This is a genomic window from Neolewinella xylanilytica, assembly GCF_002934605.1.
Lineage (GTDB): Bacteria > Bacteroidota > Bacteroidia > Chitinophagales > Saprospiraceae > Neolewinella > Neolewinella xylanilytica.
In genome coordinates this window covers 1,900,756-1,957,198 of sequence record NZ_PTJC01000006.1, presented here as the reverse complement: position 1 = coordinate 1,957,198, position 56,443 = coordinate 1,900,756, and the positions used below count along the sequence as shown (strand labels likewise).

The 56,443-nt window shown below is 58.8% G+C and carries 51 protein-coding genes (2 of these 51 running past the window's edge); 22 read left to right on the top strand and 29 right to left on the bottom strand.

Annotated features, from left to right (window positions below):
- From CLV84_RS17335 to CLV84_RS17330, 3 genes are all read left to right on the top strand, one after another.
- A protein-coding gene (locus tag CLV84_RS17335) for an MBL fold metallo-hydrolase (RefSeq protein WP_104421013.1) crosses the window boundary here: on the top strand, positions 1-750 show its 3' portion. It extends 144 nt beyond the left edge of the window; the window shows 750 of its 894 coding nt (coding positions 145-894); its start codon lies beyond the left edge, outside the window; its stop codon occupies positions 748-750.
- Between the two features lie 76 nt (positions 751-826).
- The gene (locus CLV84_RS21525) at positions 827-1,039 is read left to right on the top strand and encodes a hypothetical protein (protein ID WP_146088848.1); all 213 of its coding nucleotides are present in this window, start codon (positions 827-829) and stop codon (positions 1,037-1,039) included.
- 8 nt (positions 1,040-1,047) lie between these two features.
- Positions 1,048-2,163: a multinuclear nonheme iron-dependent oxidase gene (locus tag CLV84_RS17330; protein WP_104421012.1), complete on the top strand. Its 1,116-nt coding sequence runs from the start codon at positions 1,048-1,050 to the stop codon at positions 2,161-2,163.
- Between the two features lie 11 nt (positions 2,164-2,174).
- Here the strand turns inward: CLV84_RS17330 and miaE are convergent, their stop codons facing one another.
- From miaE to CLV84_RS17315, 3 genes are all read right to left on the bottom strand, one after another.
- Entirely contained in the window at positions 2,175-2,783 is a 609-nt protein-coding gene (gene miaE, locus CLV84_RS17325) for a tRNA-(ms[2]io[6]A)-hydroxylase (RefSeq protein ID WP_104421011.1), read from the bottom strand.
- A complete protein-coding gene (gene glgP, locus CLV84_RS17320; protein WP_104421010.1) occupies positions 2,780-5,338 on the bottom strand; it encodes an alpha-glucan family phosphorylase in 2,559 nt (852 codons plus the stop codon). Before glgP ends, miaE begins: the two co-directional genes overlap by 4 nt.
- Positions 5,339-5,605: 267 nt before the next feature.
- Positions 5,606-6,481: a M57 family metalloprotease gene (locus CLV84_RS17315; protein ID WP_104421009.1), complete on the bottom strand. Its 876-nt coding sequence runs from the start codon at positions 6,479-6,481 to the stop codon at positions 5,606-5,608.
- Positions 6,482-6,854: 373 nt separating this feature from the next.
- On the opposite strand from CLV84_RS17315, the gene CLV84_RS17310 reads away from it, so the two are divergent.
- Both CLV84_RS17310 and CLV84_RS17305 read left to right on the top strand, forming a co-directional pair.
- Positions 6,855-8,132 (top strand): PQQ-dependent sugar dehydrogenase, encoded by a 1,278-nt coding sequence (locus CLV84_RS17310; RefSeq protein ID WP_104421008.1) that lies wholly within the window; start codon positions 6,855-6,857, stop codon positions 8,130-8,132.
- A 45-nt stretch (positions 8,133-8,177) separates the two neighbouring features.
- Positions 8,178-8,444 (top strand): hypothetical protein, encoded by a 267-nt coding sequence (locus CLV84_RS17305; RefSeq protein ID WP_104421007.1) that lies wholly within the window; start codon positions 8,178-8,180, stop codon positions 8,442-8,444.
- A 29-nt stretch (positions 8,445-8,473) separates the two neighbouring features.
- Here the strand turns inward: CLV84_RS17305 and CLV84_RS17300 are convergent, their stop codons facing one another.
- Genes CLV84_RS17300 through CLV84_RS17285 form a run of 5 tightly spaced genes read right to left on the bottom strand, consistent with a single transcriptional unit; the run spans position 8,474 to position 12,783 of the window.
- Positions 8,474-10,012 carry an acyl-CoA carboxylase subunit beta gene (locus CLV84_RS17300; RefSeq protein WP_104421006.1) on the bottom strand — a complete coding sequence of 513 codons (1,539 nt, stop codon included), beginning with the start codon at positions 10,010-10,012 and terminating at the stop codon, positions 8,474-8,476.
- A gap of 15 nt (positions 10,013-10,027) precedes the next feature.
- Entirely contained in the window at positions 10,028-11,494 is a 1,467-nt protein-coding gene (gene accC, locus CLV84_RS17295) for an acetyl-CoA carboxylase biotin carboxylase subunit (RefSeq protein ID WP_104421005.1), read from the bottom strand.
- On the bottom strand, positions 11,491-11,772 hold the full coding sequence (locus CLV84_RS17290; RefSeq protein ID WP_146088847.1) for a biotin/lipoyl-containing protein: 282 nt from the start codon (positions 11,770-11,772) through the stop codon (positions 11,491-11,493). The genes accC and CLV84_RS17290 overlap by 4 nt, the downstream gene beginning before the upstream one ends.
- Positions 11,773-11,808: 36 nt before the next feature.
- Positions 11,809-11,970, bottom strand: a complete 162-nt coding sequence (locus tag CLV84_RS21905; RefSeq protein ID WP_170067756.1) for a hypothetical protein — start codon at positions 11,968-11,970, stop codon at positions 11,809-11,811.
- Positions 11,971-12,012: 42 nt separating this feature from the next.
- A complete protein-coding gene (locus tag CLV84_RS17285; RefSeq protein ID WP_104421003.1) occupies positions 12,013-12,783 on the bottom strand; it encodes an SDR family oxidoreductase in 771 nt (256 codons plus the stop codon).
- Positions 12,784-12,915: 132 nt separating this feature from the next.
- On the opposite strand from CLV84_RS17285, the gene CLV84_RS17280 reads away from it, so the two are divergent.
- Together CLV84_RS17280 and CLV84_RS17275 are read left to right on the top strand one after the other, a co-directional pair.
- Complete coding sequence (locus CLV84_RS17280; RefSeq protein ID WP_104421002.1) at positions 12,916-13,629, top strand: ferritin-like domain-containing protein; 714 nt, start codon at positions 12,916-12,918, stop codon at positions 13,627-13,629.
- A 17-nt stretch (positions 13,630-13,646) separates the two neighbouring features.
- Entirely contained in the window at positions 13,647-14,423 is a 777-nt protein-coding gene (locus tag CLV84_RS17275; RefSeq protein WP_104421001.1) for a ferritin-like domain-containing protein, read from the top strand.
- A gap of 96 nt (positions 14,424-14,519) precedes the next feature.
- Here CLV84_RS17275 and CLV84_RS17270 read toward each other — a convergent pair whose 3' ends face one another.
- From CLV84_RS17270 to CLV84_RS17255, 4 genes are all read right to left on the bottom strand, one after another.
- Positions 14,520-15,341: a ZIP family metal transporter gene (locus CLV84_RS17270; protein ID WP_104421000.1), complete on the bottom strand. Its 822-nt coding sequence runs from the start codon at positions 15,339-15,341 to the stop codon at positions 14,520-14,522.
- Between the two features lie 558 nt (positions 15,342-15,899).
- Positions 15,900-18,152 (bottom strand): xanthine dehydrogenase family protein molybdopterin-binding subunit, encoded by a 2,253-nt coding sequence (locus tag CLV84_RS17265; protein ID WP_104420999.1) that lies wholly within the window; start codon positions 18,150-18,152, stop codon positions 15,900-15,902.
- Positions 18,152-19,171, bottom strand: coding sequence for an FAD binding domain-containing protein (locus CLV84_RS17260; RefSeq protein WP_104420998.1), 1,020 nt, complete (start codon positions 19,169-19,171; stop codon positions 18,152-18,154). Before CLV84_RS17260 ends, CLV84_RS17265 begins: the two co-directional genes overlap by 1 nt.
- Positions 19,164-19,640: a (2Fe-2S)-binding protein gene (locus CLV84_RS17255; protein WP_104420997.1), complete on the bottom strand. Its 477-nt coding sequence runs from the start codon at positions 19,638-19,640 to the stop codon at positions 19,164-19,166. The genes CLV84_RS17260 and CLV84_RS17255 overlap by 8 nt, the downstream gene beginning before the upstream one ends.
- A gap of 296 nt (positions 19,641-19,936) precedes the next feature.
- Between CLV84_RS17255 and CLV84_RS17250 the strand changes: the two genes are divergently transcribed.
- The gene (locus tag CLV84_RS17250; protein WP_146088846.1) at positions 19,937-21,463 is read left to right on the top strand and encodes a hypothetical protein; all 1,527 of its coding nucleotides are present in this window, start codon (positions 19,937-19,939) and stop codon (positions 21,461-21,463) included.
- Positions 21,464-22,183: 720 nt separating this feature from the next.
- On the opposite strand, the gene CLV84_RS17245 is transcribed toward CLV84_RS17250, so the two are convergent.
- Together CLV84_RS17245 and CLV84_RS17240 are read right to left on the bottom strand one after the other, a co-directional pair.
- The gene (locus CLV84_RS17245) at positions 22,184-23,173 is read right to left on the bottom strand and encodes a S41 family peptidase (RefSeq protein ID WP_104420995.1); all 990 of its coding nucleotides are present in this window, start codon (positions 23,171-23,173) and stop codon (positions 22,184-22,186) included.
- A 69-nt stretch (positions 23,174-23,242) separates the two neighbouring features.
- Positions 23,243-24,298, bottom strand: coding sequence for a fatty acid desaturase family protein (locus CLV84_RS17240; RefSeq protein WP_104420994.1), 1,056 nt, complete (start codon positions 24,296-24,298; stop codon positions 23,243-23,245).
- Positions 24,299-24,610: 312 nt separating this feature from the next.
- Here CLV84_RS17240 and CLV84_RS17235 point away from each other — a divergent pair, with 312 nt between their 5' ends.
- From CLV84_RS17235 to CLV84_RS17225, 3 genes are all read left to right on the top strand, one after another.
- Positions 24,611-25,555, top strand: a complete 945-nt coding sequence (locus tag CLV84_RS17235; RefSeq protein WP_104420993.1) for an NADP-dependent oxidoreductase — start codon at positions 24,611-24,613, stop codon at positions 25,553-25,555.
- 113 nt (positions 25,556-25,668) lie between these two features.
- A complete protein-coding gene (locus CLV84_RS17230; protein ID WP_170067755.1) occupies positions 25,669-26,562 on the top strand; it encodes an NmrA family NAD(P)-binding protein in 894 nt (297 codons plus the stop codon).
- Between the two features lie 50 nt (positions 26,563-26,612).
- Entirely contained in the window at positions 26,613-27,698 is a 1,086-nt protein-coding gene (locus CLV84_RS17225) for an alkene reductase (protein ID WP_104420991.1), read from the top strand.
- A gap of 13 nt (positions 27,699-27,711) precedes the next feature.
- On the opposite strand, the gene CLV84_RS17220 is transcribed toward CLV84_RS17225, so the two are convergent.
- The 4 genes from CLV84_RS17220 to CLV84_RS17205 all read right to left on the bottom strand — a co-directional run bounded on the left by CLV84_RS17220 (position 27,712) and on the right by CLV84_RS17205 (position 31,728).
- Positions 27,712-28,449 carry an AraC family transcriptional regulator gene (locus tag CLV84_RS17220; protein WP_104420990.1) on the bottom strand — a complete coding sequence of 246 codons (738 nt, stop codon included), beginning with the start codon at positions 28,447-28,449 and terminating at the stop codon, positions 27,712-27,714.
- A 62-nt stretch (positions 28,450-28,511) separates the two neighbouring features.
- Positions 28,512-29,150 carry a 3-keto-disaccharide hydrolase gene (locus CLV84_RS17215; protein WP_104420989.1) on the bottom strand — a complete coding sequence of 213 codons (639 nt, stop codon included), beginning with the start codon at positions 29,148-29,150 and terminating at the stop codon, positions 28,512-28,514.
- Between the two features lie 354 nt (positions 29,151-29,504).
- Positions 29,505-30,554 (bottom strand): aldo/keto reductase, encoded by a 1,050-nt coding sequence (locus CLV84_RS17210; RefSeq protein WP_104420988.1) that lies wholly within the window; start codon positions 30,552-30,554, stop codon positions 29,505-29,507.
- Between the two features lie 130 nt (positions 30,555-30,684).
- Positions 30,685-31,728: a zinc-dependent alcohol dehydrogenase family protein gene (locus CLV84_RS17205; protein ID WP_104420987.1), complete on the bottom strand. Its 1,044-nt coding sequence runs from the start codon at positions 31,726-31,728 to the stop codon at positions 30,685-30,687.
- Between the two features lie 91 nt (positions 31,729-31,819).
- Between CLV84_RS17205 and CLV84_RS17200 the strand changes: the two genes are divergently transcribed.
- Positions 31,820-32,452: a TetR/AcrR family transcriptional regulator gene (locus CLV84_RS17200; RefSeq protein ID WP_104420986.1), complete on the top strand. Its 633-nt coding sequence runs from the start codon at positions 31,820-31,822 to the stop codon at positions 32,450-32,452.
- Positions 32,453-32,461: 9 nt separating this feature from the next.
- Here the strand turns inward: CLV84_RS17200 and CLV84_RS17195 are convergent, their stop codons facing one another.
- The 3 genes from CLV84_RS17195 to CLV84_RS17185 all read right to left on the bottom strand — a co-directional run bounded on the left by CLV84_RS17195 (position 32,462) and on the right by CLV84_RS17185 (position 35,639).
- A complete protein-coding gene (locus CLV84_RS17195) occupies positions 32,462-33,340 on the bottom strand; it encodes an NmrA family NAD(P)-binding protein (RefSeq protein WP_104420985.1) in 879 nt (292 codons plus the stop codon).
- Positions 33,341-33,480: 140 nt separating this feature from the next.
- Positions 33,481-34,287: a helix-turn-helix domain-containing protein gene (locus tag CLV84_RS17190; protein ID WP_104420984.1), complete on the bottom strand. Its 807-nt coding sequence runs from the start codon at positions 34,285-34,287 to the stop codon at positions 33,481-33,483.
- Between the two features lie 626 nt (positions 34,288-34,913).
- Positions 34,914-35,639: a class I SAM-dependent methyltransferase gene (locus CLV84_RS17185; protein ID WP_104420983.1), complete on the bottom strand. Its 726-nt coding sequence runs from the start codon at positions 35,637-35,639 to the stop codon at positions 34,914-34,916.
- A 474-nt stretch (positions 35,640-36,113) separates the two neighbouring features.
- Between CLV84_RS17185 and CLV84_RS17180 the strand changes: the two genes are divergently transcribed.
- From CLV84_RS17180 to CLV84_RS17170, 3 genes are all read left to right on the top strand, one after another.
- The gene (locus CLV84_RS17180) at positions 36,114-37,019 is read left to right on the top strand and encodes a DUF808 domain-containing protein (protein WP_104420982.1); all 906 of its coding nucleotides are present in this window, start codon (positions 36,114-36,116) and stop codon (positions 37,017-37,019) included.
- Between the two features lie 397 nt (positions 37,020-37,416).
- The gene (locus CLV84_RS17175; protein ID WP_104420981.1) at positions 37,417-38,343 is read left to right on the top strand and encodes a transporter family protein; all 927 of its coding nucleotides are present in this window, start codon (positions 37,417-37,419) and stop codon (positions 38,341-38,343) included.
- 7 nt (positions 38,344-38,350) lie between these two features.
- A complete protein-coding gene (locus tag CLV84_RS17170) occupies positions 38,351-39,892 on the top strand; it encodes a phosphatase PAP2 family protein (RefSeq protein WP_104420980.1) in 1,542 nt (513 codons plus the stop codon).
- Between the two features lie 747 nt (positions 39,893-40,639).
- Here CLV84_RS17170 and CLV84_RS17165 read toward each other — a convergent pair.
- Positions 40,640-40,828, bottom strand: coding sequence for a hypothetical protein (locus tag CLV84_RS17165; RefSeq protein ID WP_104420979.1), 189 nt, complete (start codon positions 40,826-40,828; stop codon positions 40,640-40,642).
- 552 nt (positions 40,829-41,380) lie between these two features.
- Between CLV84_RS17165 and CLV84_RS17160 the strand changes: the two genes are divergently transcribed.
- Entirely contained in the window at positions 41,381-41,596 is a 216-nt protein-coding gene (locus CLV84_RS17160) for a hypothetical protein (protein WP_104420978.1), read from the top strand.
- A gap of 414 nt (positions 41,597-42,010) precedes the next feature.
- Here CLV84_RS17160 and CLV84_RS17155 read toward each other — a convergent pair whose 3' ends face one another.
- The 6 genes from CLV84_RS17155 to CLV84_RS21520 form a co-directional block, all read right to left on the bottom strand.
- Positions 42,011-42,799, bottom strand: coding sequence for a hypothetical protein (locus tag CLV84_RS17155; protein WP_104420977.1), 789 nt, complete (start codon positions 42,797-42,799; stop codon positions 42,011-42,013).
- On the bottom strand, positions 42,799-44,187 hold the full coding sequence (locus CLV84_RS17150; protein WP_104420976.1) for a RagB/SusD family nutrient uptake outer membrane protein: 1,389 nt from the start codon (positions 44,185-44,187) through the stop codon (positions 42,799-42,801). Before CLV84_RS17150 ends, CLV84_RS17155 begins: the two co-directional genes overlap by 1 nt.
- A gap of 1 nt (position 44,188) precedes the next feature.
- Positions 44,189-47,377 carry a SusC/RagA family TonB-linked outer membrane protein gene (locus tag CLV84_RS17145; RefSeq protein WP_104420975.1) on the bottom strand — a complete coding sequence of 1,063 codons (3,189 nt, stop codon included), beginning with the start codon at positions 47,375-47,377 and terminating at the stop codon, positions 44,189-44,191.
- Positions 47,378-48,328: 951 nt separating this feature from the next.
- Positions 48,329-48,745, bottom strand: coding sequence for a hypothetical protein (locus CLV84_RS17140; protein ID WP_104420974.1), 417 nt, complete (start codon positions 48,743-48,745; stop codon positions 48,329-48,331).
- A 143-nt stretch (positions 48,746-48,888) separates the two neighbouring features.
- Positions 48,889-49,224, bottom strand: coding sequence for a hypothetical protein (locus CLV84_RS17135; protein WP_104420973.1), 336 nt, complete (start codon positions 49,222-49,224; stop codon positions 48,889-48,891).
- The gene (locus CLV84_RS21520; protein ID WP_146088845.1) at positions 49,225-49,416 is read right to left on the bottom strand and encodes a hypothetical protein; all 192 of its coding nucleotides are present in this window, start codon (positions 49,414-49,416) and stop codon (positions 49,225-49,227) included.
- A gap of 588 nt (positions 49,417-50,004) precedes the next feature.
- Here CLV84_RS21520 and CLV84_RS17125 point away from each other — a divergent pair.
- Positions 50,005-50,259 carry a DUF6364 family protein gene (locus CLV84_RS17125; RefSeq protein ID WP_104421234.1) on the top strand — a complete coding sequence of 85 codons (255 nt, stop codon included), beginning with the start codon at positions 50,005-50,007 and terminating at the stop codon, positions 50,257-50,259.
- Positions 50,256-50,675 carry a type II toxin-antitoxin system VapC family toxin gene (locus tag CLV84_RS17120; RefSeq protein ID WP_104420971.1) on the top strand — a complete coding sequence of 140 codons (420 nt, stop codon included), beginning with the start codon at positions 50,256-50,258 and terminating at the stop codon, positions 50,673-50,675. The genes CLV84_RS17125 and CLV84_RS17120 overlap by 4 nt, the downstream gene beginning before the upstream one ends.
- A gap of 689 nt (positions 50,676-51,364) precedes the next feature.
- Here the strand turns inward: CLV84_RS17120 and CLV84_RS17110 are convergent.
- Positions 51,365-52,105, bottom strand: coding sequence for a hypothetical protein (locus CLV84_RS17110; protein WP_104420969.1), 741 nt, complete (start codon positions 52,103-52,105; stop codon positions 51,365-51,367).
- A gap of 219 nt (positions 52,106-52,324) precedes the next feature.
- On the opposite strand from CLV84_RS17110, the gene CLV84_RS17105 reads away from it, so the two are divergent.
- From CLV84_RS17105 to CLV84_RS17090, 4 genes are all read left to right on the top strand, one after another.
- Positions 52,325-53,173 carry a 3-keto-disaccharide hydrolase gene (locus tag CLV84_RS17105; RefSeq protein ID WP_245911543.1) on the top strand — a complete coding sequence of 283 codons (849 nt, stop codon included), beginning with the start codon at positions 52,325-52,327 and terminating at the stop codon, positions 53,171-53,173.
- Positions 53,174-53,187: 14 nt separating this feature from the next.
- Positions 53,188-54,660, top strand: coding sequence for a M14 family zinc carboxypeptidase (locus CLV84_RS17100; RefSeq protein ID WP_104420967.1), 1,473 nt, complete (start codon positions 53,188-53,190; stop codon positions 54,658-54,660).
- A gap of 1 nt (position 54,661) precedes the next feature.
- On the top strand, positions 54,662-56,008 hold the full coding sequence (locus CLV84_RS17095) for a cytochrome P450 (RefSeq protein WP_104420966.1): 1,347 nt from the start codon (positions 54,662-54,664) through the stop codon (positions 56,006-56,008).
- Positions 56,009-56,248: 240 nt separating this feature from the next.
- Positions 56,249-56,443: the start of a SusC/RagA family TonB-linked outer membrane protein gene (locus CLV84_RS17090; protein WP_104420965.1), read on the top strand. 2,994 nt of this gene lie beyond the right edge of the window; 195 of the gene's 3,189 nt are visible here — the first part of the coding sequence; the start codon lies at positions 56,249-56,251; the stop codon falls past the right edge of the window.

Genomic DNA, 56,443 nt, shown 5'->3' with positions numbered 1-56,443 from the left:
GGTGCCTCGCCGGACCGGGTGCACACGCTGTTGTTGTCCCACATCCATTTCGACCACGCGGGAGCCGCGTGGTGGTGGGCTCAACAGGGAACGCAAGTGTACGTACACCCTCGTGGACTAAAGCACATGATCTCCCCCGAAAGATTGTACGATTCCGCCCGCCAGATTTACGGCGATCGGATGGATACGCTATGGGGAAAAATGGAACGTATCGATCCGGAGCGGATTCAGGCCGTAGAAGACCGTCAGCAGCTAACGATCGGTGGCCGCCAGTGGGTCGGTCACCACACCCCGGGCCACGCCAGCCACCACCTTGCCTGGCAACTGGGCCGTTCCGTATTTACCGGCGACGTCGGTGGGTGTCGTATCGCAAACGGGCCGGTCGTCCCTCCCTGCCCACCACCGGATTTCGATGCCGATGCCTGGCGCGCCTCCATCGAACGATTACGGTCGCTGAACGCCTCGGAATTCTTTCTCACCCACTACGGGCGAATCACGGATACCGACGACCACCTGGATGAACTCCTGCAACGGCTGGAAGGCTACGTTGACTGGATGGAACCCTACTACCGTGACGGTGCCTCGGCCGAAACCATCGAGCCGATGTTCAAGCAATACGTCACCGAAGAACTGACCGCCCACGGGGTAGGTGACGACGACCTCGAAAGCTACCTAGCTGCCAATCCGCCGTACATGAGCGTAACGGGTTTGCTGCGCTGGTTACGGAAGCGCGACGAACGTCTGCATTGATGATAGATTCAAATTAGCCGCATAAGACGCCAACGGCGGAACCGGTCCTTACCGTCTGTACGGGCAAAGCCCCGTTATGCAACTCAATAAATTGCTTCTTCAATCCATTGCCCTAGGACTTACGGTCGGCCTTGCCCCCTCCTGTAGCGAGGAGACTAAGATGGAACTCGACCCCGACGATTGCGTGGAAGGTTGTACCGATAATTGCGTCGGTGAGTGCGTCAACGCCACTCCCGAAGCCTACTGGCCGGACTACGGAGATAGCTGTCCTGCTTGCGGAATGGGATAAACGAGTCCATGACCTATCCCTCCCTTGCCTGCAACCTTGACCACCAGCTGCTTAGCACCGCGCTGCCGTTACTCGAAGCAGGAACGGTGTCGGGTTTGGAGTGGTCGTACGACGCCGTCTATCAATATGAAACCCTTCCGGAGTGGTTTGCTGCATTGTTGAAGGCCTTCGCCGCGGAAGGCAGGCTAATCGGTCATGGCATCTTCTATTCCGTCTGTTCCGGCGCCTGGAGCGAAGATCAGCGTAACTATCTGGACCGGCTGGCCCACACGGTTGAGGCCTTTCCCTTCGATCACGTTACCGAACACTTCGGTTTCCTTACCGGTGCCAACTTTCACCGCGGCGCGCCTATCGCTCCGCCCCTTACGCAATCCACCTTACGGATCGGCCAGGATCGGCTCCATCGACTCCACGACGCCGCCAGATGCCCGGTGGGATTGGAAAACCTGGCATTTGCTTATTCCGCCGATGATGTCTTCCGGCAGTACGCCTTCCTGGATCAGCTCGTACAGCCCATCGACGGTTTGCTGATTCTGGACCTCCATAATCTTTACTGTCAGCTACACAATTTTTCCCTCGACCTGGAGGAATTACTACGGCACATTCCCCTGGAACGGGTGCGGGAGATGCATCTTTCGGGGGGTAGCTGGGATTTCCACCATGATGCACCCACCGGTCGGGTGCGCCGGGATACCCACGACGAACGGGTGCCGGATGAGGTATTCCACCTACTCCACGAGATCGCGCCCCGGTGCTCGAATCTCAAATTCGTCGTGCTGGAGCAGTTAGGCTCCGCACTGCGCGAAACCGAAGCCCAGCTCGGGTTTCAGGCGGACTTTGACCGGATGACGTCGGTCTGTACGGCGATGGTTCAGCAGCCAGTGAATGATCGCCCGGCACCTTGCTTACCCAATACTTCCCCCATCACCCATCCGCCACTACAGGATAGGGCTCTAGCCAACGAGCAGCAGGAATTGAGCACTATTCTGGAAACCTCATCTACCTTGGCGGAGGTGCAAGACCGGCTGAGTAACTCCAGTTTGGCAAATTCTGCCTGGCAGATGGAGAATTGGTCCCCGTATATGCTGGAAACCGCCTGGAAAATCGCCCGTAAGTGGCGGTAGATTGGCCCCGATCAGTGCATGCGGTCGCCGCGAACCTCTAGTTTCTGTAGTACTTCGGCCTCGTAAGCCAGGTATTCTTTCCAGCGGACATCGACCTGGTCGCGGGGAAAATACTTACGGGCCAACTCGATAAAGAGCACGTAATGTCCCGCTTCGGCTACCATGAATTTGTGGTACCATTTACGCAGGTCCGCGTCCGAAACGTACAGGCTCATCAGTCGAAACCGTTCACAGCTGCGTGCCTCTATCAGCGCAAAGATGAGCAGTCGCTCCAGGAGGGCCGCATCCCGACCTCGACCCTTCGGTGCGAAGTCAAGTAGGGCGTTGACGTATTCGTCCTTACGCTGCCTGCCGAGCTCCAGCCCGCGGCGATCCATTTCGGCGAGTACCGCCCGAAAGTGGCCCCATTCCTCGGTAACGATCGGGGCTAATTCCCGGACCAGTTCCTTCCGATCCGGGTAGCCCTGGATCAACGAGATGCAGCTGGTGGCAGCCTTCTGTTCGCAGTAGGCGTGATCGGTCAGTATTTCTCCCAGGTCCATCTCCGCCAAGTTGACCCACCGGGGGTCGGTCGGCAGGCGGAGATGAAGCATTTGTACGGTAGCTGCGTCTTCTATCATACCCAGTATACCAGATTGAGGTCCTGGGGATGCGGCATCATGTCATGCACCGGCCGCATCCGGAAGCCGTATTCGTAAACCCCGGCGAGGTGCGGATCCACCGATAGCCGGAAGGTGGCCGTACCGTTAGTGGAGGCCACGCGCTCGAAAGCCTGGGTACGGCGCAGTTTGATCGTTTCCTCGTCCATGCGTTGGTAGAATAAGGCTTCGAGGACAAGATGGTCGGGGTCGATACCATTGGTGGCGATAACTACTTCGGCACTGAAATTCTCCCCGACGGGCAAGGCATAGTTGACGGTGTCGAGGGTATTGTTCTCGATCGTTTCCAGCTCGGACCAACCTGCCGCAGTGGCCTCCTTCCACGCGGCGTAGGCCTTAGCTTTTTTCTGATTGTCCTGCCGGACGGTGCGCGCGCTTTGCCCCAGCGGCAGGTAAAACCGCTCGAAGTAGTCGTCCATCATCCGCTTCATCGTAAAGTAAGGGGCTACTTCGGCGATAATCTGCTTGACGTACCCCATCCATCCCTTACTAATGCCGCTTTCATCGCGGTCGAAGTAGAGGGGGATAATCTCCTCTTCGAGAATGCTGTACATGGTTTCGGCGTCCAACTCGTTCTGTAGGTGCTGATCGTCGTAGGTCCGCTCGAGGGGCAGGGCCCAGCCGGCATCGGGGCGGTACCCTTCGGCCCACCATCCGTCGAGTACGGAGAAATTCACCGATCCGTTCATGGCCGCCTTCATGCCCGAGGTGCCGGAAGCTTCCAGCGGTCGGGTGGGGGTGTTCAGCCAGATGTCGACACCCTGGGTCAGAAGCTTGGCCATCTCCATGTTATAGTCTTCGAGGAAGATGATCTTACCGGCGAATTCGGGCTCTTTACTGATCTGGACGATCTGGCGGATGAGGTCCTGCCCTCCATGGTCGGCGGGGTGGGCCTTGCCGGCAAATAAGAAGATAACGGGTTGATCCTTGCGATTCACCAGTTCGCGTAACCGGTCGCGATTATTGAACAGCAGCGTGGCACGCTTGTAGGTAGCAAACCGCCGAGCGAAACCGAGGACGAGCGCTTTCTCGTTGATTTTGCTCAAGATATCAAAAGTCGTACGCGGTGATTCGCCGCGCCGCCGCATGTCCACTTTGAGCTTTTCCCGTACGTAATTCAATAGCCGCACCTTGAGTACGTGGCGGGTATCAAAAAGTGCCTTATCGTCGATTTTGTGGACCTTCCGCCAGATGTCCTTGTTGCTCTGGTCCCGAACCCAGTCCTTACCGAAGGTGGTAGAGAACAGTTCGTGCATGCTGTTGGCTATCCAGGTCGGATAATGCACGGAGTTCGTCACGTAGCCTATGTGCACCTCTTCGGCCGTATAGCCGGGAAATAGCTCCGTGAACATCTCCTGACTCACCTTGCCGTGTAGCTTCGATACCCCGTTGACCCGTTGGGACAGGCGGATGCTGAGTTTGGACATGTTGAAGTCCTCGCCGTGATCGTCGGGGTCGAGCCGGCCCAGCGCCATAAATTCCGGCCATTCAATGGCCAGATCGGTGGCGTAGTTGTACAGGTAATCCCGCATCAAATGCTCCGGAAAATGGTCGTGACCCGCCGGTACGGGCGTGTGAGTGGTATAGAGGCTGGAAGCACGAACCATTTCCCGGGCTTCGGGGAAGGAAAGTCCCGCAGCTACGTAATTCTTCAGCCGCTCCAGACTCAAAAATCCGGCGTGTCCTTCGTTAAGGTGGTAGATGTCCGGGTTCAGCCCCATCTCTTCGATGGCGCGCACCCCGCCGATGCCGAGGAGGATCTCTTGCTTTAGGCGGTGCTCGTTGTCGCCACCGTAAAGTTGGTGGGTTAGGGCGCGATCCTCGGGTGCGTTATCCTCGTGGTCCGTGTCCAGCAGATAAAGCTTGATCCGGCCAATGGCCAGGCTCCAAACCTTGGCCTGGACCATGCGTCCCTTGATCCCCACGGACACCTTCAGCCAGTTGCCGTCGTCGCGCCGCACTGGCTCCACGGGGAGCTGGGTAAATTTCTGAGCGGGGTAGTGGTGCAGCTGATCGCCGTTCATGCTCAGGCCCTGGTTGAAATATCCGTATCGGTAGAGTAATCCCACCCCGAACAGATCGACGTTGCTGTCACTCGCTTCCTTTAGGTAATCACCGGCCAGGACCCCAAGACCGCCACTGTACAACTTCAGGCTAATGTGTAGCCCATATTCCATACTGAAATAGGCGATGCGAGGAAGGTCCTTCTTCATCGGTTCCGCCAGATACGCATCGAAGGCCTCTTCGGCGGACGCGAGCCGCTTCAAGAAGTCCTTGTCCCCGGCCAGCTCGTTGAGTCGTGCCGGTGGCAAATTTTCGAGTAGCGCTACGGGATTGTAATTCAGTTCGGTAAAGAGCTGGGGATCGATACTGCTGAATAGCTCCGATACTTGTGCTATCCAGGACCACAAGATATTGTGGCTCATTCGGTTGAGTGCCGCTAGTTCCTGCGGAATCTGAGGCTGAATAAATATGCGTTTCAACTTCATTTCCGATTGGGTAGTGGTAATAGTCATGCAGCGTAAAGGCTTTGTAGGGTGGGTGGTCGATAGAAAACTGACGGCCAGTTCGACACGTCGTATATGGTAACGTACGGAATATGGAACAACGTGTTTACGGCTAGCGGCCATTAATTGGAATCCGGTAACGCAGCGATCCGGCTTGGGCTGCCACAAGTTGTTCTTCGTAACCATTCCAAAAATGCGATAATATGGTGGCATCTACAAACAAAGCCCGCATTCCATTCGGAATGCGGGCTCGGTTAGCCAATTAAAGCCTTGGGATCAGTATAGATATTCCAGTGCCACCCGGTCGTAATAGCCGAACTCTCCGTCCTCTCCACTGCTGAAGCAGGACAGCATGACGGAATTCGGGTCAAAACCGGAGGGTGTACCCGGTATCAGGACCGCACCGTCCGAGCCGGCCGATTCTCCACTCTGTCGGCACGATTCCCGGCTGAACCAGTCGGTATGCCGCAAACCCATACAGTGGCCAATCTCATGGGTAATCACGTGCTCGTTGGTGTTCGTATCGTAGCTTTCCATTCCGTTGTAGATCTGCACCCACTTGTAAGGACGGCCTCCGCTGGGGAAGCCGGCAACCCCACCGGCACCGTTATTGGTGGTGTTGCGGTAGACAACAATGTCAGCGTTCGTTCCCGAACCGAAGGTCAGGGTGAACTGCTTGTTGGTGTTGAGGGCATTGTAGTTGTCGATTGCCCACTGCAGGGCGGTCTGCATTTTACTGGTTAGCGCGTTGCCGCTCCCCGTGTAGCCGATGACACTGATCCGGTTGTCGGTCGCCAAATTGTTGGTGCGGTACTGTTTCTCCAGCGCGGCATCCATCGCCTGAAGCTCCCGCAGTTGGTCCTTGGTAAGTTCGATGTCGTTGTCTACCAGGTAGCGGGTCTCCACGGTACCGTCCGGACGGGTAACCTCGATGCGTTCGGCACTTTCGTAGTGGGCGCTGTGCCCTTCTACGTGGGCAATGACGGGGGCTTCCAAACCCAGGTCGGGCATCGCTACGTGGCCGTCCTCGTTTTGGTCGACCAGGAATCCGGAGGCAGGTTTGGCCGGCTCCGGGGAAAGGACGCTCTCTTCCGAACAGGACGATAGCGCGAAGGCAAAGAGGGCGGGAAAAATGAGTAAAGGTAATCGCATGGTATAGGTATGGGTTAGGTTACGACACGGCGCGGCCAGTCGGATGCAAAACCGTCAAGGAGCGTTGCGTGGCGCAATGGATGAAGATGTTGAGAAAAGTCGGGTAGAGGAGCGGATTGGCTCCATGGCGGGCGTGCGTCCGCGGGTGGGTGTTAGGATTAGTGAGTTTAGGTTAATGCAAGTTACATCGACAATCCACAATTGCAATTATTTGGGGAAAAAAATTGTTGCCTCCTTAAAATTTGCCTCGACAATAAAAAGCCACTCGGAAGAATGGCCCGCCCGGCACTTGGCGAAACCTCTCCGTATAACTCGGCTACATAACTGAAGTGGCGGTCGAACTCCCCCGGCAGCAGCTCGTGTTCTGTATACTATGAAAATCATACTAACCACCTTCACGTCACTCTTCCTGCTGAACGCCTGTGCCTCCCAGGTCAGCGACGAACGCAAGGAAGCCCTGGCCCGACAGCCGGCCGTTACGGTGGAGACCGCCATCGGCCCCCTGGAGCTACCCAGTCCCTTCACCACCGAATCCGCCGTTAAGCTGAGCGAGATCGTCGAATGGCCGGAGGGAAAGACCCCCACCGCCCCGGCCGGCTTTCGCGTGCATCGCTTCGCCGACGACCTCCGGCATCCCCGCTCCACCTACGTGTCCCCGGCGGGAGAGGTGTTCGTGGTGGAAAGCAATACCCGCAACAGCGCCGATCGCATCCAACGGCTCATCGATGAGGATGGTGACGGCACCGTCGATCGGCGGGAAGTGCTGATCGAGGAGCTGAATCAGCCCTTCGGTATGCTTATCCTGGATGGCTACTTTTACGTAGCCAACACCGACGCTACCGTCCGCTTTCCGTACGAAACCGGGCAGCCAACCCTCGACCCCGATGCCGGTGAGCCCATTCTCCAAACGCCTCCCCGCGGCTACAACAACCACTGGACGCGAAATCTCCTCGCCGGTAAGGAAGGGGAAAAGATTTACGTCTCCGTAGGGTCCGGTAGCAACGTCGGTGAAAACGGACTGGAAGCGGAGGAAAACCGTGCCACGATTTTAGAAATCAACCCGGACGGCAGCGGCATGCGGGAGTACGCCACCGGCCTGCGCAACCCCGTTGGTATGGACTGGAACCCCATCACCGGAGAACTGTGGACGGCCGTCAACGAGCGCGATAAACTCGGCGATAATCTGGTACCCGATTACCTGACCAGCGTCGAAGAAGGCGCCTTCTACGGCTGGCCCTTCAGCTACTACGGCCAGATCGAGGATCCCCGCTGGGCCGAAGACTCGCACCCAGATATGGTGGCCCAGGCACTGGTGCCCGACGTTCCCCTGGGACCGCACACGGCGAGTTTGGGACTGGCATTTTACACCGGCGAAGCTTTTCCGGAAGAGTACCGTAACGGGGCCTTCGTTGGCCAGCACGGAAGTTGGAACCGCTCGAACTTCACCGGGTACAAAGTAGTGTTCGTTCCCTTCGACGATGCGGGCAACCCTCAGCAGCCGGAAGATTTCCTCACCGGCTTCATTGCCGATGCAGACGCGGGCCAGGTCTGGGGCCGGCCGGTGGGGGTAAGCCTGCATACCGACGGAAGCCTACTGGTCTGTGACGATGACGCCGGTATCGTATGGCGAGTCGTTGCGGACACCAAGTAAGCAAATCACCCCTATTGTGGTTATAGCCCGTTAAACGCAACTTCCATGCCCTGCTTCTTCCTCGCCATCGGCATTTTCTTTCCCCGACTGATTATCGTACTGCTCTGGTTCTTCACCACCTGGTTCGGTAACGCCTTCGGGAACATCCTTTACCTGATCCTGGGACTGATTTTCCTGCCGCTGACGACGCTGTGGTACGGGATTTCCGAATTCTACTTCAGTGAGTCGGTGCAGACGATCGGACTGGTCATCGCAGTCCTGGCCGACCTGGGGATCCTCGGCGGAGGTGCCCGTAGTCGTCGTCGCGCCTGACCTTCCTTACACCTGCGCTCCGGCGCCCCCTACAGTGGAATGTTACCGTGCTTCTTTTTGGGTAGCACGGTAACTTTGTTTTCCAGGGATGCGTAGGCCCGGATAAGTTTCCGGCGGGTATCGCGGGGGTAGATCACCTCGTCGATGAAACCGCGCTGGGCCGCGCGGTACGGATTGGCGAAAGTTTCGGCGTACTCGGCCTCTTTTTCCGCCAGTTTGGCGTCGGGGTCATTGGCCGAGGTGATTTCCCGGCGGAAGATGATCTCGGTAGCCCCCTTCGCCCCCATTACCGCAATCTCCGCGCCGGGCCAGGCGAAATTGAAGTCCGCTCCGATGTGTTTCGAATTCATCACATCGTAGGCGCCGCCGTAGGCCTTGCGGGTAATGACGGTAACCCGCGGTACCGTGGCTTCGCTCAGAGCGTATAATAACTTGGCCCCGTTGGTGATGATGCCGCTCCACTCTTGGTCGGTACCGGGCAGGAAGCCGGGCACGTCGACCAGTACCAGGAGAGGTACATTGAAGCAGTCGCAGGTCCGGGTGAAGCGAGCGGCTTTTTTGCTGCTATCGACGTCAAGTACGCCGGCCAAACTATACGGCTGGTTGGCGATGATACCGATGCTGCGGCCGGCCAGTCGGGCGAACCCCACCACGATATTTTCCGCGTAGCGTTCGTGGATTTCCATGAAGCTGTCCGGATCGATGATGCCCGCGATCACTTCGCGCATATCATAGGGCACGTTGGGGTTGTCCGGCACGATGCCTTCCAGCTCGTCGCGAACTTCGGTACCCAGTTCGTAGGGTAGGTAAGTGGGTTTTTCCTCGCAATTTTGCGGCAGGTAACTCAGGAGTCTCCGTAGCTGGTGGAGGCAAGCCACGTCGTTCGGAGCGGTAAGGTGGGTGACGCCCGACTTGGTGGAGTGGGTGGAGGCGCCCCCGAGCTCCTCGCTGGTGACCGTTTCGTTGGTGACCGTTTTCACGACGTTCGGGCCGGTCACGAACATGTAGCTCGTGTTTTCGACCATGAGGGTGAAGTCGGTCATGGCCGGGGAATAGACGGCGCCGCCGGCGCAGGGGCCCATGATGGCCGACAACTGCGGGATGACGCCCGAAGCCTGCACGTTGCGGTAAAAGATATCGGCGTAGCCCCCCAGGGAACGGACGCCCTCCTGGATGCGGGCCCCTCCGCTGTCGTTCAGTCCGATCAGGGGGGCACCCGTCTTGACGGCCATATCCATGATCTTACAGATTTTCTCGGCGTGGGTTTCCGAGAGGGATCCGCCGAAGACGGTAAAGTCCTGGGCGAAGACATAGACCAGCCGCCCCTGGATCGTCCCGTAGCCGGTGATCACCCCGTCACCGTAAAAAACCTGCTCCTGCATGTCGAAGTCAGTCGTTCGGTGCGTGACCAGCGCACCGACCTCCTCGAAGCTTTCGGGGTCCAGCAGCAAGTGGACGCGCTCCCGGGCGGTGAGTTTTCCTTTTTCGTGTTGTTTATCGATGCGGGCCTGCCCGCCGCCCAATTCGGCTTTGGCGAGTTTATCGGCCAGTTTGGCGTAGGTATCCATAAGTTGGTTCGGGGTTTAATGGCGGCGCTGCCAGGCGGGGGAGCCGGGGTTGGGAACGGTAAGTTTGCCGGAGTCGCGCTCGTAAACGAAGGCGGCGAACAGAGCGGCTACTTCCGTAATATCGTGGTCGGCCGCGGCAATGCGCTCGGGGGTATAGTGCTGCTTGACGTAGTGGGTATCGAAGTCGCCGGAGCGAAACGCATCGCTCTGGAAGACAAAGCGGCCGAAGGGCAAGGTGGTGTCGATCCCCTCGATGCGGTAGTCCTCGATGGCCCGCAGCATCCGTTCGATGGCTTCGGCGCGGGTGGTACCGTGGGTGATCAGCTTGGCGATCATCGGGTCGTAGTGGATGGGTACCTCCATTCCTTCTTCGAACCCATCGTCGACGCGGGCACCCTCGGTCGGGGGGCGGTAGGTCGTGAGCGTGCCGATACTCGGCAGGAAATTATTGAGCGGATCTTCGGCGTAAACCCGTAGTTCGAGGGCATGGCCGTCGATGGTCAACTCGTGCTGGGCGAAGGCAAGCCGCTCGCCACGAGCGACCCGGATCTGCTGTTCTACCAGGTCGATGCCGGTGATCAACTCGGTGACGGGGTGCTCCACCTGGAGGCGGGTGTTCATCTCCAGAAAGTAGAAACGCTCGTCGGCGTCAAGGAGAAACTCCACCGTACCGGCGCCGACGTAGTCACAGGATTTGGCCACCAGCACGGCGGCTTCCCCCATTTTGCGCCGGAGCGCGGGTGAAACGGCGGCGGAGGGGGCCTCTTCCACTACCTTTTGGTGCCGGCGCTGGATGCTGCAGTCTCTTTCGAAGAGGTGGACGCAGTTGCCGTGGGTATCGGCCAGTACCTGAATCTCGATGTGGCGCGGCGACCCGATGTACTTTTCGATGAAGACGGAACCGTCACCGAAGGCGCTTTCCGCCTCGCTGATGGCCCGGTCCATTTGCTCCTCCAGCTGGTCTTCGGATTCCACGACCCGCATCCCCTTCCCGCCACCCCCGGCGGCGGCCTTGATCAGAATGGGGAAGCCGATCTGCTTCGCAACCGCCTTTGCTCGCTCGGGATCCTTGACCGCCTCGTCGAGACCGGGCACCATGGGAATGTCGTAATGACTGACGGTTTCCTTCGCCGCGAGCTTGTTGCCCATCACCTCGATGGCGTGGGGTCGCGGGCCGATGAAGGTGATCCCGGCGGCGTCGACCTTACGGGCGAAGGCGGCGTTTTCGCTCAGGAACCCGTAACCGGGGTGGATGCCGTCGGCCCCGGTAGAGGTTGCCGCGGCGATTACCTTGTCCATGTCGAGGTACGACTTCGCGGAGGGAGGCGGGCCGAGGTGAACGGCTTCGTCGGCGAACCGGACGTGGGGTGCCCGGCGGTCGGCGTCAGAGTACACGGCCACCGTGGCGATGCCCATTTTTCGCGCCGTACGCATGATGCGCAGCGCGATCTCGCCGCGGTTGGCTACGAGTAGTTTCTTCATTCCATTTCGATTAGCAGCTGCCGCTTATCGACGGCGTCGCCTTTACTGACGCGAATCGCTTTCACCGTACCCTCACCATCGGCCTTAAGGACGTTTTCCATCTTCATCGCTTCGAGCACCAGGAGGGGCGTGCCACCGGTCACTTCCTGGCCGACTTCCACCAGCACCTCGAGGATCAGGCCTGGCATGGGGGCGGTGACCTCGTTGGTCGCGGCCTCCACGTTCACCGACAGGCCCAAGCGCTCCACCAGCAAGTCGTAGTTATCGGAGAGCACCACCTCGAATGGCCGGTTTTCGACCGATACGGTGACCGATTAGGCGTTGCGGTCCAACGCCACCAGCCGACAGCGGTAGCTCTTGCCACCACGGAGTAGGTGGTAACTGCCCCCGAAGGGACCGACGATGTCGAGTTGGCGGAGTTCCTCTCCGTCGATGGCGAAGGATGCCTCCGCGACGGTAGCGGTGTAGTTTTCCATGGCGGGCAACCTAGTTCTTTTCTCTGGCATGGCCAAACCGGATCATTTTGCCTGCATCCGGATGCCCGCGTCCATCCGCACCACTTCCCCGTTCATGTAGTTGTTTTCGACCAGGTGCTGCGCCAGCCGGGCCACCTCTTCGGGCTTGCCGAGTCGGACGGGGTAGAGGGGCTGGCGGGATAGCGAGTTGTATACTTCTTGCGGAAAAGCGTCAAACATGGGGGTGTGGATGAGTCCCGGAGCGATGGCGTTCACGCGGATGCCATTGCGGGCCAGGTCGCGGGCCATCGTCAGGGTCATGCTCGCTACGCCTCCCTTGGAAGCGCTGTAGGCCGCCTGTCCGATCTGGCCCTCGTAGGCCGCGACCGAGGCCGTATTGATTATGACGCCGCGGCTACCGTCTTCGTCGACGGGGGTATTCTTGGCCATTTCGTGGGCGGCTAGCCGCGCGACGTTGAACGTACCGATCAGGTTGATGTGAATGACCTTGGTGAACAGCTCCAGGTCGCCGGGACCGTCGCGTCCCAGGGTTTTGACGGCTGGGGCGATCCCGGCATAATTGCAGCAGATGTGGACGCCGCCATACTTCTCAACCACCCGCGCCATGGCCTTGGCAACGGAGCCGTCGCCGGTGACGTCCACGTCGTAAAAACTGCAACGGCTGCCGAGCTCCTGGCTGATCGCCAGGCCCCGATAGACGTTCACATCGAAGATGGCGACGTTAGCGCCGAGCGAATGGAAGTGGCGGGCGGTGGCTTCGCCGAGGCCGGAGGCTCCTCCGGTAATGATGGCGGTCTTTTCCGAGATATTCATGTTCGCAACCTAGTAAACTTTGGCGGGATTTGGTCTTCGCGGTGGCTTGCGGCGGAGCGCGGGTAGAAAAATGCGTCCCGGGTGAATCCGATTCGGGAGTACCCCCGTACCTACCTAAAACCAATTCACCACATGAAAACACCAAAATTTTCCACTTCCCGGGTGGTTTCCGACCGCTCCCCCCACAGCCGGAGAAATTTTCTCCGCAAATCCGGATACGGCGTCGCCGCCGCCAGCCTCTTTCTAGCCGGCTGTGCGGATGACGACGACATCGTTATGGTCGACGACAGGGTCAGCCTCGGTACCGGCGATGTCGGCGTCCTCAACTACGCCTTCGCCCTCGAACAACTGGAAGCGGCCTTTTACGCTATGGTTCTGCAGGGCGGCTACTTCAGTTCGGCTAATGCCGACGAGCAGCAAGTGATGCGGGACCTCGAGGCCCACGAACGGGCGCACGTCGATTTCCTGTCGACCGCCATCAGTTCCGTCGGAACGGCCATCCCCGCCCTGGAAGTAGACTTCAGCAGCATCGACTTCGATAGCCGCGACAGTGTACTGGGGACCGCTCAGGCCTTCGAAGACCTTGGCGTCAGCGCGTACAACGGCGCCGGCCGTCTCCTTACCGACCCGAACTACCTCCTCGCTGCCGGTAAGATCGTCAGCGTAGAGGCCCGTCACGCCGCCGCTATCCGTACGCTGAATGCAAACGGCAACCCCACGGCCTTCGCCAATAGCCAGGTCGTCGACAGCAACGGTCTCGATTTGGCCCGCACGCCCGCAGAGGTGCTCGCGATTGCCGGTACCTACGTCGTCACCCCGCTCGACGCCAGCGGACTTCCCCAATAACCCAAAAAGTAAAAACCATGAAACTGCTTAATATTATCGATCAACCCCACGCCATCGACCGCCGCGCCGCCTTTGGCGAGCTCGGTCGGACCCTTGGCAAGGCGGCCACCGTGGCTATGCCGCTCGCGGCTTTCTTCGCCCCCGGTCGCGCCCGCGCCCAGGCCAGCGGCGATACCGTCGTCGACGTCCTGAATTTCGCACTTACCCTCGAATACCTCGAGGCGGAATACTATGCGATGGGCCTGGACAGCGACGGACTGCTCACCGGCGACATGCGGGAAACCATCGCCCTCATTGGTCAGCATGAAACCGCCCACGTGGAATTCCTGCGTAGCGCCATCAGTGGTAGTGGCGGCACACCCGTTGAAAAACCCGCTTTCGACTTTACCGCCAACGGAGCCTTTGCCAACATTTTCTCGAACACGGAAACGTTCATGGCCGTAGCTCAGGCGTTCGAAGATACCGGTGTGCGTGCTTACAAAGGACAGGCAGGTAACCTCATGGGCAATGGCGACGTGCTAACCGCCGCCCTGCAGATCCACTCCGTCGAAGCGCGTCATGCTTCCATGATTCGACGCATGCGCGGGTCTAAAGGATGGATCACCAACGCCATGAATACAACCGGTGCCGCGCCGGCCGATGCCGTGTACGCGGGAGAAGATCAAGTCACCCAGTTGGGGGTAGACGTGACGAGCGTATCCTCCGTAGATCGGGGGCAGATCACCGAATCATTCGACGAGCCGCTGGGTAAGCAGGCCGTGCTGGACATTGCGTCCCTCTTCATTCAGGCTTAACGATTCCCTCCGCCCGCGAGCGGGGTAAGCATATTAGACTTGACACACATAGCGATACGCTGGGATCCGCCGGATCTCAGCGTGTTTTTTTTTGCCCTAACCCAGCCCGACGTCCAGCGTCATCATCACGATGAATCCAAGCACGAAGCCGAGGGTGGCAATATCGGTGTTCGCCTCCAGTTGGGTTTCGGGAACCACTTCTTCGATCACCACGAAGATCATCGCGCCGGCCGCGAAAGCCAGGGCATAGGGTAGGAGGGGGGTGAAAAACGTGACCGCCACCGCACCCGCTACCGCCGCCACCGGTTCGACCGCCGCGGACAGCTGGCCGTACCACCAGGACTTAAAGGGACTGACCCCCTGACGGCGCAGCGGCATGGAAACGGCTAGTCCCTCTGGGAAATTCTGGATTCCGATACCTACGGCCAGGGCGACCGCGGCCCCGATCGAAGCCCCCGGCATACCCGCTGCCACCCCCCCGAAGAGGACACCCACCGCGAGCCCTTCGGGAATATTATGCAGCGTGATCGCCAATACCAGGAGCGTCGTACGGCGCCAGGTTGATTGCAAACCTTCCGCCTCGCTCTTATCGAAATTGATGTGCAGGTGAGGCAGGATTTTGTCCAGGGCAAAGATGAACAGGGCGCCCGCAGCAAAACCCACGGCCGACGGAACGACCTTGGTAAATCCTTCCCCGGGACTCATCTCGATACCCGGTGCCAGCAAGCTCCAGAAACTGGCGGCCACCATCACTCCTCCCGTGAACCCGAGGGCACCATCCAGTAAGGTCCGGTTCATGCCCCGAAATACGAAGACCAGCGCCGCACCGGCCGCGGTCAGAATCCAGGTGAAGAGGGAGGCGTAAAATGCCGCCAAAACGGGATCTATGGATTGGAGGTAGTTGATAATGATATCCACAGCTGCGAATTTTAGTAATTCTTTACAAATCTAATTCTAAAGTTTGATAAGACTAACTTTTTTAGCTGTTTGCTGCGGATCAACGCCTATATCGGTTATGCCGTGGCCCGAATCCGTAGGAGCCAGCCCGAAAGGCCGGATGCCGTCATGGCAAGTAAAAGGAAAACGAAAAGCGTGCTGACGATCCGATACCCACCGCTTTGCGGTACGGATAACCGATTGGAAAGGGAGGTTCACCCGCGACCATCCGGTACCCCATCCGGCGGGACATGCGCCATCGATCGCCAAATCGGCGGTGACTGACTTACTTGTCGATGTGCATTACCGCTTCGGTCCTGCGGGGCGCTGAGGACGCGGGGGCGGGGGATTGTTGGGCCGGCGCGGTGCCGCGGGCCGGGGTTTTGGTTTATTCGGGGTCGGGGCGGGGCGGGAAGCAGGTGGCTTCTTATCGTTATCTGACATGGTTCAGTGTTTAGCGATCGGTAAGGTAGGTAAGGCTGACTTGCCGATGGGTAGCCGTACACAAGGGCATTAAAGCGGACCGAAATTATACCGTTTTCATAGGTCCCCGAGCTTAAACGGGAACTGCGTCACTACCTTACCGGTAGCATTGAAGATGGCGTTCGCGATCGCGGGGGCCATCGAAATGGTGCCGATCTCGCCGAGCCCCTTTACCCCCAGTTCGTTGACGATATCGTCCTTCTCCTCTACGAAGATTACGTCCAGCTCCCCGATGTCGGCGTGTACCGGCACGTGGTATTCGGCCAGGTTGGTATTCATGAACTTACCCATGTTGTGGTCCAGTAGTGTCTCCTCCCGGAGCGCCATGCTGATGCCCCAAACCATGCCGCCCAATATCTGACTGCGCGCCGTCTGGGTATTCATGATCCGCCCAGCGGCCACGGCCGTGACGGCGCGGGTCAGGTACACCACGCCCAGTTGGGCATCCACTTCCACCTCCACGAAGGAGGCCGCGTGGCTATTGCGGGTATACCTTTTGAGCTTTATCGGGTTCGGTATATTCGTTTTCGACACCTCGAGTGCCTTCCCCTTGTTGAAAGCAATGATTTCGGTGAAGGGGATACGTACGGACGGATCGGCGTGGAGAACGATCTCACCCCCAGTAAAGGTCACGTCCGGCAATAGTGCATCGCCCAGCGGAAACCCATCCAGGATCTGCGCCAGGTGAAAGATCTTGTCCTTGAGGGCGAAGCAAGCGGCCTTCACTGCCGAACCGACGACGCCGGTCGTAAACGATCCGCCCTGTACGGGAGAGGCATCGAGCTTACTATCGGCGTATTCGAAGGTGACGTCCTCAAACGGCAAACCCAGTTCGTCGGCGGCGATTTGCGACATGACGGTGTAGGCGCCCTGTCCGCAATCATTCAGGGCGCACTGGATCAGCAGTTTACCCTCGGTCGTCAGCCGGGCGGTTGCCTTGGCGGGCAGCATAATGGCATCCCAGATACCGGAGGCCATGCCGTGCCCCACCAGCCGGTTGCCCCGTCGGGGATGCTGTCCGGTCGGTTTGCGCTGATCCCAACCGAAGCGCTCCGCCGCCTGCGAGTAGCAGGCCCGAAGTTCCTTGCTGGAAAAGGGCTTGCCGGTACTCTGGTCCCGCTCGGCGTAGTTTTTTAGGCGAAACTCCAACGGATCCATCTGGAGCCGGTCCGCCAGTTGGTCCATTGCCGTCTCCACGGCCAGCACGCCGGTGAGTCCGCCCGGTGCACGCATGTCCAGCGGGGTGAACCGATCCAGCGGAACGAGTTGGTAATCCAGGTGGACGTTCTCGACGGGGTAGAGAACCCCGGCGTGATTGACGACTGTCTCGTGATAATCCTCGAAGCGGGAGGTCTCGGCGTAAGCCTCATGGCTGACGGCCGTTAGTTTCCCGTCCGCGGAAGCACCGAAGCGCACCCGCTGCAGGGTCTCCGGCCGGTGACCGAAGGTGTACATCTGCTCGCGGTCCAGTTGCACCCGGACGTTGCGTTTCAGGTACAGGGCCGCCATGACACTTAGCAAGACCTGGTACTGCGGACGCAAGCCCGATCCGAATCCGCCGCCCACGAAGGGGGCAATCACCCGCACGTCGCTCATCTTTAGCCCTAGTGCGCTGCTGACGTACATCTGGGAGTTGGTCGTTCCCTGCGTCTTGTCGTACACCGTTACCTTGCCCTTTCCCTCGTACACCGTGGTGGTGGCGTGCATTTCCAGGGGATTGTGGTGCTGCGACCGATGGTAAACTTCTCCTTCGTAAGTCGCCGCGGCCTCGCCGAACGCTCGGTCGAAGTCACCGTAATCGTCCGGCGGCATCGGCTTCAGGATGGAATCTATGCCCTCCTTGGGTTTTCTGGCCTTATCGAGGTTTTTGTGCAGATCGACGTCGAAGGGGTCTTCCTCGTAACTTACTTCGATGAGGGAGGCCGCGTACCGGGCCGCCTCGAAGGTGTCAGCCAGGACCAGCGCGATGGGCTGCTCGTTAAACTGTACGTTGGCGTCGTAGAAGACCCGAAAGGGCGAACCCGGGGGCGCGTCGATGTCCGAGTACTGCATATCGAAGTAGCCCATTTTCGGCCGGCGGAGGTGGTGCATGATCTCGACCACGCCTTCCACCTCGCGGGCGGCCCGCTCTTCGATGCCGGTGATGCGCCCCTTGGTGATCTTGGCATTGACGACGTAGCCGTGCAGCAGATTTTCCGGCGCGTATTCGGCGGCGTAGGTGGCCGTACCGGTCACTTTCTGTTCGCCGACGATGCGGCGACGCGGACGACCGATTTCCGGCTTGGGTTGGGGGAGGGTAGACTGGCTCATTACAGCGAAGGTTTTGCGCCGGGGCGTTGACAGGAAGGATCGTGCGCCATGGCGCCGGCCCGGATGATGGCCCGGTGGGCGAGGTCGATCTTGAAAGTGTTGTGTTTGAAGCCGCTGGCCCCCTCCAGGAGGGCATCGGCGGCCCGGGCAAACTGGTCTTCGGACGGGGCCTGACCGACCAGGAGCTCCTCGGCCGCCGGTACGCGCCAGGGTTTGTGGGCTACCCCGCCCAAGGCAATGCGGGCGGTGGTGATCTTACCCTCCCCGTCGAGTTCGTACCCCAGTGCCACGCTGACGACCGCAAAGGCGTAGGAGTGGCGGTCACGCAGTTTGAGGTAGGTATGGTGGTCGGCGAAGCCGCGGGCGGGCAGATCAATGGACAGGATCAGCTCGTCTTCCCCCAGAGTATTGTCAAGTTCGGGTTTCTCTCCGGGGAGCCGGTGAAAGTCAGCGAAGGGGATGTGCCGTTCCCCCTGCGGTCCTCGGACGCGCACGGTCGCTTCCAGGGCGGCCAACGCTACGCACATATCCGAGGGCATGGTGGCGATGCACGCCTCGCTGTGCCCCAGAATGGCGTGGAGCCGGTTGTGCCCTTCCCGGGCCGGACAGCCCGAGCCGGGTACACGCTTGTTGCAGGGACTGGCGGCATCGTAGAAGTAGTAGCAGCGCGTCCGTTGCAGCAGGTTGCCGCCGTTGGTGGCGGCGTTGCGGATTTGCGGGGTGGCCCCTGCCAGGATGGTCCGGCTCAGCAGGGGGTAGCGTTCCTGCACGGTGGGGTGGTAGGCCGTTTTGTTGTTGGTGACCAGCGCGCCGAGCCGCAGGCCGCCGTCGGGAAGTTCGGTGACCTCCTTGAGTTCATCGATCCCGTTCAGATCGACCAGCTTTTCGGGGTGGGCCAGGTCGTACTTCCAGAGGTCAATGAGGTTGGTGCCCCCGCCGAGGTAGCTGTTGCCGGCTCCGGTGGCTGCGGCTACCGCGGTATCGACGTCGGTGACGCGTTCGTAATGGAAGTTATTCATGTGCGCCGTCCTTTACCGCCATGATGGCGTCGATGATATTGGTGTTGGCCCCGCAGCGGCAGAGGTTGCCGCTCATCAGTTCCTTGACTTCCTCCCGGGTGGTGGCGTGGCCTTCCTCGATCAGCGCCACGCCGCTGCAGATTTGTCCGGGCGTACAGTAACCGCATTGATAGGCGTCGTGCTCCAGGAAAGCCTCCTGCAGCGGGTGCAGATTCCCGGGTTGCCCGAGTCCTTCAATGGTCGTGATCTCGCTGCCGTCCTTCATGACCGCCAGGTTCAGGCAGCTCAGTACCCGCTCCCCGTCGCAGATGACGGTACACGCGCCGCACTGGCCGTGGTCGCAACCCTTCTTCGTACCGTGCAGGTGTAGGTGGTGGCGAAGGGCATCGAGGAGCGAGACCCAGGGGCGAACGCTCAGCTGCTGGGTCTTGCCGTTGACCGTGAGCTGTATTTGGTGGGGAGAGGACATGGTGTGTTGTTCCGTGCTGGCCGATGGTGGCGTAGCGGTGCAACGGCTATCCACCACCGTTGTTTGCTTATTCGGTCAACTAGCTTGCGTACCAAATTACTTTCTGTTTTCCCGGGGCCTAGGGTGCATCGTGTTAGCTGGAAAACAAACACGCGCAGGAAACAAATCCGGCGGCGGTGCGCAGGAGCGGAGGTAAGCGGCGGGCAAGATTGGTTTATTTCCCTATCTTCCTGATCAAGGCTCCCAAAGCAACTTATTTCACTATGAAGCACCTTGGTAGTTTAATCATGGCGGTAATGCTGCTCTCGTGTCAAAGTGAAAAAGTCGCGGAAGTCGTTCCCGCGGCCATCCCTTCGGCCACGGTAAGCGGAGACCTGGTCGGCGCTGCGGGGGAGTTTATCACGCTATTTGCAGGTCCGTGGCTCCGGGGCAATCTCGATCCCAGCGGGTATCGTACCCAGGGAATGCGAATCGGGGAGGACGGCACGTTTGGGTTCACAATAGATCGGGTGACCAAGGGACAACATTACGCCCTGCGGACTGAAACCGGCTTTCTCGACCTGGTGCTGTTTCCGGGGGACGACTTGAAAATCAAACTGGATTCACTAGGGCAACAGAAAGTCATTGTGGCCACCGGCCGCGGCGCGGGTAAAATCAATTTTCAGCGGCTCGAGCAAATGGAGTACGATACTCGTCGCTTGTTTGAGTCCGCAGACGCAGACATCTTCGCCGAGCGTGCCGACAGCATGGTTGAAAGTCGCTTGCGCCTGCTGGATGCAGTCTACGCGGGTCACGCCGATAGCGAGCTGATTGCCCGGCAACCCAACGCGCGGGACATTAGGGAATTGATTGCCGATAGCCCTATTTCCCTACCCGAATACGCCTACCTAAAGCAGGTTTTAGGGGCTTGGCGATTAAACGTGACAACCGCCTGGATGGCGGAGGCATCCCGGAATCCGGAACTGGCCAACCAAAAGATCGACTTTGCGGGCCAGGCGTTCAACCCCTTCTTTACCGACCGGTATCCGGAACCGGAACACCTGCACGACTTTTCCCTGGCCAACGGACTGCAGGCGATGCTGTGGGTGCAGTATTTGCACCATCGCGCTACCAATAGCGGGAGATTGATCACTTACGGCAACTGGCAGGAGCGGCCGTGGGATGGCTATACGGAATGGGAAACCGGATATCTGAGAGATCACTTTTCGGACCACATTCATTCCGAGTACGTTGGAGGCTCAGCCCGGTGGTATCTCAGCATGGGGTCGGATAACCGTAGCTATTACGACCGGTTAAATGCTGAAGAGCGAACTGCTTTCGATGCAGAGGTGGCGGTGTTTACCCGTTTGCTATCGGATGGAACCCGCCGGGAAAACGGTTTTGAGGCAGATTCACGCACTCTGGATAAAACCGAATTTCAGGGCTTGCTGGGCCGCTACACCGGAGAGCCGCTGCTCATCAATTTCTGGTCGGCGACGTACGCCGGCTCTTCCATTGTCGATGACATTCCGTTGATGCAGGACTTTGAACAGCGCAATGCGGGGGAAATCAGCGTGATTAACGTCTGTATCGATAGTCTCAAGCATAAGGAACTCTGGGCCGCCCGGGTAATGCACGGGGGCTGGGATAATGCTGAACACTACTTCGTGCCGATTGAAGGAAATGACGGAATGCTGGATGCCTTCTCCTCCCGCAACCTGGCTAACTTCTGCGGTGGCGGCGCTACGCAAGCCATCGTCGACGCCGACGGCAACATTTTTCGTGAGGTAGACTCCCCATTCTACAAGTTGGCGGGGTCGCTCGAACGCCAACAGGCTCCCTAAGCTGCTTTCCAAGTTAGTATCCGGATGGCGAATAGGCTAGTCTAAGCTAGCGCGATGATGCGGACTTTTGGTATTGCAATTCTCCAGTAGACGGTTACTCATCCATCTTTTTCTTTTAGTTTAATATTTACATATCTCTCCTGACTATTAAACTAAACATTGAGACCTCCAACCAGAAGTTGCCAGGGACACTCAACAAATCGAGGCCTTCAAAAGCACCAATCAATAGCAAGCCTACTCGGATCGATTCCCTTCGATCGGGCATTGGGTTCGACTGCGCTGCAGTCGGCGTTGTCCTCCGGCAGTGTGGGTTGGACCGCGCTGCGGTCCTGTACGGCTTGTAAACCCGGAGAGTTAGGTGCTTGATGGGGAAGCTTTTGGGTGACGTGGCACGAAAGGCAAAATCTGCCGGCCTTTCTTTCCGGGTCAATCCCCGACAGGAAGATCTGTGCAAGCAATTTTCCTTTAAGATGTGCACTTCGGAATACGATGGCTGGCGGTAGATACCGACGGACGGTCCAGCCGGACTAGCTTACTGAAGGGGCTACAAGATCAGTCCAACCGATTATGAGCAAGCCACGGACGAACGAGCAGCCGTCAAAACCTTACTGGAAAGCGATGGCTATCCGGCTATTTTGGAGGCAAGGGGGTAGCTGGATAAATTTGGCGGCTTACGGGGCAGGACAAACGGGTAGTTCTTTTCTCCTGCGCCCCGTCGCCCTACGGTTTCGCTACTCCTTTTAGGAAAGCTTCCAGCCACTGTACGGCATCCGTAAGGGGATCCTGACTTACGACATCGGGGATCAGTTTTTCGCCGTACGCTTGCTTATTGCGGTCGCCGTATACCGATACCGTCAACTGGAGCATGGCCCCGTCGGACAGAAAGATGGTCGAATTCGTCGTTGAATAGCCTGCCGTCGGGGTTCCGAAGGTGCGGGTACGCGGACGGCCCCGGAAGGATACGGCCAGGACCTCCCCCGAACTCGCGGTACGTCCATCGGTCAGCACGGCTACGGGTGGGTCCGGGTTTCGTAATCGGTAGGCGTCACCGCTCACTTCGGTAATTCGCTGTCTACCGCTTCCCGACGCGCCGTTCCGATAGCCCCAGGACGTGGCCCGGCTGCCATCGCGGTTCATGAAGTAGCCGGCGGTACCCCGGCCCAGGACTGGTCCTATACCCGCCAGCATCGGCCAGCAGTTGCCTCCCGTATTCCCCTGCAAATCAACTATCCAGGCTTTGGTTTCGGGACCGTCCAGACGGGCGATCAAGCGCTGCAGCGAATCGGCAAAGTGTTGCAGGGTAGGGGGATGGCCGCTGTTCACCATCGGTAAGTTTACGTAGCTGACGGTGGGACTGATCACGCGACCGGTGGCCTGGGGAATCTGCGGTGGAGGTTCGGATGATCCGGTACCGCCCCCCGATTTCCATTTCTCCGAATAGTCCGGATCGGCAATGAAGGAATGCGGATTGACCTCCCGCAGTACCTCTCGCAGGCCGGGGTAGGTTTCCGCCGTGGTGGTGGCTCCCGCGGTCAGCCTATCGGCCCGCGCGCGCAGCGCTGCCCAGTCGTATTGCTCGCGGTCCAGCACGCTTGTGCTGACGATGTGGAAGAATTCGTCCAGGTAGGCGGACACGGTATCCCGCGCTACGTCCTGGCCGTTTCCAAGGACGGAAAGGAGGATACACAGTACACTTAAACAGCTTCTCATTCCGGCATTTTGCGGAAGATACGGCTAGTCGGTAGGTTTTGTCCTCGAAGCTCCGGACCGGTGGTAGGGTTAACTGGCCGCGGAAGACATGGCTTCGTGGCGGTAGAACTCGCGGAAGGAAATCATGCGTTGCTTTTCCTCGTCCCAGAGTTTATTGAACATCAGGGGCAGGCTCTTCAGGAAAGTGAGCTGGGTGACGTGGACCTGCAGGACGGGGTTTTCCCGGGCGCAGCGGCGCAGATTGTAGTTGGGGATACGGCTGCTGAGGTGGTGCAGGTGGTGGTAACCGATGTTGCCGGTCAGGAAATGCATGAAGCGGGGAAGCTTGTAAAACGTAGCCCCTTTGATGGCGGCGGTGAGGTAATCCCAGTTCTTCGACCACTGCATATAGGTGTGGTCGTGCTGGTGCTGGACGTAAAAGAACCAGAAGGCGATGATGCTGAAGAAAAAGACGATGCTGCCCTGCACGATCAGGAAAGCCCGCCAGCCCACCAGATAGCCGATGCCCGCGTACGTAAGTAGGATCAGGAGGTTATTGATGTTCTGCTTCCGGATCACCGGGGACCAGCCCGGGAAGTTGATCTTGGATATCCGGAGAATCACGCTAAAGTAGATGACCGGGACGACCAGGAACAAGACGAGGGGACTGCGGAATACCCGGTATTTTAGCTTACCCCATCTTCCGAAATTCCGAAACTCCTCGGCCGTCACGAAATTGATGTCTCCGATGTCCCGGTGCTCCAGCTGCCCGGTATGGCCGTGGTGAAAGCTGTGCACCCGTGCCCAGTAAGTGTAGGGTATGGAACTGAAGAAGGAGCAGACGAAACCTACCGCGTCGTTCACCTTGCGTTTGGCGAGGAAGGAATAGTGTCCGCAATCGTGCTGAATGATGAAGATCCGCACCAGGAAGAAGGCATTGACCAAGCCGAGGGCGAGGGTCAGCCACACCGAGTATTGCACCGTAAAGTACATGAGGACCCAAAGCGCCAGGAAGGGACCGAAGCTGGTAAATAGCTGACCGATCGCCCGCCAGGTATTGGCTTGCTGGTATTCGGCGATGATGGATTTCCAGTGTTTGAGCGACTGTTGGAGGTCATCAACGCCGAGTTGATTGGATTTGGCCATAAAGTAGACGGGTAAATAGGGGGCGGAAAATGGCCAAAGCCGGTACCAAGATTGGCGGAAGGAAATGGATCTCCTTCGGGAGTTGCCCTACTAAGTATAACGGTACGGCAACCCTAATTGTTAGATTCCCGAAGAGATGGTTGCTGGAAAGGGCGATTTCCTTCGTAAAAGACCGACCGTATCCCCGAGTTGCTGGTAAGCGCTGGACCTTGAAACTCGGTAGTCACGCTCCCGGTACGGATAGAAGAGTGATCTGGTACAAGTCTCCGCGTTCATGCGGCTGCAATTTTGTGGTATCAAATCATTCATACCATGAAAGCTATTGCATACCAATCCTTCGGTAACGTCGACGTCCTCCGCACCGTAGAAGTGCCTACACCTACCCTCCGGGCGGGGGAAGTACTCGTCAGGGTAAAGGCCGTTTCTATAAACCCTATGGACTGGAAGATCCGTAAAGGAGAAATGAAGCTGATGTCCGGGTCCAAGTTCCCCCGCCACCTCGGGGTAGATTTTGCGGGCATAGTGGAGCGCACGAGTGGTGCCGTGACCGGGCTGAAGGAAGGAGACGCGGTCTTCGGCGTCGTTAAGAACGCCATGAAGGACGGTGCGCTGTCCGAATACGTGGCCGTCCCCGCCAATTTACTGTGGAAGAAACCCACCCACCTCAGTTTTGCGCAGGCGGCCTCACTGCCGATCGTGGGTACCGCTGCCGTGACGGCCCTGCATAAAATGGGTAACCTGACCGCCCAATCGTCGGTCCTGGTCAACGGTGCCACCGGCGGCTTCGGCATGCTGTTGCTGCAACTGCTCCAACGGACGGACGCCCAAGTGACGGCGGTCGCCGGTCCGGATACGCTACCGTACGCCACCCGGTGGGGTGCCGATACCGTGATCGATTACGCCAAGGAGGACGTGCTGCAGGGCACAGCCCGCTATGACGTTGTGGTGGACCTGTCCGGCAAGCTGCCGTACGCCCGGGCCAAACGGATCATGAAGAGCCGGGCCCGCTTCCTGAATGCCACCCCGCAGCCTATTGAAATTCCTACTTCCCTGCTGCTGAATCCTTTCCGGGGCAAAAAGCACGTGGTCGTGCTGGGCAGTACGTCGCGGGAAAACATGCGGGTGCTGCTGGACGCGGTGGACGCCGGCCTTGACGTAACCGTCAGCAGGGTATTTCCCTTTTCCCATGCCGTAGCAGCCTACCGGTACGCCGAGCGGGGCGGGGTAGCCGGTAAGGTGGCCATCGAGTTGCCGTAACCGCGCCGACCGGGATAGCGTAAGCGGTGATCGTACAGTGATCTGGTACAAGTATGCACGCTCCCAGCCCCCCAATTTTGCCCCATCAACAAACCCTTTACAACTTCAATATTATGAAAAACAATATCGTAATCCTAGGCGCCACGGGAACGGTAGGCCGTAAGGTCGCCGAACTCCTCCTGCACGAAGGTCACAAGCTCAGCCTCGTAGCCCGGCATACGGAGTCACTGGAAGCTCTACGCGGACCCAACGCACGAATAGTTGCCGGCGACGTAACGGATACCGTCCTGCTGACGGAGCTCTTTTCGAACGCCGACAGTGCCTTTCTGATCCTGCCCGACAACGTGAAGGCCGAAGACTTCCGGGCCTACCAGCGCCAGGTTACCGGCGCGCTGATCGAGGCGATCCAGCGATCCGACATCAAGTACATCGTGAATATGAGCAGCGTGGGCTCCCACCAGCATGAGGGCAATGGCATCATGGCCGGTACGGGCGAACAGGAGGTGCGGCTGAATCAGCTGGAGGGGGTGAACGTCCTGCATGTCCGCTCCGCCTACTTTATGGAAAATTTTCTGCGGACGATCGGTCTGGTCAAGAACCGGGGCATCAACGGGACGGTGGCGACAGGCGACCGCGCCATTCCAATGGTCGCGACCCGTGACGTGGCGCGGGTGATCGCCGGGCACCTGGCAGCGCCGGACTGGACGGGCAAGCAAGTGGAGGCCGTAATGGGGCCCCGCGACTACACCTACCGGGAGTTCACTACGCTAATTGGCTCGGCCATCGGTCAGCCAGACCTGCCCTATGTCCAAATTCCGGTACCCCAGGCGAAGGAAATATTTCTGGGCAATGGATTTTCGGAAGACTTCGTCGACAATCTCATCGAAATGGGCACGGCCGTCGAAACCGGCTTCATGAACTACCAGCCCCGCACTACCGCAACCATTACGCCGACTACCGCCGAGGAATTCATTTCCGAGGTGTATACGCCCCTGTACCGGAGGTAGCGGGGGCAATGCCGCCGCCTTTTCCATCACAACCTAAAAATTTTTCTACCATGAAATTACTCGAGCCAACCCAACTGTCCGGAATCCACCTGAAGAACCGAATGGTCATGTCATCCATGACCCGCAGTCGGGCCGACCGCAACGGCGTAGTGGGTGACCTGACCGTCCGCTACTACACCCAGCGCGCGGGTGCCGGCCTGATCCTGACGGAGGCCATTAACATCAGTGCCCAAGCTACCGGTAGCCCGCTGACCCCGGGGATCTATACCGAGGAACAAATCGAGGGCTGGAAAAAGGTGACGCGTGCCGTGCACGATCGCGGGGGTGTCATGTACGCGCAGCTCTGGCATACCGGCCGGGCCGGGCACTCCGTCGACCGGGGCGGAGCCCAGCCGGTGGCCCCCTCAGCGGTCGCCATTTCGGGCATGCAGCACTTTACCTCCCAGGGTATGAAAGCGTACGAAACGCCCCGGGAGTTGAGCGTGGAAGAAATCCGTCAGATCGTCAAGGATTACGGGCAGGCGGCGAAGAACGCCATCGCCGCCGGTTTCGACGGGGTGGAACTACACGCCGCGAACGGGTACCTACCCAATCAGTTCCTGGCCGAAACCGCCAACCGGCGCACCGACCTCTACGGCGGAAGCATCCCCAATAAGGCCCGTTTCGTGCTGGAGGTCATGGAGGAGCTCATCGCGGCGGCAGGCGGCGACCGCGTTGGTATCAAGATCGGCACCCTGCACCCCTACGGAGATATCGGCTACGACGACCCGGTGGCGACCTACACCTACCTCATCGAGCAGCTAAATACCCTCGACTTCAGTTTCGTGGAGCTAATGCGCCAAAACCCTTACTTCCCGCCACCGGCACGCTACCCGAAAATTGACGAGGTGGAACTATTCGGCAGCATGATTCGTCAGCTACTAATCGCCAATGGCGGCTACGATCGGGAGAGCGGGGAAGCGGAACTACAGAAAGGCCGGGCCGCGCTTATTTCTTTCGGAACCCTGTTTCTCGCTAATCCGGACCTTCCGGAGCGCTTTGCCCGTAACTCTTCGCTGAACGAAGCGGACCGCGCCACCATGTTTGGCGGAGGCGAGCAAGGATATATAGACTACCCCATGCTTGCCGAAGGCTAAGTCCCCTAGGCTGCTAATAGATTTGAATCAAGTCGCTGCTGTACTTGACGGCCTTGGGTGGCATGCCGAACATCTCGTACATGTACTTATTCATCTGCGGCAGATCGTAGAAACCGGCGTCGTGCGCGATAGTGGTCAGGCTGGCCTCCCGGTCCGAAAGGGCACGGTAGATGGCCTGCCGCAGCCGGGTCCAGAGTAAATATTTGGAAAGGCTGCTGCCCATTTGTTGTTTGAACAGCGCCCCCAGGCGGGAAGGGGAGAGGAAGACCCGGTCGGCCAACATCCGGGGAGTGATGCCCGTCTCCTGGTAATTATCGTGAATGTATTCGGCAATCTCCGCAATGCGGCTATCCGATGCTTCCGGCGTGCCCATTGCCACCAAGGCGTCCACGACCGCCTGGACACCGGGCGCGGTGGTATTCAGGTTGAAGAAATTCCATAGCTCCGCAGGTTGGGGAAAAACCAGGTACTGCGCTTCCGCGGGAAAGCGATTGGACAGATTCCTGCCAATCGCGGAGTACGGTTCGATGTTGAAAATACTTAGACTGCCTTTCTCAGCCTGGCAATGGTGCGGAATTTGGGGTCTGATCAGAAAGCCGTGGATACGCTCGTGCCGGGCCCCGTCAAGCGTCGACTGAAAGGGGGTATCGTCGGAAAAGACGAGCTGATACGCGGCGTGGTGATGAATCTCTACCGAGAGATTGTACGCCTTAAGCGCCAGCATGAAGGGATTACTTACCCGCTTTCGCATAGCTTCGTAACGGTACCTGTTTCTCCCTCCGGGGAGGAACAGGTTCCTGGTTCTTTCTTTAATTAGCGGGCCAGCGGTTTCACCTTGATATCTCTGAAAAACACCTTGCTTTCGGGGTCATGTCCCTGCAGGGCCACCGTGCCGCTGGAGAGCCGCTTGGTGGTAGCGGGGTCGATGTCATCGGGCTCTGCGTACTCCACAATGGTTTCGTCATTGACCTTAACCGTCACGGTGTTGCCCTTTACGATGACGTGCTGGGTGTACCATTCGTTGTCGGGCACGTAGACCTCGCGGACGTCGTCGACGGCGTAAACGCTGCCGGTGCGCCGCCAGTCGGTGTGGGAGTTATTCACCTGGATCTCGTAGCCCTGCGACGGCCAACCTTCCTCCTGGTAGGCGGTATGGATGAAGATGCCGGAATTGGAGCCGGGGGTCGTCATGACCTCGGCCTTGAACTCGAAGTCGTCGAAGTCGTGGTCCATGACCGGCCCTTCGTAGAAAAGGTGGGCGCGGGGACCGTGGACGACGATGGCCCCGTCGTCTACCGTAAAGGTGCCGGGATTTTCGCTGGCTTGCCAGCCGTCGAGGGATTCGCCGTCGAAGAGGGAGATCCAACCGTCGTCCGTGGCGTCGGTGGTTTTGGTCGTGTTGCAGCTTGCCAAGCACAGGGTAAACAGGCAGAAGACGATAAGCTTTTTCATGCGTGCCGAATTTGTGTGGTCGCGTAGAGCAGAATTTTACGGGCTGAAAGTAGGACAAAATCTTCGACTATAACGATTTAGTCCAAGTATTTTGATGGCTTTGGACCGCCCGCCGAAAACGATCAGGACCAATAGGATGGGGTACACACGCTATACTATCGTTTACATCCGGCGATGCGGAATGCCTACTTCCATAAACGCTTCGCCGGGCACTTCGAAGCCTAACTTTTTGTAAGAGGGGATGGTGTAGTAGGGGGCATGACCGTAAATTATCCCAGTACCCATGCTACGGGCAGATCCGATCAGTTGCTGATCTTCAAGCGCCACGAAATGCCGGGCTTCGGCGTCGTAGGTCTACCAGGCACGTACCGGTTGCCCCCCAAACACCCCCCGATTCACTTCCGGGGTGAAAATATGGTACGGAAAGGTATGCCCGGGCCGGCTGACCGCATCGAGTTTACTCCAGGCCTCCCGGGGAAGATCCACCTCTAGTGCTTCGATGTTTTCCGTTAGCTGCTCGACCGATCGGGCGCCCGTAAGGGTAGCGTCGACGCCCGCTCGGTTGGCTACCCAGGCCAGCGCGATCTGCGCCATGGAGTAGTCGGATTCATCCGCCAGTTGGCGCAGGGCAGCGAGCGTGGCCCAGTGCTGATCGGTCACCTCCGGGAACATCGGGTTGAATTTGTCCAGTCGTCCGCTACCGGAAGCCAGCCCTCCGTCGCTGGTCCGGCGATATTTCCCGGTCAGGAATCCATAAGCCAGGGGGCTCCAGGGTACGACGCCCTGGCCGGCATCCCGGGCCGCGGGCAGGTGTTCGCGCTCGATGCTACGTTCGGCGAGGGAGTAGTACAACTGCTGAGCAACCGGGCCAACGAGTTGTCCGTCCCGAGCCAGGGCACCCGCTTTGGCGGCGTACCAGGCGGGCATGTCGGAAAAGCCGAAGTAGCGGATCTTGCCCTGCCGGACGAGATCCGTCAGGGTTTGCAGCACTTCCTCAACCGGCGTGACCATGTCCCAGACGTGCATCCAGTACAGGTCGATGTAATCCGTGCCGAGTCGACGCAGCGAGCCCTCCAGTGCCCGGTGGATGTTCTTGCGACCGTTTCCACCGGCGTGGGGATTTCCCGCTTCTGCGTTGAAGCCGAATTTGGTGGACAACACGATGCGATCCCGGCTGGCGGACTGCCGCACAAAGGAGCCGACGAGTTCCTCGCTGCGACCGCCGGAGTAGATATCCGCCGTGTCGACGAAGTTTCCTCCCCGATCCAAGTAAGTATGAAAGATTCGTTCCGAAACGTCATCCGGCGAACCCCAGGAAGGGTTCCCGAAGGTCATGGTACCTAGGGCGAGCGGGCTAACGATTAATCCCGATTTGCCGAGGGTTCTGTAATCTGATAAGGTCATGCGGGTGCATTTTGCGCGCGATCATTCCCGATCGCCTAGTCTTGAATTTGGTTGGTCTACCGATTGGATACGCCGCTCGGCTGCGTAGTAAGACTGCACCACGTCTTTAGGTGACGTGGTGCAGTAACCTCTACGCCTCGGTGGTAACCACGATCTTTCCGAAGCGGCCGGATTGCTTCATTGCTTCGAGGGCGGCATTCGTTTCCGACAGGGGGAAGGTCCGTTCGATCACCGGTTTTTCTCCCGATGCTTCCAGTTGCTCCTTGAGTGCGGCGTACATACTGGCGCTGCCCACCATGATGCCGCGTACCGACTTACCGAACAGATCGTAGCCGAGGGCCGAACCCTCCTGATCGCGCAGGCCGATGACGGCCACTTCACCTCCGTAGGCGCAGGCGGCCAGCGCCGGATTGACTGCGGAGAAGCCGATCGTATTGATAACCTTGGTAACACCACCCGTTGCCTCGGCGACGGCCTTTCCCCAATCATCTTCGGTGGCGGAATTGATGATGGTCTCGATGCCCCGGGACTGCAGCCGATCGTTGTGATCGTCTCGCCGCACCAGCTGGATGACTTCCGCTCCCGCGCCCCGGGCGATCATCATGGCGGAAATGGCTACGCCGCCCGTACCGATGACCAATACGTTGTCCCCCTCGCCGATGGGTTGGCTGGCCATCAGGGCATTCCATGCCGTGACCCCGGCGCAGGGGAGACACGCCGCCTCGGGGTGGGTATACCCGCTCGGGGCCGCGGCAATTCGATCGGCGGGCAGGACGATGTACTCCGCCAGGACGCCCTGCTCGCTAAGGCTGCCCAGTCCACCTCCGGCCGTAGTGGGAGGGGCTCCGTCGAGCCAGCCATTGAAGTGCAGGTTTACGACGTGGTCGCCGACCTGCCATTCCGCTACTCCTTCGCCGAGGGCGTCGACGGTTCCGGACACATCCGATCCGAGGACGAGATCTACATCCGGTAATCGCATAAAGCCGTGCTCGAGGACCATCAGGTCGCGGGCATTCAGCGATACCGCTTTCACGCGGATGCGAACTTCGCCGGGGCCGGGGACTGGTACCGGTGTCCTTTCGAAGGTCAGATCCGCAATGGAATCCACGCCGGACTTGGCGACCCACCGGTTCATCGTTTCGGGCGTTGGTTGAGGTGATGTTTGATTACGCATATTCTTGCTTTCTTTTATTTACCTAACGATCACTAGGAAACCAAAGTTTAGGCTTGCGCCTTATTATTCCAGATATTTACGAGCGATCATTATGAAAAAGACTTCTCCTGCCAACAAGCGATCTCCCGGCCGCCCGCGCGGCTTCGACCGGCAGGCCGCCCTCGAGACGGCCATGAAGACCTTTTGGGCCCACGGCTACGAGACCACCTCCATATCCGATCTCAGTCGGGCCATGGGGATAAACGCGCCGGCGATCTACTCCGCCTTCGGCGACAAGAAGCAGCTCTTCCTGGAGGCCATGCGCCTTTACCGGGGCGATCCGCAACGCCAGGCCGAGGCCATCGCGGGCGCGGCGAGCGCACGGGAAGCCGCCGCGATGGTGCTAGCGAACGCGATTCGCACCTTCACCGGAAAGGACACACCGAAGGGCTGTCTGGTGGGTACCGGACTGGCCACGGGCTCACCGGCCGCCGCCGACGTACGGGCGGAGGGTACCGCCATGCGCGATACGCTGGAGGCATTGCTGGCCGGGCGAATTGAGCGAGATGTATCCGAAGGAGTACTTCCCCCTGACACTGACGCCGGGACACTGGCGGCTCTAGTTAGTTGTACGGTGCAGGGCTTTTCGACTTTGGCGCGGGATGGCGCTTCGGCAGCGAAACTGCACGCTGTCACCGACCTCGTCCTTCAGGGCTGGCCGAAAGAGAAAAGTAGTTCAGTATAGGGCCAGCCACTAATGGACCGCAGTCCGGGGCTCCTGCAGAAAGTCCCTTAGGATGTCCCGCATTCCCACCGGCGGCCGGCCGATCAGGTTTTCCAATGTGGGATCCACGACGGCGAAGTCGCCGCGGCGGGCAGCCAAAAACGTACCAAGCAGCATCTGAGCATAGATTTTTGGCACTCCCCTGGCTTCGGTTGCGGCCAGCCACTCCTCGTCCGACACCGTGACGAGCTTGATTTCCCGACCGCTCTCCTCGGATGCGAGGCAGGCCAGGTCGGACATGGTGTACATTTCGGTGCCGGTAAGTGGAGCACTGATGCCGTCGATCCGCCCCGAATCGGCCAGGATTGCGGCATCGGCAGCGGCAAGGTCAGCACGGGCTGTCCAGCTGATGGGGCCGTCTTCCGGTACCCGCATCTCCCCGTCACGTAGTCCGGACCCTATTATATGCAGGGCGCTCTCGGCGTAGAAGCCGTGCCGCAGTGCCGTAAAGGAAGTAGGTCCATCGGCCAGAAATTCCTCGGTTACCGCGTGATCGTGGGCAGCGGCAAAGGGGGAGTCCAAGCGCGCCCCCTGGTGACTGGTGTAGAGGATGCGTCCGGCCCCGGCTGCCCGGGCCGCCTGAATGGCAGCTTTGTGCATGTCCGTGGCGTCTTTACCGACCTTGTCCACCGACACGATAAAAACCTGGGAAGCTCCGCTAAATGCGGTTTCCAGATCACGGCGCTGGGTAAAGTCTCCAGTTCTCACCTGGATGCCGTCCCCCAATTGGCTGGTGGCTTTGGCGCTGTCCCGAACGGACGCGACAATCTCGCTGGCGGGCAATTGGCCGCGTAGGGCGGAAATTACTTGTTGTCCAAGTTGCCCCGTAGCTCCGGTTATAATAATCATGGTTAATTGTTTTGTGATTCCCAAATAGCATTTCCCGGGTGGGGTAATGCGCTTTTTTGGTCCAAAGGTCGGGGGCTGCCGGGGCCCAAAATTGTATGGTAGCGACATCCTGAAATGACGGAAGCGACCGTCCACAGATGTTAATCGTGTCGTTCCGAAATCAGCCGGTGGAGAGGGTAGTGGCTGGGAAATAGCTTTGGCGACCGCTCCGCCAGGGCGCTGAAATCCCGGGAGAAGTGCGCCTGGTCGAAGTAACCGGCTTCGTATCCCAACTGGGTCAGCGAAGGGGTGGGGGAGAGAAGTAGACTGGTCTTGGCATGGGCAAACCGGCAAATTCTCACGTAGGTGCGCAGGTTGACGCCAATCAGCGCCTTAAATCTCCGGGCGAACTGTCGGTTACTTAGGTGAACCCGTTCGCGCAGTGGGCCGAACGGTTCCGAAGGTTCCCGTCGGATCGCATCGGCAAGCTGCATTATACTGTCATCCGTACTATCGATACTTTTAGGGTCAAGGGTCGAGACTAAAAAGTCTTCCACCAGTTTCACCTTGCTGTTCAATGCGGTCGCGGCGAGCATGTCCTCGTAAATGGAGGGCAGCGGCACATTCCACACCGATGCCGTTTCCATATCGCGCTGCCGTAACCGATCCACGGGCCCGACCAGGAAGGGCCGCAGGCCATAGGGCGCGAAGCGGACGGTAAATACTTCCAATTCATCGCCCTTCCATCGTAGCCGCGATGCGGCATCGTGCATTTGGCGCACGCAGCCGAAGGGGTAGGCTTGACCGTCCAGTTCAAACGCCTGACTGGCGAAGAGCAGAAAGGAGCCCGGCCAAGGCAGAATTTCTTTCTCGCGAATGACCGTACTACTGAGGCGAAGTAATCCGTAGCCCTTTACGTAGGGCTTAAGTGATGTGTCGATGACAGAAGCTTCCTGTAACTGTAGCATAAGCGGTGCTGCTGATGGTAGGGTAACGCTTTGCCGCAAGCGACGTTCTGCCCCGGCCGTGCCTTGACCAGTCAATCTACTACTGCCCAATCCCCAATTTCTTTATACTGAATCCTACTCTTTTCATGCGCTGGTGTGTTTTCCGAATACCCGCACGCACCCCGGCCATTGTCAAGACGGTGTATCCCTTGTTATCCGCCGGAGAGCAAAATGTGAGCGGAACTTTACCGGCGCCGTATGGGTAGCGCGACATCACCCCAGGGTCAGTCGCTGCTCGTGCTCGACGACCTGAATTACAACCAGGAACGCGGTACGCCCGTGCGTTTTCTCCGCAAGTGGGAAACGGTATAGTGATCAACCGCCCAGTTTGAAATCCGGATGGGTGACAAGTTGCGGGCCCAGCGGCCCCGCCTGGAGTAGTTCATTCAAGACTACTTGAAAAATGGCGGACGGAAACCCCTAGACAAAAGACTAGCTAATAGAAGCGCGAGGAGGATCGGATCACAATTGGAAAGGATTTGCTTTCCTACAAGCTGGAGCTTAATCTTCTATGCAACTCTAAAAGCCCTCACCAAAGTCTTCCGTGAGCGGAAGGTTGCTGGATTCAGGACACTAAAGGAAAAGATCTACTCCTTTACGAAGACCATACAGTGTTGCCAGGGAAGGTTGTCCAGGTTCTCCCGCAACTCTAAGCCGACGGATTTCATTTCCCGCACGGCCTGTTCTTCCGATAGCTTGTGCAGGCGTTTAATGGGCACCGAGGAATCTTCCATTCGGTATTCCAGCAGAACAAAACGCCCACCCGGCTTCAGGGCGCTGACAATGTTCTGCATGATTTCCCGGGGGTGGGAAAGCTCGTGGTACACGTCGACCATCGTGACCAAGTCGACGGAGTTGGCTTCCAGCATCGGACTGGTTTCACTGCCCCGGATCAATTCAACATTTTCGATGTCCTCCCGCTCGATCTGCCGGGCCATGATATCCAGCATTTCGGGTTGGATGTCTACGGCGAATACTTTCCCACGGGGAGCCTTGCGGGCCATTCTAAAGGTATAGTAGCCGGAGCCGGCCCCGATGTCCGCAATCTCTTCGTCGGGCTGTATGCCCATGTTTTCAATGGCCTGGCTGACGTTCTCTTCCTGTTCGCGCTCGGGCCGCTCCAACCAATCGGCGGCGAGGTGGCCCATCACGTGGCTGATCTCCCGACCTAGGTAGTACTTACCGGTGCCGTCCCGGGAAGGGGATTTGAAAGTGTAGGCGGAGCTCTGCTCTGTCGGTGTTTGCTCTTGTTGGGCGTTACAGTTAGTTAATACAGCGAGGCAATACAGTAGGGGGAGGAGGCGGAAGGGCACGTGCGTAGGTTTCCTAGGAAAAGCGAGAAGAGTGGGAATGGTTCTTCATTCCCTTTGTAACGGGGGGTAGTGTCGCTTGCTGTAGATATTAAGCACCTCAAACTTCAAACCAGGGCTTACCGATACACTCCTCGGCCGAGGAAGGTAGAAGGGAATGGCCAGCCGTTCCATCGTGTATTTCCTGGCCGCCATTTCTGAGATCGCGATCCGGCGGGTATGGGGCATCGCCTTGTGTGTTCAGTCACTGAAGTACCGTTCAAGGGGGTGGGAGAATGAAGCGGAGGAGTTAAGGTGAGGCAGCAGAGCGAATGGATGAACGAGCTATTGCGGCACTGGAAGGCGCGGTCTATCAATCAACTCGTTACCTTCGGGCCCGACTTCCGCACCGAAGCTCGCCCGGTAGAGAAATCCGGCGGCGTGTGAACTGATTTACCAACGTACCGAATCTACGTTTTCTTCAACCCTTCCTTCTATATGGCTACCGGACTTCTCGCATTATTAGACGACGTGGCCGCCCTGGTGAAAGTCAGTGCGGCCAGCCTGGACGATGTACCCGCTCAGGTGGCAAAAACGACGGGTAAAGTATCCGGCATCGTCATCGACGACACCGCTGTGACGCCCAAATACGTGGTGGGGCTTGATCCGTCACGGGAGCTTTCGATCATCTTTCAGATCGCAAAAAAGTCGTTGATCAACAAGATTATTCTGTTGAGTCCGGCTGCCCTGCTGCTCGGCTTTTTCGCCCCCTGGGCGATTACGCCCATTCTAATGCTGGGCGGTGCTTACCTGTGCTTTGAGGGCTACGAAAAAGTGCATTCAATGTTCAGCAAGCATGCTGCGGATGCGGCTCAGTCTACGGAGGAGGTGAAAGTGGTTACCCCCGAAGAACTGGAAAAGGCACGCGTCAAAGGCGCGGTCCGCACCGACCTCATTCTTTCGGCGGAGATCGTCGCGATTACGTATTCCACGGTAGCCGACACCCCTTTGGTAAACCAGATTGTGGTCATGTTGGCCGTGGCGGTATTCATTACGGTTGCCGTCTATGGCTTTGTAGGTTTGATAGTGAAAGCCGACGATATAGGAGTGCACCTGGCGAAGGAAAGCCGTCGGGAAAATATCAAAAAACTCGGCCGGGGAATTGTGAAATTTATGCCGAGCTTTCTTTCTATCCTTGGCTACGTTGGCACGGCAGCCATGTTGTGGGTAGGGGCGGAAATCATTGCCCACGGTATTCCGTTCACCAGTCATGCACTGGATGATTTAGAACATTCACTGGCTCACCTCCCTGCGCTTGCCTGGCTTGTCAAAGTGGTGCTCTGTGGGGTGGGTGGCTTGATATTGGGGGCTATCATTGAACGGGTTGTGCGTTTGCTGCATTAAATGGCTTAAGCCCTGTTCCGGCACCTTGGACCAGGAGCTGCCCGCAGGCGCCCGACCATTTCCACGCGTGAAGGCTGCATTAAAAGAACCGTCTCCCGCTACCGGGTTGGGCCCTACTGCCCGTTGAATGACACCAGAAGAATACTGGCCTGATAGGAATTTGCGACAGCCCGCGCCCTCAAAGCTACCTGCATACCGGTACAAACCAAAGGCGTCATGGCCCCGCGCGTAGCTGCACACCGGCTAGGCGGGTGCGCGCTAGGGGTCCAGCCGCGAATTTCTGGCAAGCCACAGGCAGAAACAGCGAACAAATTCTCTGCTTTCGGTTTCGCTACCTCATTTTAATCTATTTTAGCTCTCCGGTTTAAGCATTTCACCTTCGTAAACAACTAGTGTAATGATTCAGCTCATCCGCCTGCTCCTGGTAGGAGCGGTAGGGTTCACGCTCCCTTTGTGCGCGCAAACCCCCAGCGATGCGATCTTGATGAACGCGAAGCAAGCCTGTTTTTTATTGGACTATAATTATGCCAGTTTCGACCATTATTGGGAAGGAGCGGTGAAACGCGATAACCAGACGATTGCCATGGTCAAGCGGAACAGCGTAATGCCAATGGTAGCCGTCGGCATTTTTGACAACCTCAATCTGTACGCGGGCGTCCCCTACATTACCACGGAATCCACCATGCCGAACGGAGGAAGGTTTGCCGGGGCCAATGGATTCCAGGACCTGACGGTCGCGGTAAAGTATCGGTGGCTGAATAAGCAATTCGAAAAGGGGCAGCTCGCCGGACTCGCCACCTTGGGCTTCTCGACCCCGATTGCTAATTACTTGCCAGATTACATGCCCTACAGTATTGGTCTGGGGGCCACGGAGCTCGCCTACCGGGCCGTCGTACAGTATAAATACAACAGCGGGTGGTACCTGCGCGGCGCGGGGACTTACCTGTGGCGGGGGTACGCGGAAGCCGAAAGAGCGTACTACTACAACGACGGTAGTTACTACACTTCCCTTATGGACGTGCCCAGCGCCATTACCGCCGAGGCGGTGGTCGGGAAGTGGCTTTTCTCCAATTCCTTGCAAGTCGAGGCGAGCTATTTCGGTGCGAAATCACTGAGCGGGGATGACATCCGTGCCTATTCCGCCCCCCAGCCCACCAATCGGGTCAACCTTGACCGGATCGGCCTATTCGCCCACTACTTTTCCCCAAAATTTACCGGCTTGGGGATCCTGGCCTACTACAACCGGGTGGTCAACGGCCGTAACGTCGCCGAGATGAATACCACCGGCGTCGGGCTGACTTACTTTTTCAACTACCGGAAATAATTCGATCATGCTACACGCTAGAACGGTATTGGTCTTTATCCTATTCTTGCTGCTCTTTCTCCTTTCGTGCGAAAAGGAGTTACCGAGGTACTATGACTTTCAGGGGTATGAATTTGCTTCCGTGGATCCCGAGGGCGGTACCTGGAAGCCGATCCTCATAGAAAACGGCGCTGCCATCAGTATCCCCGCGCCGGAATCCACCACTTCCGTTCCCTATCTGCAGGAAGTCGAGCAGCTAAAGGACGAAATGGCACGCATGTCCGAATCCGACGTTAAAGCCGTTACCTACTGGACGCAAAACCCCATCATCCGATGGAACGAGATCGCCCTCGAGCTTATCGCCAAGTATAACCTCATTCCGGGCCCCAACGCCGATGGCAGCTATACCTTGCCGAACCCCGCGAATCCGAATGGTCCGCCCGTATTTCCATTTTCCCACCCCCCGTATGCGGTGCGCGCCCTTGCCTACCTGTCGGTTGCCCAGTACGACGGACTGATTTCGGCCTGGCACCATAAGTTTGCCAATTACCGGCCCGCCCCCTACATCCAGGATAAAAGCATTCAGCCCCTCTACGCCGATAACGTTATTCCTTCCTATCCTTCGGACGGTGCGGTAGTGGCGACGGTGTCCCGGCGTATCCTGACCCAGATGTTTCCGCTGGAGGCCGATTATCTGGAAGAAAGGGAAGCGGAACACCTCCGATGCCTGTTGCTATCGGGAGCAAACGTGCAGAGCGACGTCGATGCGGGACGGGTCATTGGCGACGTCATCTCCTCCATTGCCCTGGCCCGCGCCGCAACCGACGGGATGAAGGACGCTCAGGCGCCCAAGCCCGTCTCTGACTCCCTGGCCGCGGCGGCCTTGGATCGCTTCGGTTGGCAGTGGATTAACCAGGAGGTTCCCCAACGTCCGGTAGGACTGACGCCGCTGTTTGGCCGGGTGAAAATGTGGAGCGTGGATAAGGTGGAAGACACGCGCCCCGCCCCCCCTCCAGCCATAGGTTCCCCGGCTTACGAGGCGGACGTCGCCGTCCTGCGGGATTATGCGCAAAACATGACCCAGGAAAGGCGAAGGATAGCCAATTTCTGGCAGGACGGTCTGGGAACGTACACGCCGCCCGGACACTGGAATGAGTTCGCCAAGGAGTTCATCGTGAAGTACCGCTTAAATCCCCTTCGCTCGGCCCGTACTTTTGCTTACCTCAACATGGCAATGATGGACGGAGGGATAAGTTGTTGGGATACCAAGTACTACTACCACTATCCCCGCCCCATTCAAACCGACCGGACGCTGGCGACCATTGCCGGCACCCCGAACTTTCCTTCCTATACCTCCGGACATAGTGTCTTTTCCGCGGCGGGGGCGGAGGTTCTGGCCTACGTTTTCCCGGAAGAAGCCGGCGTAGTGCGCGGCTGGGCGGAAGAGGCGGCGATCTCCCGGGTGTACGGCGGCATTCACTGGACGTTTGACGCCACGGTGGGTACGGAGCAGGGAATCGACGTTGCCCGGTACACGATTGATACCGCTAGGAAGGATGGCGCGGATTAGCCTCGCGTTTAGCGGAGCAAACGACCGGACGCCGGGGCACTTTTAAGGATTACCTCCCTCAAGCTACCCGGGCCAAGGCCAGCGTGACCGACCCCGACTCCTACTGGCTGCGCCCCCATGGGGGGGTGGTTATACTGGCACGACGACATCCACGAGGGCGCCGAGTTCCAGTGGCCAAAATTCCCGGGGCCCATGCTAGCGGTTCCGGCCGGCTACCATATCTTCGACGTTCCCTTCCGGGAGGCCGGCACCAAGCTGGACAGGATTTACGTGAACCAGACGGGGCCATCATCCGCTGGCTTGGGGGATTCGGCCATGAATTGCACCTGCGCTCCGGCGCCACTTGAAAGCATTTGGCTGGAAGCGGAATGCGCTACCGTAGGAGATTACTGGGTACCCATGGACGGAGTGGAGGCTGCTTCCGGAGTGGCGCTCACCGTACGCCCCGCCCGCAACCGGGACAGGAAGCACCAACTACGGACGATCTCAACCAGGAAATTGAATTCAGCGTTGATGTTGCGCAGACCGGTACCTATCGGGTATACCTGCCCATCCAGACCAACAGGGTGGCCGCCAACTCCTTCTGGGACCAAATGCACGACCAGGCCTGGATCAATATGTCGAATTCACCTGCGCATCGTGGAAGGTACGGGCCGAGCGGTCTACCAAACGGACGTCGACAAGGCAGGGCCGGACCTAAATGTTCCCCTCCAGCTTTGGAAACTACCCCCGGGGGTTGTATCGGATTCAGTTGATTGCCGGCGAGGAGCCGATGAGGCACACGCTGATCAAGCAGTAGGCATCCCCGAACGCCTGCCGTCGGTGTACCAGCGGGAAGGTCCAGTCGAAACCGCCGTATGCGCGCAGCCGCCGCCGCCAGGGTTTGCCGAAACCAGCTCCTTCGAACTCCTCATCTCCCGAACGAGCAGCGCCCATGACCCGAGGTAGACGGAAGGCAGGAACGGTGGCGGCTGCATTTGGAGGCATACCCCGTCCCTTTCACCATCTCCCTTCGTGCGGGGTAATGCAGCTTGCCTCATGGAAGGGGAGCCGGGAGAACTTGTCGTCATATTTCGCGCCATGCAAAAGGTAAATCATTCCAGATTACCCAGCGCGCTGAGGCGACGCCCGCTGGAAGTGGCCGGTGGGCTACCAGCACGAGGTAACAGGGAGGGAGGTTACCCCTGCGGCAAACGTAGCCGCCGGCCTACCGAATACACCCACCGCTTGGGGTAAGGGCTGTTTGGGGAGTGCCGTGATTCCGAACGTGAGTTAGGTAGCGCACTGAAAAGATCACCGCGCGAATTACCACCGTCGAAAAAGCCGGTTAGGCCGGCCACGATGTCCTTACCGCTCATCGGAATTAACTAAACTGTGTAGCCACATTAGTCGTTATAACGCTGGAATCGGTCGCGGCATGGATGGGTGACCGTTCGTCCCGGCCCCCCATCCATGCCTCCCGTTCCCTAACCCTTAAATTGGTAACCTATGGACTGGATGAAAAAGGGTAAACGCACGGCAGCATTCACGCAATCGTTGGGAATGGTCGCCTTTCCGGGTACCGGAAAGCGCGACGGGGAAGCGGAGCGACCCGGCTTGGAGGCCGCCGCCGGATCTCCCAATTTGCGTACGTTGGCCCTCTGCCTCCTCTTCTTCGTGCTCGCAGCGGCTATCCTCTTTGGTTGGTTGCTGTGGCAGATGTAGTCAGGCGGTGCCCTCCGCAATCTCCTAAGGGCCGGGCTGAACTGAAGCCCCGCCGTATTCCGCGGACAGCCCGACCGACCCGTACTTCCTCTTGACCGCGAAAGGAGCAGCTACCGAGCGAGACGCAGTGCTCGACCGTTTTGGACAGGCGGCATCCTTTCCGGAGCAAAGGCGTTATTTTAGCTGAAGTAAGCTAATTACCGTGAGTACGAGAGGCCTTGTCAATTAGTTGATGGACCACCTTAATCCGCGGGAGGTGTACGCCGAGGCGCCGCAGCCCTGCCGACCGTGGGCGCCTTGCAGCGTGGCATGGATGTGCTGCACGAGCACGTTGCACCCCGTGACCATCGCGGTCGCTTCGGGCAACCGGGCGAGGGCCACGGTGAAGATGGGTTGGTTGGTAAAAATGCGCGGCTACTCGCGCCGCATCACCACCACTTCGCGCGTCTGTCGGTCGATCCCCCAGTATTGTCCCGACACCCAGTCGTCCACCGCAAAGCCCTGCCCTTGGCTCGGCGCCGGCAGCGTTTCTACCCACTGTAAGGCGTAACCCATCTCGGGAAACTTCAGCACGTACAGCTCTCGGTAATGGTGCGGACTGAACAGTAGCTGACCATCTTGCAGGATGGCCCCACCGGAGATACTCATCGGCGCGATGTGCCGGCTCAGCGAGTCGGGGATCGTCCAGCCGGCCGTACGACGAAATTCCTCATCCATGCGCACCAGCGTGGTGTACTCCACGCCCAGGTCGCGTTCCCGCCCGGTTTCGTCGTAATGAACGAACATCAGGTACCAGTCGCCCCGGTAGCGGTCAATCCAGGTGAAGGACCCCAGGTAATGTCCGAAGGAGTGGCTGCCGGCGTGGGTCATCGTCTCCGGGTCAAAGATTTCCAGGGAGCTGGCCATCGGCGTTTCCGGGAAGTTGGTGTTGGCGCAGTACAGCAGTCCGTCGAGTACGATGCCGCTGTTCAAGTGCTTGAGCGGACCGCGCCACTCGCCCACCGTTTCACCGTCGGACCGGCGGCGCTTCACGATGCGCGAATTGCTGATGGTGTAGAAGTGCAGGCTATCCACGGCTACCGCCTGCGTGGCATTAGGGGCAGCGTAGCGCAGGTGCTCGGTGAACCTGGACTGGGCCGAGAGCAGCGGCACGGCCACCCAGAGCAGCGCGGCGAGGAGGCAGAAGTTGCGCAGCAGGTCCATCAGTAGCCCGGATTCTGGGCGAAGCCGTCCGGATTGTCGTAGATCAGCACCTGTGAGTTCGGGATGGGGAACAGCAGGTCGTCGTTCGAGATGTCGATGCCTACCGCGGCTAGGGCGGAACTGGCGCGGCCGGTGCGTAACAGGTCGTACCAGCGGTGGTTCTCCAGAGGCAGTTCCCAGCAGCGTTCCTGTAGTACGGCGTTGCGGAAGGCCAATTGGTCTGGGAGCTCAGCGGGGGTGTAGGCGGGCAGGCCTGCGCGGGTGTGGACGGCATTCAAGTACCCCAGCGCGGGACCGTCGGGTGAGTACCCTTCTTCGTTGAGGGCTTCGGCTAGCATAAGCAGTACGTCGGCGTAGCGCAGGACCGGAAAGTCCGTGCCCACGTTGCCGGTGGTGGACCGCTCCTCAAAGTACTTAGCGGGCACCAGCGTGGCCGTGCCGGGCGGGGTAATCAGTTCGATGGTCGCGGCGCGTTCGTCGCCTTCCCGGAAACTGCTGCGGTAGGTCGGCTCGATGAAGTCCCCGATGGCCGAGTTGAAAAAGTAGCCGTGTTCCTCGGCCGTGTTGGCCGTGGTAAAGACCACGGCGAACAGGATCTCCTCATTGTATTCGTTAGCCGGGTCGAAGACCTCGGCGACGGACGGCAGCAGGCGATAGACCTGGCTTTCTACCACGGTCTCCAGGGCACCCGCGGCCCGGCCGTAATCCCCCTGCGTAAGGTATACCTTGCCCAGTAATCCCCGGCTGGCACCGGCGGTGGCGCGACCGGTCTCGGCTGCCGGCCAGCTGGCGGGCAGGGCGGTCGCGGCAAAGTCCAGGTCCTGCTCGATGGCCGCGTAGACCTCCGGTACCGGCTGGCGCAGGTGCAGGCGGGAGGTTTCGGTGTCGTCGGCGGTTAGTACCAGCGGTACCGGCCCCCAAAGCTGTACGGCGTGGAAGTATGCCAGTGCCCGAACGAAGCGCAGTTCCCCCTCATACTGCTGCGCGGCTTCGGTGCTCATTACCACTTCGGGGAGCCTGTCCAGCACCAGATTGCAGCGGTAGATCGTCTGGTAGAGGCGCTGCCATACGTCCTCGATGATCTCGTTGGTGGAGCCAGCCAGGAAGCGGTCGATGTTAAAACGGATGCCGGAGCTGGCGGAAGGGTCGTTGTCGAAGGCGATATCGCCGCGGTACTCGGTCAGGTCCGAGAGGTCGCGGCCGCCGTACAGATCGCCCGATTGCAGGGTGGAGTAGGCGGCATTCACGGCGTTGCGGACGTCATTCTCCGTCTGGTAGAAATTGGTCACGTTCGGGGCGGACACGGGCGTCAGGTTCAGGAAGTCGTCCCCGCAGGCCTGCAGCAGAAAGAGAACGAGTAAGCTCGGGAAGAGGTAGCGGATATTCATCTTAGAACGAGAGGTTGAGGCCGAAGGAATAGATGCGGGCAAGGGGGTAAGAGGCGTAATCTTCCCCGGGATTCAGGGCGCTGTCGGGGCGGCTGTTCACCTCCGGGTTGTAGCCCAGGTATTGGGTGAAAGTGAAGGGATTCTGCACGGAAAAGTAGGCGCGTGTCTTGGTGATGCCCACCCGCTCCAGTACCGGGACTGGGAGGGTGTAGCCGAGCGTCAGGTTACGGATGCGGGTGTAGGAGGCGTCTTCCAGGTGCCAGTTAGAGGTCTGCCCGTTGGAGCCGGTCTGCAGGCGGTTGGCGCGGTTGGTCTTTCCGTCGCCGGGCATGGCCTCCGACTGCCAGCGGTCGAGGGCGCCGCGCATGAGGTTCATGTTGCCCTCTTGGTTGTAGATGTAGCGGCGGAAGAGATGGAGGACTTCCTGTCCGTACGCCCCCTGCACAGCGGCGTTGAAGTCGAAGCCGCGGAAGCGCAGGTTAAGGGTAGCCCCGGCGGTGTAGTCCGGCAGGTAATTCCCCTGGATCTCGCGGTCGGCAGCGAAGTTGATCTCCCCGTCGCCGTCCAGGTCCAGGAAGCGCAGGTCGCCGGGGCGGGCGTTGGGTACGTGAGGGTAGGCATCGATCTCGGCCTGATTCATAAATACGCCGTCGTAGACCGGGTTGTAGTAGGAGCCAATGGGCTCCCCCGGCGTGGTGATCCATTGCGCGGAACCGGTACCACCCCCGACAATGATTTGGGGTACGTTGTCGGCCAGGCTGATGACCTCGTTGCGGTTGGTAGCAAAGTTGCCGGTCAGCGACCATTCCAGGCCGCCCAGTCGATTCTGTACGGTCAGCGCCGCCTCGAAGCCTCGGTTGTTGACCTCCCCGATGTTGCGCAGCTCCGAGACGAAGCCGGACGACATCGGTACTGGCACGTCGAGCAGCAGGTCCCGCGTGTTGGCAGTGTAGTAGTCGAGCTCGAGGTAGACGGCGTCGTTGAAGAAGCCCAGGTCCAGCCCCACGTCCACCATCGTGGTCCGCTCCCAGCTCAGGTTGGGGTTAGAGGGGGTGCTTGGCGCTAGTCCGACGGCCAAGTTATCCCCCCCCACCACGTAGTCAGTGAAGCCCAACAGGCCCACGGAGCCGTAGTTCGGAATTTGGAAGTTGCCGGTGTTGCCGTAGCTGAGGCGCAGCTTAAGGTTGCTCACCGCTTCCACGTCTTGCATAAAGGGCTCCCCAGATACCCGCCAAGCGGCGGAGGCGGAGGGGAAGTAACCCCACTTGTTGTTGGGACCGAAGCGGCTGGAGCCGTCGGCACGCAGCGCGGCCGAGAGGTAGTAGCGGTTGTTGAAGTTGTACTGCGCGCGCCCGAGCACGGAGAGCAGCGACCATTCCTCCCGAAACGAGCCGCCGTCGGTGATCTGCCCCGCGTTAAGCGTGGGCACCAGGTCGTTCGGGTAGTTGGTGGCGTAAAGTTCCTTGGCATTGAAGGTCTCCTGCTGGGCGGTAAAGCCGGCCACGGCCGAGAGGTTGTGGTTGCCGAACGACTGGTCGTAGTTGAGCAGGTGTTCCACCAGCCAGTTGCGGCTGTTGCGAGTACGGGCGATGCCGACCGGCGTGCGGGGGCCCGATTGTCCGCGTTCCTCGACGGAGGACGGCCAGTAGTAGTCGCGGTCGAACTGGTTTAGGTCGGTACCCAGGTTGAGGCGGTAGGAGAGGTGGTCCACCAGATCGATTTGCGCGTACAGGTTACCGATGAGGCGAAGCTGCTGCATATCGTCCTGGATCTCGTTGGCCAGGGCTATCGGGTTAACGGCGTCGGTCATGGCGTAGCCCCACGCGTTGCCGCCGTAGTTGTAGGTGCCGTCGGGATTGTACACCGGCCAGATCGGTGAACTGTGCAGCGCCAGGCCGATCACGCCGTGGTCGAACCAGGGGCCCTCGGAATTCACTAGGTCGTGGTCGGTGAGGGTGGGGTTGAGATTGAGGCCCACCTTGAGGCGGCCGCGGGTAAGGTCCATGTTGAAGCGGCCGCTGTAGCGCTTGAAGCCGGAGGAGATCACGATGCCCTGCTGGTCCATGTACTCGGCCGAGGCGTAGTACCGCAGGTCGGCGGTGCCACCGGAGACCGACAGCGAGTGGCTCTGGATCGGCGCGTTGCGGAAGATCTCGTCCTGCCAGTCGGTGTCCGTCAGGCCAGCCTCCCCGGCCAGGTAAGGCTGGATCTGGGGGGGGATGAGCACAGCGGGCTGGCCGGGTACGTTGGCGGCACGTTCTTCGTTGGTGTCCGAATCCTGGCCCTCGGGGTAGCGGTCCCGGTAGCCGTTATTGCGGCCTTCGAAATTGAGCTGCGCCCATTCGTAGGCATTGAGCATGTCGTAGCGGGTGGTGGTTTCCTGACGGCCATAGTAGCCGCTGTAGGCAACGGTCGGGGCACCCGCGCTGCCTTTTTTGGTGGTGATGAGCACCACGCCGTTCGATCCGCGCGAGCCATAGATGGCCGCCGCGGAGGCGTCCTTGAGCACCTGGATTGACTCAATGTCGGCCGGGTTGATGGTACTCAGTACGTTGATGGGCTGTTCGGCGTAGCCGCCGCCGGGGTTCACCTCGCCGGTGGCGCGGGCGTTGTCGTTAGACAGCGGTACCCCGTCGATTACGTACAGTGGCTCGTTGCCGGCGGTGATCGAGCCGACGCCGCGTACGCGCACCGACAGCCCCGCCCCGGGTGAGCCGGAAGTCTGCAGGACCTGTACGCCGGCGAGCTTGCCCACCATTGCTTGTTCGAAGGAGGTGACGGGCTGGTCGGAAATTTCGCTGCCGGAGATGGTGGATACGGCGGTGGATAGGTCCTGCTTGCGCGTCTGGCCATAGCCGATGACGATGACTTCCTCGAGGTTCGCGGCGTCGGGCTGCAATTGTACATCGAGTACGGATTGCGTACCTACCGACAGGGTCTGCGACCGAAAGCCGAGGTAGGAGAAAAGCAGGTCTTCGGCGGATTCCGGCACGGATACGGTGTAGGTACCGTCGAGGTCGGTGATGGTACCGGTGGAGGTGCCCTCCACCGTTACGCTTACGCCAATGAGGGCCTCTCCGGATTCCGCGTCGGTGACGGTGCCCGTGACGCTGCGCTGAGCGGATAGGCCCGTAGCGAGCAGGGTGAGCAGGAGGACGGCAAGGGCCGCCCCGCGGGGGACTAGTTTCATACGGACGGAGTGAGTTAAAAAGCGACGGGTGGGATAAATCCCCGGCTGAAAGCAAAGGTCTTAGTCGCCGGTTAACTCCAAATGAACACCGTGTTATTTCATCGTTTAACCCAAAGAATCGTTTTTTCAACTTGCCGCACGAAGCCTTGTACGGGGCGCGCTTTGGTTGGGTGGGGGATGAGATGCTGTACTACTCAACGGTCCCCATCCGGCAGGAAAGCCTCCAAACAAGCTTTACTTAACAAAATCATCCCTATGGTCCGACACCGGCCCCGCCTGGAAAAAAGAACGCTTCCCCCGGCTTAACCTCCTGCTGCGAATATCACCGCTTCAAACTGGAGGCTTCCCAGCGAGAGAATCCATCCACCACTTCCGATCCAGCGGAGTCGTCTCGCAGCGTCCAGCGGGGGTGGGGGTAGGGGAGCGGCTGCGGCCGAGCCGTTGTGAGGTAGCTCCGCTACCCAGACCGCACGCGACGCATCCGCCCGAAAGCCGGTAACCGCATTGTTAATTCGGGCGGTGCGCGGCCACCTGCTGCCGGGGCAGGGCGCGGGATGTCCGACCAGTGCTTCCTTTACCCGCCCCCGGGGTGGGGCAACCCCTTAGCCGATAGCCGTAACGTAGCGGTTAATTCCGGGGTTAATGCCCCAGGTGCCACCGGTTTGCTTTTGGGCTCGCATCCAGCTTTCCTCACCCCCGTCTCACCTTCCCCTGCCTACGTTTGCCCCAGCGGCAGTCGGCTACCGGCCACCGCCGCGCGCGAATCATTTGATTACCGAATTTAGTCTATACTCGTAATTGTGGGGGGGGGGCAGCCCGAAAGGGACTGCTCCACTTTTTCGTCTTGGTCTATAGTCCTATCCCCCACATTGTTTAGGATGCCACCAGTGCTGGCATCTCTCTCGCAGTTAACCTACTCCGCGCGGATGCCTGCAGACCGAGTTATTTCTGTTAGGAATGAATGGAGGCGAGTCCTTGCATTTCACGGGTGGGGTTGATGGCCAGCTCGTACTGGTAGCGGAGCAAGGAGGCAAGTTTTACTTCCGCCAGGTCTCGATCCATCAGCCAGGTCCACGCCAGGCGGCTGGATATATCCACCCAAACCACGGTGCCTTCGCTGAAGACCAGGCGCACCCGCCCGGTATACCGCGTACCGGCTCCCTGAACCACCATATCGGCACGGTCTACCGTGGCGAAGAATACGCCATGCTCCACCACACTGTTCAAAAACGCCCGGTACAACTGGGGCTCGCTCAGATGATCCCGCCGGAACCTGGCTGGCCCCAGGCAGTCCAGCGCCCGTCGGTAGTTGGCGTGGGTGCGGGGAAAATGACCAAAAACGTAAGACTTGATTAAAGTATAGTTCATAGTCAGTAAGTACGTACGGCAAAGATAAGTTCCCCCCCGTTGTGACGTCACCTCAAGTGGAACCTTACTGCGCCATCCGGTACGTTTGCGCCCACCGGAATCGGCTAGCGGCCATGGCGCAGCCCTTGCGCACCGTACGCAGATTACCGCATCCCGACCGCCACCCACCGGAAGTAGTGATCCAGCGACGGGAAGGAGAACGGCTGCTTAGTCAGGCGGGACTCCTCCCACAGCAGGGGTGCATAGTCGTAATTACCCCACTGACCAGGGTCAGCGACCACTCCGTCCGCCAGCGATCGTCGCGGAACCAGGCGATTCACCCAGTCCTGCATCCAGCGGGCGATCCCCGCCGGCTTGGCTACCCGGTCTTGGGCCGCGCGGCCGTGCTTGACGGGCAGCTTGACCAGGATGAACGTCTGGTCCTGCGAGCGGAAGCTTAGTCCGTAAGGCGCATGGAGACAAGTGGGGTAAGTAAGCATTCACTTGACGGCCGGAAGGATGTACCGGTCTATCAATTCGAAAGGCCGCCCCATTTCTGGAAACTTACCGTAGTTCTCCCCCGTGAACACCGCTACCAATTCAAGCGATGGGAACACCATGATGAATTGCCCACCGTTGCCCCAGGCTTCGTACGACTGGATGAAGGTGCCATCTACATCTCGGTCGATCATGCGGTATAGGTAGCCGAAATCCTCACCATACAGATCACTGGTTGCGTGTTTCTGGATAGACTGTTTGATCCACTCTCGGGAAATAATTTGGTGTCCCAACCATTTGCCATCGCTCAAATAAAGCTGACCAAATTTCGCCATGTCACGGGGTCGCAAACTTAGGCCACCACCGGTCATGGCAAGTCCCTGACTTCCCCTTGAATTGGTGATTGGCCACTTGTAAGCGGTGATACCAAGAGGACCAAACAAGTAGCGATTCGCAAAGTCAGGAATACGGAAGTCGGAAGCTCGCGTTATCATATTACCCAGGGTCACGACTCCACTAGTAGCCCAGATGCCACTTTCTACCAGACTTAGATTTGACGTAGTTACCTATAACGTGTAACCAGTGCAGAAAAAGATCGTCCGAGTTTCCCTTGGATTGCATAACACGCATCGCGCCCCACGTTCCAATACTAGGCTTACCCTAACTCCCCGTGTAGTCACTATAGTCGGGCTGCGTTATTTACTGTGGTAGGCGCTGAAGCCCCACTGTGATCAACATTGCACGTAGTTTATATGTATATTTATACGTACAAACGCAAAGCCATGGACCGAAAACTCACCCTAAGCCTCAACGCCGCGGTTATCGACCGGGCAAAGCAGTACGCCCGCGAGCGGGAGACCAGTCTTTCTCGCATGATCGAGCAATATCTGGCGTCCCTTACCCAGTCAAAGGGTAGGGGAGCCGCACCCGCTAATACCCCCCTGGTGGATCGCCTCAGTGGCGTCGTTAGCCTGCCGGAAGAGGCTACCGGACAGGATTCGAGCTACGCGGATTACCTGAGCGACAAGTACCAATGAACCGGCTATTTGTAGATACGAACATCGTACTGGACCTGTTAGGCCGGCGAAAGGAATACCCGGCCGCGGCGGAACTTTTTTCCCGGGCCGACCGCGGGGAACTGGAAATCTGCGTTTCCGCCCTGACCTTCGCCAACGCCAACTACATCCTCGGACGGCAGCTAGACCGGCTCGCCGCCGTGCGCGTGCTACGTGACCTGTCCCTCGTGGTGCGCGTGGTTGACCTGAGCGGTAGGGTAGTGCGGCTCGCCCTCAACGACAACGCCTTTACCGATTTCGAGGATTCCTTACAGTACTACTCCGCGTTGGAGAGCGACTCGGAGGTCATCATCACGCGTAACCAGCGGGATTTTACTACCTCAAAATTACCCGTCTTGTCGGCGGGTGAATACCTGAATTCCCAGGATAAGGGGTGAGGATGGAAAGCTTTACAGCACACTACTTAACATAATATAAATTATGGGCAAAGACACAAAGCGCCATTTTTGGCGCCGGAGCGCGGGAACCGTCATCCAGCGTACGGGTAAGTACATGTCGCTCAATAGTCCGAACCTAGATTGCCGCGGTAGCAATTTCGCTGACCATCGGATTGATGCGAGCCAGTTTTCTTTAATCCCGGAAGTTGCTAGCGAGCTCCGGGTAAAGTTTTGTCCCGAAAAAACAGAGACTGCGAATTATATAAACTGGATTCACGCCGAAGAATTCAAATTTGCCGGGCTCTGTTGAATACTCCCAGTGATTGGCTACGATCTGAAGGATCCTTCATGGATGGGTAGTTTGCTATACAGGAGTTGGTTAGGGTTGCTGCCAGCTGACCAGATCAGGGTAAATACTAGAGATCGAGCAAACCAAGCACCCTACCCCATTTCGGGCAGTCAATCGGCTGAAAAACCAAGATAATAGATCAATTTTCAATTAGAGAATTTATTGGATGAGTAAATTGATTTTCCGAAATTCTTGCTACTCTGGGAGTTCACGGATGACTACCCTTCAGCCCCAAACGGCATCAATCAAAGACTTTTGCCTGTTGCATCCCACTAGATGATCGGACTAGCCCCCGTCGGACCGGTAGTCGTCCGACGGGGGCTCGTCCGACCAACTTGATTTATTCCTCGCGAAAATCCGCGCATTTTTGCACGCTATTCTCGCGTAAGTACTCGATGTGACGGGCCAGTAACTGCTGATTGTCCGTATAGTTACGCCGTTTGAAGGCCAAGTAAGCTTTCGGCAGCTCGGCCTCCTCGAAGGTGAAGGTCCGGTAGAGGTATACGTAGTAGCCACCCCCGTGAAAGATGGCATTCCGGTCGGCAATGCGCTCGTACCCATTCTTGAATCCTTGGTTAGTGATGTAGGCGGCTCCGTCGCCTAGCAGGCCCACGTTTGAGCGCCCCACGTAATGCGCGATGTGGCCGAGTTCGTGGATAAAACACCCTACCTGAGCGGCGTAGGAAGCGTTGCGAAAATCGGCCGCCTTTTCCTGGACGTCATCCACGTAGATGGCATAAGTCCGCCTTGCTCCGTTGAGCGCGAAGCCTAGCGGTCGGGCGGCCATCGAGGTGCGGAGTTTCCGGTGGATCAGGCGAATCGGTACCTCGCGTAGATCAGGGTAAAACGAAAGCGCGGCTAATATTCGGTCCCGGTAACTGTCCGCCTCCAGGTTCGCGCCGTACAGCTCTTCCAGCCTGGGAAGCACCGAAGCGATTAACGCCGAATCGATCGGCTGACAACTATACCGGTACGCCAGCAGCGGGTTGGCTTGCGGTGCCTTACCCGGTGTAAAGACCCTATTACAAGAGAAACAGGCCAGGACGATCAATAGGCCGGGAAGCAAGTGGGTGGATTTCATCTTTCTGTTCAACGGGCCGTGAAGCGTACAACGTATGAACTGGCGATCTCCCGGTTCGAGCGAATGTGCAGTAAATCGGAAACCAGCCGGGTTTGTGGGTCAGAACCGGGCCAATCAACCGGATTAGCCAGGGAATGGGGTCCGGTAATTACCTTACCGCTACCAATCCGCTACCTTCCCGCGCTCCGCCGCCATCAATCATGCTACCCAATGAAAAAGATGAAGATTCTACTTTACACCGCCACCCTGCCCTTATTGTTTGCCGCGTGCGGCAGTGGCGCGCCCGCCACGGGAAGCAATGCCACGGACAACGAGGACGACTGGGTTACCATCTTTAACGGAACGGACCTGACCGGATGGGACATCAAGATCGCCGGGTACCCGGTGAATGAAAACCCGCGCAATACCTTTTTGGTAGAAGACGGCATGATCCGGGTGAACTACGCGGAATACGACAGCTTCGACAACCTCTACGGTCACCTTTATTACCAGGAACCGCTCTCCCACTACAAACTGCGCTTCGATTACCGCTTCACGGGAGAGCAGACCCCCGGGGGCGCCAACTGGAACGTCCGCAACAGCGGCGTGATGTTTCATTCCCAGTCGGCCGCCAGCAACGATTCGCTCCAGGCATTTCCCGTTTCCATCGAGATGCAGCTGCTCGGCGGTCTGGGCAACGGCCCCCGCACGACCGGCAACGTCTGTACGCCGGGCACGGCCGTCGTGATGGGCGATACCATCAACTTTAACCACTGCATTAACTCCAGCTCCGAGACCTACGACGGCGACAACTGGATCAGCGCGGAAGCCGTAGTGTTGGGCGGCGAGGCCATGCACTTCCTGATCGAGGGCGATACCGTGTTGAGTTTCCGGCAGCCGCAGATCGGCGGCGGATTCACCAACGTGAACGACAACCGGGAAAATTGGGAAAGCTTCGGGGTCGATGAGGACGCCGATGCCTGGATCGAACGGCAGGGCGAAATCCTCACCGAAGGCTACATCGCATTGCAGGCGGAGAGCCATCCCATCGACTTTCGGAACATTCGGTTGTTGAAGTTGGAAGAATAACCGGAGTACCACCTATGACCATCGCTTTGCTTCCGCTACGGCGGATCACCCTCATCGCTTTCCTCCTTTATAGCCTTTGCGGCTGCGCGCAGGAGCAACCATCCCCTACCCTTTCCTCCTTTCCCGAATTCCCCCGGGCCGCCGTGGAAGCTACCCTGGCCAGCCACCGCCAGGAGGCCCTGACCAGCCGACGATTCAAGCAGGCCGATCTGGTGCCGCTGATCCAGGATTTGCCGAATACCTTCCGGGTGGATACGGCCGGCACCTCGGTGGAGGGACGTCCGTTGTGGCGCGTCACCTGGGGGGAAGGCGAAACGGAGGTCATGCTATGGTCGCAAATGCACGGGGACGAACCAACCGCTACGGCTGCCCTTTTCGACCTCTTCTCCTGGCTGGAAGGCGACGGGCTGGACGGTATACGGGACACGATCAACGCCACCCTGCACCTGACCTTTTTACCAATGTTGAACCCCGACGGTGCCGAAGTATACGAGCGCCGCAACGCCCTGGGGATCGACCTGAACCGCGACGCGGTGCATTTGACCAGTCCGGAAGCCCAACTGCTAAAGGGCGAGCGGGACCGGCTCAACGCCGACTGGGGCTTCAACCTCCACGATCAGTCGACCTACTACTCCGTCGGTTTTCCGGCCGAGCGCGGGGCCGTGCTCTCCATTCTCGCACCGGCCTTCGACTGGGAGAAAACGATGAGTCCGAAACGGGAAGACGCCGCTCAGCTCATCGCGCTGATGAACGACGTCTGGCAGCAGCACATCCCCGGGCAAGTCGGCCGTTACAACGACGATTTCGAGCCCCGGGCCTTCGGCGACAATTTACAGAAGTGGGGCACACGGACGGTCCTCATCGAGTCTGGCGGCTACGCCGGTGACCCCGAGAAGCAGGAGATCCGCCGACTGAACCTGCTCGGGCTGATCGCCGGCCTGCACGGCATTGCCACCGGACGCTACGAGCAGTACTTCGTCGAAGATTACCAGGCCATCCCCCAGAACGAATCCAACGGGATGCACGAGGTCATCCTCGAGGACGCCCGGGTCACCCTCCCGGAGGGGGAATTCGTGATGGACATCGGGATCCGACGCAACGAACGAACGTTGCCTCCACGGAACCGGGACTACACCACTTCCGCCTATGTCAGTGATCTCGGCGACCTTTCCACCTTTGGTGCCTTCGATCGGCTTTCGGTAAATGGTCGGCGGGTGGCGGCCGGAAAAGTGTATCCCGGCGAACATTCACTGGTGCAGATCAGTCAGCTGGACCCCCGGGAGTTGTACCGGCAGGGATATACGGCGGTGCGGGCGCAGCAGGCGTTATCGGGTCCACCGCCCACCGAGGCGTTGCGGGTTTTAGGACCGAAAAACTACCTCGGCCAGAGCGTAGCCTTCGGCGAGACGGTGGACTTGCTGGTCTACGGCGAGAACGACGAGCTGACGCACGCCGTGGTGAACGGAAAGCTGATGGCAATCGACTGATATGAGTCCGGATACCTCTCCGCCGCGCATTCCCCGGCTTACCGTGCTGCGCAACCTCCTGCGGTTGGCACGCCACCCCATTCCGACCTTTCAGCGGTTCATCGGGCGGTACGGCGACAACTTTATCTTGTCGGTTGATAAATCGCGCACCACCCATTTTACCGTTTCGCCGGACGTAGTACAGCACGTGATGCAACGCAACCACCGCAACTACGAAAAAAGCGAGGTGCAGACGCACGAGATGGCGCGGTACCTCGGCTACGGTTTGCTGACCAATAGTGGAGCGGACTGGCTCCGGCAGCGGCGGTTGATCCAGCCCGGTTTTCACCGGCAGCGAATGGAAAAGCTGAGCGCGGAAATGCAACGCGTGATCGCGGCGGAATGTGAGCAGGCCGCTAGGAACAAAACCACCGACCTGTTTTCCTTCACCCGGAACACGGCCTACCGGATCATCGTAAGCGCCATCTTCACCGACGACTTCGGCGACGCGGAAACGGCTACCTTCCAGTCGATCCTGGACCGCTTACAGGCCTACATCATTAATCCGATCCGGCTACCGTTCCTACGCAAGCCCCTCCGCTGGCTGGGCATCGAGGAACGGCACCTCGCCTTAGCGGAAACGAGCCGCACCATGCTGCTGCGACACATTCGCCACCGCCGTGCCCAGACGGGGAAAACGTATGACGACCTCCTCCAAATGCTGTTGGACGCCCGCTACGAGGATACGGGAGAGGGGATGACGGATGAGCAGCTGGTGGACGAGGTGCTGATCCTTTTCGCGGCGGGTTACGAAACCAGCGCGAATGCGTTGGCCTGGACGGTGTGGCTGCTCCTCAAACACCCCGCTGAGCTCGCAAAAGTGCAAAAGGAACTGGTACAACTGGGTTCTCCTGCAGATTACGGTAACGTAGCCAGGCTGCCCTATCTCACCCAGGTGATCCGGGAGAGTCTGCGGCTGTATCCGCCGGCCTGGATCACGGACCGGATTGCCAGGGGGGAGGACGAAGTACAGGGGTTGACTATTCCGGCCGGAACTACCGTAGGCATTTTCATCTACGGTATCCACCGTTCTCCGCATCTATACGCCGATCCCGATGCCTTCCGTCCGGATCGCATGCAGGAGGACCTCATTAAGGCACGCCACCCCTTCGCCTACCTGCCGTTCGGGGGCGGACCACGGCTATGTATCGGCCATCATTTTGCCCTGCTGGAAATGCAACTATTTCTCGCACATTTATTGGGATTCTTCCGTGTTTCGGCGGCAGGCTCGCTACCCGCGCTTCGGCCGGTGCCGTACATCACGCTGCATCAAGATCAACCGGTGGTAGTGCAGGTGACTAGAAGTTGAGATATAATAAAAGAAAATTCTGGATGAGTAGTAAGTGCGTGGTGCGGACTGCTTGTAAACCGGGCTCATTGTCAGGGTGACAAATAAATTTAACATATCTATAGGAGGATAAAACAAACTATTTATATATTTGAACGAGATTAGCCGTAGGATCCCTTGTTCTTGCGGTTTTAACTTCCTCGTCGATCCACATTTAAAACCGCTCCTCTGTGGGAGCGGCGATCATGCAACTAGTATAAAATGAAGCACGGCAACCTACTGCTGAAGTCAGGTCTATTCTCCCTGGTCTTCCTGTTTGCAATTACCCTGTCCGCTCAGCAGCGGACGATAACGGGCACCCTCACTGACGAAGGCACCGGAGACCCGCTAATCGGAGCGAGTATTTTGGTGAAGGGAACTTCCCGGGGAACCGTAACCGACATTGACGGGACGTAC

What these genes read in the sequence shown, in the direction of transcription:
- CLV84_RS17180 (WP_104420982.1), top strand. Translation starts at nt 36,114, where the DNA reads ATGGCTACCGGACTTCTCGCATTATTAGACGACGTGGCCGCCCTGGTG.
- CLV84_RS17215 (WP_104420989.1), bottom strand. Translation starts at nt 29,150, where the DNA reads ATGAAAAAGCTTATCGTCTTCTGCCTGTTTACCCTGTGCTTGGCAAGC.
- CLV84_RS17150 (WP_104420976.1), bottom strand. Translation starts at nt 44,187, where the DNA reads ATGAATATCCGCTACCTCTTCCCGAGCTTACTCGTTCTCTTTCTGCTG.
- CLV84_RS17160 (WP_104420978.1), top strand. Translation starts at nt 41,381, where the DNA reads ATGGACTGGATGAAAAAGGGTAAACGCACGGCAGCATTCACGCAATCG.
- CLV84_RS17240 (WP_104420994.1), bottom strand. Translation starts at nt 24,298, where the DNA reads ATGGCCAAATCCAATCAACTCGGCGTTGATGACCTCCAACAGTCGCTC.
- CLV84_RS21905 (WP_170067756.1), bottom strand. Translation starts at nt 11,970, where the DNA reads ATGGAAAACTACACCGCTACCGTCGCGGAGGCATCCTTCGCCATCGAC.
- CLV84_RS17205 (WP_104420987.1), bottom strand. Translation starts at nt 31,728, where the DNA reads ATGCGTAATCAAACATCACCTCAACCAACGCCCGAAACGATGAACCGG.
- CLV84_RS17155 (WP_104420977.1), bottom strand. Translation starts at nt 42,799, where the DNA reads ATGGACCTGCTGCGCAACTTCTGCCTCCTCGCCGCGCTGCTCTGGGTG.
- CLV84_RS17110 (WP_104420969.1), bottom strand. Translation starts at nt 52,105, where the DNA reads ATGAAATCCACCCACTTGCTTCCCGGCCTATTGATCGTCCTGGCCTGT.
- CLV84_RS17175 (WP_104420981.1), top strand. Translation starts at nt 37,417, where the DNA reads ATGATTCAGCTCATCCGCCTGCTCCTGGTAGGAGCGGTAGGGTTCACG.
- CLV84_RS17225 (WP_104420991.1), top strand. Translation starts at nt 26,613, where the DNA reads ATGAAATTACTCGAGCCAACCCAACTGTCCGGAATCCACCTGAAGAAC.
- CLV84_RS17275 (WP_104421001.1), top strand. Translation starts at nt 13,647, where the DNA reads ATGAAACTGCTTAATATTATCGATCAACCCCACGCCATCGACCGCCGC.
- CLV84_RS17095 (WP_104420966.1), top strand. Translation starts at nt 54,662, where the DNA reads ATGAGTCCGGATACCTCTCCGCCGCGCATTCCCCGGCTTACCGTGCTG.
- CLV84_RS17195 (WP_104420985.1), bottom strand. Translation starts at nt 33,340, where the DNA reads ATGATTATTATAACCGGAGCTACGGGGCAACTTGGACAACAAGTAATT.
- CLV84_RS17165 (WP_104420979.1), bottom strand. Translation starts at nt 40,828, where the DNA reads ATGGGCGCTGCTCGTTCGGGAGATGAGGAGTTCGAAGGAGCTGGTTTC.
- CLV84_RS17255 (WP_104420997.1), bottom strand. Translation starts at nt 19,640, where the DNA reads ATGTCCTCTCCCCACCAAATACAGCTCACGGTCAACGGCAAGACCCAG.
- CLV84_RS17120 (WP_104420971.1), top strand. Translation starts at nt 50,256, where the DNA reads ATGAACCGGCTATTTGTAGATACGAACATCGTACTGGACCTGTTAGGC.
- CLV84_RS21525 (WP_146088848.1), top strand. Translation starts at nt 827, where the DNA reads ATGCAACTCAATAAATTGCTTCTTCAATCCATTGCCCTAGGACTTACG.
- CLV84_RS17135 (WP_104420973.1), bottom strand. Translation starts at nt 49,224, where the DNA reads ATGCTTACTTACCCCACTTGTCTCCATGCGCCTTACGGACTAAGCTTC.
- miaE (WP_104421011.1), bottom strand. Translation starts at nt 2,783, where the DNA reads ATGATAGAAGACGCAGCTACCGTACAAATGCTTCATCTCCGCCTGCCG.
- CLV84_RS17300 (WP_104421006.1), bottom strand. Translation starts at nt 10,012, where the DNA reads ATGGATACCTACGCCAAACTGGCCGATAAACTCGCCAAAGCCGAATTG.
- CLV84_RS17315 (WP_104421009.1), bottom strand. Translation starts at nt 6,481, where the DNA reads ATGCGATTACCTTTACTCATTTTTCCCGCCCTCTTTGCCTTCGCGCTA.
- CLV84_RS17280 (WP_104421002.1), top strand. Translation starts at nt 12,916, where the DNA reads ATGAAAACACCAAAATTTTCCACTTCCCGGGTGGTTTCCGACCGCTCC.
- CLV84_RS17305 (WP_104421007.1), top strand. Translation starts at nt 8,178, where the DNA reads ATGCCCTGCTTCTTCCTCGCCATCGGCATTTTCTTTCCCCGACTGATT.
- CLV84_RS17220 (WP_104420990.1), bottom strand. Translation starts at nt 28,449, where the DNA reads ATGCGAAAGCGGGTAAGTAATCCCTTCATGCTGGCGCTTAAGGCGTAC.
- CLV84_RS17210 (WP_104420988.1), bottom strand. Translation starts at nt 30,554, where the DNA reads ATGACCTTATCAGATTACAGAACCCTCGGCAAATCGGGATTAATCGTT.
- CLV84_RS17190 (WP_104420984.1), bottom strand. Translation starts at nt 34,287, where the DNA reads ATGCTACAGTTACAGGAAGCTTCTGTCATCGACACATCACTTAAGCCC.
- CLV84_RS21520 (WP_146088845.1), bottom strand. Translation starts at nt 49,416, where the DNA reads ATGATCGACCGAGATGTAGATGGCACCTTCATCCAGTCGTACGAAGCC.
- CLV84_RS17265 (WP_104420999.1), bottom strand. Translation starts at nt 18,152, where the DNA reads ATGAGCCAGTCTACCCTCCCCCAACCCAAGCCGGAAATCGGTCGTCCG.
- accC (WP_104421005.1), bottom strand. Translation starts at nt 11,494, where the DNA reads ATGAAGAAACTACTCGTAGCCAACCGCGGCGAGATCGCGCTGCGCATC.
- CLV84_RS17260 (WP_104420998.1), bottom strand. Translation starts at nt 19,171, where the DNA reads ATGAATAACTTCCATTACGAACGCGTCACCGACGTCGATACCGCGGTA.
- CLV84_RS17330 (WP_104421012.1), top strand. Translation starts at nt 1,048, where the DNA reads ATGACCTATCCCTCCCTTGCCTGCAACCTTGACCACCAGCTGCTTAGC.
- CLV84_RS17235 (WP_104420993.1), top strand. Translation starts at nt 24,611, where the DNA reads ATGAAAGCTATTGCATACCAATCCTTCGGTAACGTCGACGTCCTCCGC.
- CLV84_RS17100 (WP_104420967.1), top strand. Translation starts at nt 53,188, where the DNA reads ATGACCATCGCTTTGCTTCCGCTACGGCGGATCACCCTCATCGCTTTC.
- CLV84_RS17140 (WP_104420974.1), bottom strand. Translation starts at nt 48,745, where the DNA reads ATGAACTATACTTTAATCAAGTCTTACGTTTTTGGTCATTTTCCCCGC.
- CLV84_RS17310 (WP_104421008.1), top strand. Translation starts at nt 6,855, where the DNA reads ATGAAAATCATACTAACCACCTTCACGTCACTCTTCCTGCTGAACGCC.
- CLV84_RS17125 (WP_104421234.1), top strand. Translation starts at nt 50,005, where the DNA reads ATGGACCGAAAACTCACCCTAAGCCTCAACGCCGCGGTTATCGACCGG.
- CLV84_RS17245 (WP_104420995.1), bottom strand. Translation starts at nt 23,173, where the DNA reads ATGAGAAGCTGTTTAAGTGTACTGTGTATCCTCCTTTCCGTCCTTGGA.
- CLV84_RS17230 (WP_170067755.1), top strand. Translation starts at nt 25,669, where the DNA reads ATGAAAAACAATATCGTAATCCTAGGCGCCACGGGAACGGTAGGCCGT.
- CLV84_RS17285 (WP_104421003.1), bottom strand. Translation starts at nt 12,783, where the DNA reads ATGAATATCTCGGAAAAGACCGCCATCATTACCGGAGGAGCCTCCGGC.
- glgP (WP_104421010.1), bottom strand. Translation starts at nt 5,338, where the DNA reads ATGACTATTACCACTACCCAATCGGAAATGAAGTTGAAACGCATATTT.
- CLV84_RS17105 (WP_245911543.1), top strand. Translation starts at nt 52,325, where the DNA reads ATGAAGATTCTACTTTACACCGCCACCCTGCCCTTATTGTTTGCCGCG.
- CLV84_RS17170 (WP_104420980.1), top strand. Translation starts at nt 38,351, where the DNA reads ATGCTACACGCTAGAACGGTATTGGTCTTTATCCTATTCTTGCTGCTC.
- CLV84_RS17250 (WP_146088846.1), top strand. Translation starts at nt 19,937, where the DNA reads ATGCTGCTCTCGTGTCAAAGTGAAAAAGTCGCGGAAGTCGTTCCCGCG.
- CLV84_RS17200 (WP_104420986.1), top strand. Translation starts at nt 31,820, where the DNA reads ATGAAAAAGACTTCTCCTGCCAACAAGCGATCTCCCGGCCGCCCGCGC.
- CLV84_RS17145 (WP_104420975.1), bottom strand. Translation starts at nt 47,377, where the DNA reads ATGAAACTAGTCCCCCGCGGGGCGGCCCTTGCCGTCCTCCTGCTCACC.